Origin of the sequence: Granulicatella sp. WM01, from assembly GCF_004570605.1 — a bacterium.
GTDB lineage: Bacteria > Bacillota > Bacilli > Lactobacillales > Aerococcaceae > WM01.
Genome location: NZ_SPPB01000004.1, coordinates 1 through 57671, shown reverse-complemented (window position 1 = coordinate 57671; position 57671 = coordinate 1). Strand labels below are relative to the sequence as shown.

Here is a 57671-nt window from a genome sequence, read left to right as displayed (position 1 = left end):
GGACTCTTTATAAAAATTATTGCCAATGAACAGAAAATGTTGAACTGCCATCAGAATATACAACTTGTATAACAAGATACGGTTTTTTAACATTTATTTGTTCTTCATATCCCCATTCCATAGCCTCATCATATGTCGCAAATTCCATACCACTATTCCCTAAAGAATTCAGACGATACTTTTGCGTTGTTGCTTGGGTTGTTTGTACCGTTGTTGTTACTGGTGCTTGCGTGGTTTGTACTACTGCCTGTGTTTGAACTGGAGTAGGAGCTTGTGTTGAACGTTGAGTGTGTGTCGGTTTGGATTGTACAACTGGTTGACTGGTTTCATCTTGACGTGGTGCTGAACTGTGGTTTTCTTTTACCTGTGTAGTCGCTTGTGCGTGCTGTGTTGCTTGGTGTTCTTGTTGTTTTTTCTTCACTTGCTCTTTTACCTCAGCAAGTTTTTCTTGTAGTTTTACCTTGTCTTGTTGATTTCCTATAGCATCTATTTCTTTTTCAATTTCAGCAACATTTGTATCTGCACTCACTTCTACGGCAAGCATACTTTCTACCTTACTCTCTTGAGCAATCTCACGAGATGATTTTGTTGTTTGACTTTGCACACTTAACTGTGTTGTCGCTTTAGTCGTGGTACTTTCCATTTTTGCAACATGTTGACTTTGTCCATTAAGTCCTAGTATCATTCCACCACTCAATACCACAATTGTACCTATTCCACAACCAAGATATACCTTATTCTGTTTAATCCAACTCCCTAATTTATTCACATACATATTAAAATCTCCCTTCATATTATTGAATTTACTATATCATAGACAGCACTAACCATCAAGTCATTTCCTTAATTTAATTGAATTTCCAATGATATATTCACAACTTATTAAACTAACTTTTTAATTATAAAATATATCACAAAAAAATAATATAATATTTATTATTTTTATATTCATGTTATGACATTAGTCATCACTTTTTAATTTAATATTATGCATAATACATAAAACTTTACGTATATTTTTTTATTTTCTACTACACCTTAGCATTTATGTATTTTTTATTTAAATGACATTAGTTGACTTTTATACCTCTACATTATATAATCCAGTTATAAAAACTAGATTAAAAGGTGTTGAAAACAAAAATGAAAAATCTTCCATACTGGAAAGAGTTGCCCAACTTAGATTTATACTTAGATCAAGTTCTACTATACATCAATCAGCTAACTGAAACAGAAAAAGAATTGACATCATCTATGGTTAACAACTATGTTAAACATGGACATATAAACAAACCATATAAAAAGAAATATAATCGTATTCAAATCGCTCAACTTATTGCGATCACATTGCTAAAACAAGTATTTTCTATCCAAGATATTGGCCGAACTTTATTCCTTTTAAAACAAAAACATGAAACAGATACACTATATAACAGTTTTATTAGCTGTATGCTCGATACACCTAATGAACACACACCTGAAATTATTACTTTTGCTTGCCAAACATTAAAACTATATCAAAAAACACGTACACTTATACTGACTTTGGAAGGAGAAAAAACACATGACAACATCAAAACTGAGTAAACAACTCTCTATAAAAGAAGAAATCGGCAATATTATTACACATGGCATTGGTGCTTTAGCTATGTTGGTTTTACTGCCTATTTCTGTGGTCTACACATATCATGCCTATCATTTAAAAGCCGTTGTAGGTGTATCCATTTTTATTATTAGTTTACTACTCATGTTTTTAGCCTCTACCATTTACCACTCTATGAGTTACAGAAGCACACAAAAATACGTTTTTCGTATGATTGATCATAGTATGATTTATATTGCAATAGCAGGTAGCTATACACCTGTAGCACTTTCATTAGTAGATGGTTGGCTTGGATATACTATTATTGTAATCCAATGGTCAATTACATTATTTGGTATTTTTTACAAAATATTCACACCAAAAATCAATGAAAAATTCAGTCTAGCACTTTATTTAATTATGGGATGGCTTGTCATTTTCATTATTCCCGTTGTTTTGCAAAAATCTCAACCAATTTTTGCCATTCTCATGTTGGCTGGTGGGTTATCCTACACTCTTGGTGCTATTTTTTATGCTCAAAGAAAACCGTTTTGTCACCTGATTTGGCATATATTCATTTTAATTGCATCAGTTCTACAATACGTTGGAATTGTTTATTTTATGCTTTAAATTAATTAATGTGCTGCTTATCAGCTTTTTGTCCTCTTAAAATAGATACAAATAGTACGTCAATAAATTATCAATACAATACTGTATAGTACTTATTCAAAAAAAGCTAAAATTCTATACAGTAAAAAATAATATTCAGCATAAACTAACTAAATAATACTAGCTTATATACAATTTAACTCAAGTTACAATAAATCGTATTTGTAAATTCTTCTTATTTGCAATACCATTATTTTTATATAATTATTTGAAAAAATCTGTTTTTCACTAACACCATTTAATGAATCCCCCATATTTTAACCTTTAAGATAGCACATAAAAAAAGATAATGCCATTTTATGTGGATGGGGATACGCTATACCAAATAGTGTGGAGTTTATCCACCCCACAAAACGGCAGAATAAGTTACTATTTTACATCACAAAAATATATGCTATCAGTGTAGAGTATCAAAGGAGGTCATATGATACATAACACTGATTTTTTATTACGTTCATTAAATTTACGTAAAGAAGACATCGTTGATTATGTCTTAGATTTAAATAATAATTTCTGTTTAATTACCCTGGCTCAAATACACCATACTTGTCCCTACTGTCATTCTTCTTGTAGAAGTAAAGGCTATTACACTAAAAGCTGTCATATTAGTATGGACGTTATTACCACTTTAATCGTCAAATTGCGTATTAAACGTCTCATGTGTACGAAGTGTCACAAAACGTTTGCTTCACACACGCCTGTTTTTCCTAGACAATCTAAATTGTCATTTCATACAATTTATAAGATTATGCATTTACTGAAACAACCAAATGAAACTTTTGCTTCTGTAGGGAATATAGTAGGTATTCCAGAATCCACAGTCATTCGTATTTTTGATAGATACTGTTCATCATCACCAGTAATATTTCCAAGTGTCATATGTATTGATGAATTTTATACTAAAAATAATGACTATCATTCTAAATATGCTTGTATTTTCTACGATTTTTTAAATCGTAAAATCATAGATATTTTACCCGACAGAAAAAAGACATACTTAATGCAGTATTTAAGTAAAATAGATAGCCGTATATTAGACACAGTTGAATATATTTCAATTGATATGTACAAGCCTTATTTAGATATTAGTAAACATTTCTTTAGACATGCAAAAGTAGCTGTTGATGCTTTCCATGTCATTCAACAGCTACAGCAGTGTATATATGGTATTAGAAATCGAATATTGAAACATTACTTACCTAATACACATGAATATTATCTATTAAAACAATGGCATAGTCTACTCATTGAACGGAATGAATTTTTATTCACATTACCTGGTAAGTATAATAAACGTTTTAAAATGATATTAAATCGCCAACAACTTTTAGATAAGTTGTTAAATATTCATACAGATTTACGAGGGGCATATACTGTCTACCATTTGTATATGGACTTTAATCAATATAATTATTAACCAGAAGAGGCACAATCAGAAATCGATGAGATTATCCTAAACATTTTACATTTTGATATACCTGAGCTAAATAACTTTGCGCAAATGATAATAAATTGGAGAACAGAAATTATCAATTCTTTTGTACGTATTAATGGCAAAAGAATTAACAGTAGTATTGCAGAAAGTATTAATTCACAGTTAAAAACTATATTATTCAACACTCATGGTATTCGTAATCATGAGAGACGTCGAAAAAGATTAATATACGTCATCAATAAAGACAATTTTTCTTTCTAGTTTATAATTAATATAAAACAATAAAATGATACTCTACATACATGAAATCGGTCGGAATTTTTAAAAATTCCGACCGATTCATGTCCACACCTTTTTGGCATAGCGTATCCACATTATTTGGTATCCTATCCACACAAATTGGCGGACACCCCATAAAAATAACAAAACCCGCGAGAAACCTTCGGTTATAACCAAAGATTTTCCGCAGGTTTAAACATCTCACTTCAGACATACATGATTTTTCCTTAGTCCTTTAGATTATGCCTGTAAAAATACAATATGTTTTTGACCAAGGCTATCTTCTAAAATTTGACTTCTTACACGATAAACCTCTTCAATTAACTGAGGTGTTAGTATGCATTCAGGTGCTCCACTAGCAATAATTTTAGCGTCCTTTAAAACATACAATTCATCACAAAAATTCATCGCAATATTTAAATCGTGAATAGCTGATATAACTGTAATTCCTAAAGACTTAACAATACGCATTAATTGTAACTGATACTTAATATCTAAGTGATTAGTTGGCTCATCTAAAATTAAACATTTAGGTTCTTGTGCTAAAGCTCTAGCTAAAATCACTCTTTGTTGTTCTCCACCGGACAAAGTAGAAAAAAACCTTTCTTTATACTCTACCATATCGATTTTTTCTAACACTTGATCAACCAATACATAATCTTTATCTGTTTCTTTCTGCATCATTTTTTGATGTGGCACACGTCCCATCATCACAATATCTTTCACTAGAAAATCAAAATTATAGTGATGATGTTGCGCTACAACTGCTAACTGCTGAGCAACCTGTCTGTAACTTAATGTCTTTACATCAATACCATTCATACAAATTTTGCCACTATCAGGCGTCAATATTCTATAGATGCATTTTAATAATGTGGACTTTCCACTGCCGTTTGGTCCAATAATACCAACACACTTATTCTCCTGTACATGCATTGCAATATTATCTAAAACTATTTTATCTTGGAAAGATAGCTTAAGTTGTTCAATCTTTACATTCATCAACTTTTCCCTCCAAAACTATACGATTTTTTGAACATCATATAAATAAAGCACGGTGCTCCAATGACAGAAATTAAAATACCTATAGGCATTTCAGCATGATCTAAAATAATACGACACAAAATATCTGCCCAAATTAAGAAGATTCCACCAACTAATGCACTCATTGGAATTATTTTTTTATGATCTGTTCCAAACACCATTCTGATAGCATGTGGTATCATTAATCCGACAAAGCCAATCACACCAGCAGCATATACGGCAAATCCAACCATTAACGAAGCAATCAGCATATATATTCGCCTTAATTTTCTACTATCGACACCTAAAGTAATAGCCGTTTCATCACCAAGCAGCATCACATTTAAATATTTAAACTGACTCCAAAATATACTTGTACACACTAGCATAATAGGTAGGACAACAACTACTGTTTTCCACTTAGCACCCGATAAACTTCCCATAGTCCAAAACATAATTTCATTCGTTGCATTCCGATTATTCGCAATAAAAATAATAAAACTTGTAAATGATGAACAAATTGCACTCACTGCAATACCACCTAAAACTAATCGTCCAACATCAGATCCTCCTGAACGACTGGAAATACATAATACAATAATCGAGGAAATAACTGCTCCAGCAAAAGCCATAACACCTACAGCATGTGTCCCAAAAATTGCTCCAACACCAAAAAATACTGCTAAAGTTGCTCCAAAAGCTGCTCCAGACGATACACCTAAAATATATGGATCTGCTAAAGGATTTTTTATAGTTGCTTGCATTACAACACCACATACTGCCAGTCCCATACCTACTGTACAAGCCATTAGGACACGTGGAAAACGAATAATCCAAACAACATCATGAATTGCTCCACTTGCATACTGTTGTAATCCGTCTAAATGAAACCATTCATAAAAAATAACACCATACACATCAGAAATATCTATTTTAGCATTTCCAAATGTAACAGCTATAAAAATTGAGGCAACCAGTCCTAATATGAGTATCAAAAATATCACAATAAATCCTAGTGATTTTACGTATTGCACATATTTATTTGTCTGTGGCATATACTACTCCAAATCTAAATCAGTCGTTGGATATAAACCTTGAGCAAAGTGAATAATTCCGTCATGTGTACGTGTGGCACTGGCAAACATTTCACTCAATATGATTGGCACAACACGTTTATTTTTAAGCGCATTTAAACTTGAAAAAGCGTCATCATTTAAAACAGCGTCTAAACTCTTTTGTTTTACTTCTTCAGCATTATCTCCAGCATAAGGCATATATACCACAAAAATAACATCTGGATTTGCTTTAATAATATCTTCTTTTCCTAATTGTGCTCCATCAGGGTTACTTAACTGTCCTCCTAATTGAGTAATCATATCTCCACCAAGCGTATTTTTTCCATAATTCAATATGCCCTCACCTGTTGGCTCTATAATCAACGTTTTTGGTTTTTCATTAATATTTTTCGTTTTTTCAATAACTTTTTCAATAGTAGATTTCATTTGATTAACCATACGTTCAGACTTGCTTTGTACATCAAATATTTTTCCAATATTCAAAATATCTGTGTATTCATTTTCCAAAGTACGTGCAACATCTGTTCCACGCTTTGTATTTGTATTAATGTATGTATTCGTTCCTTTATCAATCCAGTCTTGAGTATTTCCCAATGTTTTCTCTGAAAATAATGACCCCCAAGAAAAAATCATATCGGGATTTAATAAAGTGACTTCTTCCAAACTTGGCGTAAAACTATCTAAATAGTTAATTTTGGAGAATGCTGCTTTTTGATTATCTGGAACTTCATTATCAAGTCCAGATGCTGCAACAATTCTATCTTCCAACCCTAAAGCTAGCAATGTTTCAATACTTCCTTGATAAACTGCCACAACTTTTTCTGGTGCTTTTTGATAGACTGTAGAAATAGCTTCTCCATTTGATCCGTATGTTTGAATAGTCAGCGGATAAACTGTTTTATGTTCGGAAATAGATGCAGAGTTCACACCACTTTGTGCACTATTTTCCTGTTTAATTTGACTAGCATCCTTTCGTTGAGTTGTTGTATTTGCTTGACAAGCAAATAATAAAAGTACCGCACTCGTCATTGAGATTAGTTTTTTCATATTATGCATAAGATAAAACTCCTTTATTTTATTTATTGTTGTATATCATTAATATATTGATAACTCTTTCATTATAATATACTTGCTATATTTTTTCAATTATATAAACATGTATATAGACATAAAACGTATTCTATAAACAATTAATCTTCATAATTTTATTAAAATTGCTAAACTAAATAGATCATTTTACAACATATCATATAACATCTCCTAAATAATAAATATATAGCTACAATAAACTTATAACCTTTCTTATATAATGTAATCACTTATCAATAAAATACTATGAACATGATTTATGTGTTTCACACGTTTTAGCATGTTTCATTGCACAACACGTCCGTTTATGTTGAATACGTTTTTTCTTTGTAATACACAAACGCCACCAACTTACTTGTTGTGTGTCAGTCATAGAAAATGGATATCCAGTATGTATCCACTCATGTGTAATCATTCTGTGCTGACTATAACTTTTTACTTTAAAATAATCACTTGTAGATGGACTATCAAATTGTTGGCATGCACTTAATACATATTCTATACCATCTGATTTTTCATTGAGCATCTCAATCATCTGCTCAATATCCTTCAATAAAATTAACGATAATAATCGTTCGAATCTTGCCTTTTCTAAAACTTTATTATCTACAACCTTTTCAATAGCAATCTCTGTTCGAATTTCTTTTGACAATAAATCCAATTCAGCTATAACGTCCATAAAATAATACGTTCCCTCATAAGCTTCTTTAACTCGTTTACTCTGCATTGTCATTCCTTTTGGAATAAACAATTCAATAAATAGCTCTCCATTAAGATTTAATGCATACGCTAATTTTTCAAATACATTTCTTTGCTCTTGAAATGTTTGAACATGTTGTAACAATCCATCTCCTGCAACAATAATATCAAAATCAGACAACTGAGCATCTAAAATATCTTTTTGTTCAATCGTACTATTCTCAAATCGTTGTGAAACATATTCTAAACATTTTACCATATCGTCACTTTTTTCTAAAAAAGTAACAGATGCTCCATTTTCAGCAAAAGATTGCCCTATTTTTCCTGTTCCCGCTCCAACATCTAATACACGTTTTCCTTGACATTCATTTGTATACACAAAAGAAGACGTCTGTCCACATAAATAGGGATACGCTTCTACTTCCAAACCGGAATATGCCTTTGTTTCACGTCGCTTCCGGTTACAAGCAGCCATTCCGCAATCATAGCACAACGTTCCTTTTAACTGACTTAAAGACATTTTTTCTGGAACACCATTTTTAGCATCTCCAACAAACGAATTATAAATAAATCCACATCTCTGACAATCATAAATTGGCATCATATTTCTCCTTTTCTGTTTAATCACTTACATTATACCATACCTTATTTAAAACCTTGTATAGCAATTTATCTCATTTACAAATAACATAAAAAAATAGATACCCTAAAACACTATTGTATATCTCCCCCACTAACAATACCTTTATAAAAAATAGAAAATTAAATGATTAACTAAACGTCTAAAAAATGATTTTAAATTCAAATGAGATATTTAACCATCTCATTTGAATTTATTTACATCTATTTGTAAAGTTGTCAAATGACATTTATTTTTTATCAAACTATATAAAAGTAATTAGATATAGAGAATATCATGCGCCTAAAATCGCATCCCACTATTTAATATAGAACAAAAATAAATACATCATATTAATAAATAACAAACGTTTTTTTATTATATAAAAATAATCGTGTTGGCAAACTTTTTTGTTCACCAACACAATTTATTGTACATCCATAAAAAACTGAATAACCCCTATACTTCATATCGTATAGATGTTATCCAGTTTTTAGTTTTATGCTATTATACGAAAAATCTATCAGTATCTTTCACTATAAACTTACCTATTTTAACGGCTCAGTTGCTGTCAATTCTAGTTTATGTAAATTATACTTATAGTTTGTTTCATCTACAGAAATATTTAAAGATTTTACACGCTTGTTAACAGCTGTTAGAGAAACACGGAACAATGTTGGAATAGCAAATGCTTCTTCATTCGCATAGGCTTGCCATTTTTGATAGGCCTCTTTTTGTTTTTCTGTATCAAACATATCCTCTGTAGAGAATTTTTTCAATATGTCATCATGCTCTGATGACACAAATCGTGTATAATTATTTGGGTTATTTCCCCAAAGCGTTTCTGGATTAGGATTCCCTCCGATTGACCATGCTGCTGAATAAACATCAATAGCTGGATCATCATTTTCAACTAAATCATAAAATGAATTAAATTCAAGCAATCTTCCATTTGTCAGCTGAACATCTAATCCTACTGCTTTCCATTGTTGGATATAATATTGTGCTTGTGCCTCTCCATTACCACCAGACATAAAAGCAAAATTAATTGTTAATTTTTTACCATTTGGATCTTCACGTAACCCATCACCATCAATATCTTTATATCCTGCTTCATCTAATAATTTAGTAGCTTTTTCAACATTGTAAACGTACCCTTCTAATTTACTGTCATAAAAACCATTAAAGTTTGGTGTAATTAATGAATTAGCACGTTTTTGTAAGACATCGTAAAAAGATGTTGCAAAAGAATCTAAATCTAAAGCATACCCCATTGCCTGACGTAATGATTTATTTGCCATTTTTGATTCCTTATCAAAAATAACATTTTCTGAAGTAGCATCCCATTTACCAACTTTAAACCCTAAATAAGAAATAGCATCGCTCCAATAACCTAAAATTGTAGCATTTTTTAATTTAGCAAATGCATCATAGTATTCTTTGGAAGTAGGAACCGCCATAATATCATAATTTCCACTAGCAAATTCTGAAGCAGCGTTATTGATGTTAACAACTTCAATAACAACATTTTCAATCTTTGGCTTTCCTTTCCAATAATACGGATTAGCTTCTAATATAACAGATTCTCCAGATACCACACTTTTTACTTTAAATGCACCTAACCCAACAGGATTTTTGCGTACAGCATCAGAAGCAGCCATATCCTTCACTTCCATCTGTCCAAAAATATGTTTTGGCATAGGGTTAGCCCAAAATCCTCCAGCTTGTATGACATCTGCACTTAATTCTTTAACTTGGAATGTCACAGAATAGTCATTATTCTTAGTAATTCCTGAAATTGTAGGCGTGATTCCTTCGTGATATTCTGCCATACCATCAATCATTTTCATATTGCTGTCATAACGTAATCCTTGGTACTCTTTATGTCCAATGACTTCAAAAGCAAAAATGTAATCGTCAATTGTCAATGGTTGACCGTCTGACCATTTAATATTTTCTTTAATAGTAACTGTAATAGTCTTTTTCTCTATATCATAAGTCAATTTACCAATACCAGAATCTGTAATTTTTAACTGATCATCATTTGAAAATAACGATTCATCGAAAAAGTCAATCACTTCAGAATCTACCGAATTTTGATAAAAAACACTATTCAATATTCCGGAGATTGGACTATCATTTATAATAGCGTATTTTAAAGTACCTCCTTGAATGCTTGTACCTTCATGTGTTACACTAGAAATCAACTCTTTATTTTGACTAGCTGTTCCATTATTATCTGTATTATTACATGCAGAAAGGCATGCTAGTGCTATTGCTCCTACAAAACACTTTTTGTATGTCACATTTAATTCCTCCTCTATTCTTATTAAATTATACAATACAATAAAATAAATTTAAAATCAATATTTTTCTATTTTATATATGATTTTCGCATATTTATTCATATTTATTCTGTTATATATTTTTCTTAGGGTGTCTATCTACCACATCGTGATGTTTTTCTAAAGCCAACTTCCCTTTTTCACTCAATAGAATCCCTCGAACGCTAAAATATGTCCCTAATTCTTCTTCTGTAAAATGATTTCTTAATACCTCATCCAATTCTACAGATTTTAATTTTGATAATCCTGAAACATGTTTCGCTTTCAATATTTTTTTCTTTTGTGTTGCATTAAGATGATCTAAGGAATCAAAAGCTGCTTCTTTCACAGCATATCCTTTTTCTAATAACATTTCTAAATGCTTAGCAGCATGAATACCATAGGTATACTCAAAATATTTAGGAAATACTGTTTCATTCGTAAATGTCCCAAAATGAATACGCCACAATAAAATAATATCTCCAGCCAATAATGAATCACTTAATAATTCCATATTGCGACGTGGAACAGGCTTAAATTCTTCTGTTGTTAAATCACGTTTTGGAGAAATATAAGGTTTAATTACATAATCATCATAATAAGCTATTGCCATCACCTTCTCTATCTTTTAATTATTAAGTTTATTTTAAGATAAAATTTGCAATAAATCAACTTTTTATACAAGTTGTTATACTGAATTTACTTGTTACATACATTAATAGGATTACTTTATTATTTGACTCCATACATAACTCTATTTTTTATCTTTCATTTGATAGTGAATTATTTTTATTTAAACTTACTGTTTTTACAATAAAAAATAAAAACACCTATTAGACATAGCAAACTAGGAAAAAATTTATGATTACATTTTTTAAATATAATAACTAAACACTAGACCATACATAATTTTGGAAAAGATTTTTACATTATGCTACACTACAGATATGCATAACATATATAGGAGGTAGACTATGAATATTACAGTATATTGTGGTGCAAATCTAGGAAATCGTCAGGATTACACGCATCATGCTATTGCATTAGGGAAATGGATTGCTCAACATCATCAACTCATTTACGGTGGAGGAAAAGTTGGATTAATGGGAATACTTGCCGATACTGTTCTTGAGAATGGTGGAAAAGTTATCGGAGTTATTCCAGAATTTCTTGTCGAAAGAGAGCTTGCTCATGAACATTTATCTGAGATACATATTGTAAAAAATATGCATGAACGTAAAGCAAAAATGATTTCATTGGGAAATGCTTATATTGCTCTTCCAGGAGGTCCAGGAACACTTGAAGAAATTTCGGAAGTTATTTCATGGTCAAGAATTGGTCAACATCATAATCCATGTATTTTCTACAATGAAACAGGTTATTTCAATTCTTTAAAACATTTTTTTGAAAATATGATATCTGAAGGCTTCCTATCTACAAAAGACTATAATAGTATTTTATTTGCTACGTCCATTCAAGATATAGAAACATTTATTCAAAATTATACTCCTCCTCAAATTAGACAATATCATTAAATTTTTACAAATTTAACTCTAAAATCTGTATAAAAATAAGTCGTATTGGTAAAGTAAAAAATTTACCAACACGATTATTTTTATGTCACAAAATCTGTTTTTTGTTACCAATCTATAATGAAAACTCCAAAATTTTTTCAACTGTAAAATAGTTTCTAGCCAAAGAATATAAACGCTATTTTATGAATTGGCACCTTGTATTAATCAATTATTTGCGTTTGAGCAACTTGTTTATACCAATATGCACTTTTCTTTGGATAACGTTTTTGTGTTTCAAAATCCACATAAAACAGACCATAGCGTTTTTCATATCCATTAGACCATGAAAAAACGTCCATCAGCGACCATAAAAAGTATCCTTTAACATTAGCACCGTCATGAATAGCATCAGCTATTACACTCAAATGCTGCTTAACATAATCAATCCTAGCGTCATCATAAACCGTTTCATCAACGAACTTATCTTTATACCCTAATCCATTTTCTGTAATATAAATCTTCTTATAATTAGGGTAATCTCGCTTAACACGCATAATTTGATCATATAAACCTTTAGGATAAATCATCCAATCCCAATCTGTCCTAGGCACGTCAACATTAAATTCACGTTGTCCCACACCTTTTAATTGATAAACAGCTTTTCCCTTCTCGCCTTTACTATTATGCGTAATTAACGTTTCTCCTTCAAATGATTTCATCCAATCACTCATATAATAATTAATGCCAAGAAAATCATTTAAATCTTTTGCTGCTCTTAAAATCGTAAAATCGTCTTTCTCAATAACTAATTCCCCACCATTAACAGATAGAATATGCTTAACACCGTCCATAGTGTCTTTAGAATATTCCCCTAAATACGTTGCATCTAAAATAAATTTATTGTGGATAATATCTTCTAATTCTGCAGCACGCACATCTTTTGGATTATCCAATTGACACGGATACTTAGTTGGTAAAGCATGTACCACACCAATTTCTCCAGAATAGCCTTTTTCTTTAAATAATTTAACAGCTTTAGCGTGTGCCAACATCATATTATGGTGCGATTGAAATACTTTAGAAAAATCATATTCAATACCCGGTGGAAATTTTCCAACAAGATATTGCCCATCACCTATTGGACCTATTTCATTAAATGTTGTCCAGTAATTTACCTCTGAAAATTCTTCAAAACAAAAAGCAGCATACTGAACAAAATATTCGATTGTATCTCGATTTAAAAAGTCTCCTTTATCATGCAATACTTCTGGTGTATCAAAATGATGTAAAGTGACAAACGGTTCTACATGTCGTTTAAAACACTCTGCAAATAGCTTATGATAAAACTCCACACCTTTTTCATTTACTCTTCCATATCCCTCTGGAAAAATTCGTGACCAAGCAATTGAAATCCGAATACCATTTATCCCAAATTGTTCGCTCAACTTTAAATCAATAGGATATTGATGATAAAAATCACTTGCAGGTTCAGCAGTATACCAATAGTTTTTCTCTAAATATGTATCCCATGCTACACGACCTTTTCCATCAATTTTGGTCGCACCTTCTGCTTGATAAGCTGCTGTAGCACCACCAAAGATAAAATCTTTAGGAAGTTTTTTCATAATCATCTCTCCTACTCTCATTCAAAATGTTGTTTAACAAATTCAAGAGCTCCTTTACCATCTCTTGTTAATTTTATATATTGTGCACCTTCTGTTTTTGCCAATTTAATCCCTAGACGTTCTGTGTCTTGTTTAATATCTTCATAATTAGACGCTACTTGAGGTGCTAAAACAACTAAATCATAATCTCCTAATATATCCATGTGTGCTCCATAACTGCCAGCATTTGCTTTAATTGGTTCATGATATTCTTGAGCTGCCTTTACTAAAGCATTCGCAAGTAGACCACTTGTTCCACCCCCAGCACACAATACTAAAACATTAATGGATTGATTTAATTTTTTTTCAGTTTCAGCAAGTGTATGTAAAGCAGCCTCTACCTTCTTAGGATTAAAATTAGCAGCTACTTTTTCTGTTAATTCATCAGACATTTTTCCTGACTGCTCTTCAGCTAGAATTTGATTATCATAAACTTTTAAAAATGGATAATAAATAAGAATATCCACTCCTACTAATATAAACGCTAATAAAACAGACCATATTCCAAATCCAGTACCTAATACAATTCCTAGTGGTCCTGGTGTTACCCATGGTAAATTCACTTGGAAGCTATTCATTCCTATAACATCAACAAAGAATTTAAAAATCCATACATTAGCAATAGGTGCAAAAACAAATGGAATAAAAAATACTGGATTTAATACGAGTGGTGCTCCAAATAAAATCGGTTCATTCACGCCAAAGAAAGTTGGCACAACAGAAGCTCTACCTATTGCTCTATTCCGTTTAGATTTGGTCAACCACATAAACATAAATGGAACAACTAAAGTAGCCCCGGTTCCCCCCATTGTAACAATAAACATTTGTGTCCCAGATGTAATCAATTTAGAGGCATGCTCACCTGCTTGTACCAATTTAAGATTTGTTTCAACATTAGCATACAACATTGCAGCAATGGCAGGTTCAACAATAGACGGTCCATGAATACCAACAAACCAAAATAATGCGTACGCTCCAAAAATGATTGTAATGCCTAAATAACCTTCTGCTGCAGTAAATAAAGGTTCAAAAATTTTTGAAACGGACTCTGCTACACTTACTCCTATATTTGCACGCACAAACAAATCGATTCCGTATAATACAAAAATAACAAGTGAAAACGGAATAATATCTTTAAACACTTGAGAAATATTGGGTGGGACTTCTTTAGGCATTCTAATAGTAACATTATTTTTTACACAAATATAATAAATATTTACTGTAACAAATGCAGCAAGAAAAGCCGAAATAAGCCCTTTTGTTCCCATAAATCCACTGGCAAATCCACCATCTAAACTATCTGAAGCTAAAAGCAAAAAGCCAGTGATAGATGCAGCCATTGTTGATAAGAAATTAATCTGATTTGTTTTATCTAAGCGGCGATTAAATGAATCCGTTAAAGCTTTTGCGCTTGTCCCAGCCACTAACAAAGCAATAACACCCATTGTATACGTATAAGGTTTCATAATCATATCTACTGTTGCATCAGACCATTTTATCCCAAAAAGATTAGGTACAAATGCAATCAACAAAAAAATACTAGAAAATAAAATCACTGGCATACTGGCAATAAATCCATCACGAATAGCACGTAAATAAATATTTCTAGACACTTTTTCAAAAAATGGTTTCGCTTTTTCAATTTGAGCAATTAAATTTTTCATGACTCTGCTCCCCTTTTATACAATTCAATGATATGTTTCATCAAATCTTTTAATAATAATGTTGTCATCAAATGATCTTGTCCATGCATTAATGTTACACTCAATTCAATGTGATCACCTGAGGCTTCTTTAGTCAATAAACTTGTCTGGGCTTTATGTGCTTCTACAATAGCTTGGTTGGCTTCTTCAATAAGTTGATCTGCTTTATCATAATTCCCTTGCTGAGAAGCATTAAGTGCTTCAAGTAGCTTAGATCTTGCTTCACCAGCAAATGCTACAATTTCAAAACCTAATAATGTTGATTCCTCTCTATTCATCTTTTTTCTCCTTTTACATTCTATGCCGTTAGAAAAGACAATCCTTTTCTTAAACTTTACAATTTTAACACCTATATCGTTTATTAGTTTCCAATTAAATAAACGCACGAAATATACAATACATTTACATGCACATTTTACTTATTTCTATACCCATGGCATTCATATTTATATCTAATTCACTTAATAGTATTCCCTATAAACATACATTATTACGCTTTATATTCTCCACGTTCCCATTTTTCCAAAAATTCATTAAAAAAATTAGGATCTTCTTGATTTATATGCAAAGATTCAAGTGCCGAAAGTTTATCAATAATCTGTTTTGTTTCAGTTGTTTCTTGATATTCTGTTTGAATAAACGATTCAATAATATCACACATTAATAATTCACCAATAATTTTTCCGCCAAATCCAAGAACATTAGCATTTAATGTCTTTTTAGCATACAATGCACTTGTCATATCACGAACTAAAGCTGCGCGAACACCAGGTACTTTATTCACCGCATTTGTAATGCCTACACCCGTTCCACAAATACAAAATCCTAAGTCTGCCTCTTTACTAGCGACAAGTTCTCCTACCTTTTTTCCATAAATTGGATAATGTGTCCTTGTGAAATCATATGTTCCAACATCAATGACTTGATGTCCTTTACACTTTAGAAAATCTGATACCGCTATTTTAATATCTGTGACAATATGATCACAACCGATTGCTATTTTCATTTAATTACCTCTATATCTTTAGCACATTTTATTTAACATATCTACACGAATTTGATGTCTTCCACCGTCATACTTGCCATGAATAAAGCTATCTACAATATTTTTGGCTAGTGCATGTCCAACAATTTCACTTCCTATTGTCATAATACGTGAATTATTATGTTCACGTGTCATATACGCTGAACGCTCATCAGATACTTGGGCAGCTATCATGCCTTTTAGTTTAGTTGCAGTCATAAAACTTCCTACACCATAAGCATCAATAACAATCCCTAAATTATTGTCATTTTTCTTGACTTCTTGTGCCACATGCAATGTTGCATCAACGAAATCACATACATTTTGTCCTGTCACATCAATACAATGTTGTCCACTTTCCTGTAAATGCCTTTTAATGACTTCTTTTAACTCATTCCCTACTGAATCAGATCCAATAACGATTGCCATAACGTCATATACCTCCTTTCTTTAAGAATAAATTGCAAGCACATAGAAAACGCTTTATTTCCTATGTATATCATTTTATACTTTTTCAAACATTTTGTCAACAACTTTTGTTGTAAAAATGTTACTTTTTTGTTCGTAAAACTTTTTTATGTTGCTTTTTACAAAAAATAAACATCTTTCACATGTTTTTCAGCTAAACATATAAACCTTATTGTCAAACATACTTTAATAAACTATTTATATAAATAGAATGCACTATCGCTATTTTAATAACCTATTTTATATATACTTAATTAATAAATCTTTGAACACATTTCTATAAAACATTCTGTTTCCTCTCATTTTATCCAATAGACAACTATTATTCTCAATTAAGTATTGTGCTATATTATCATAATAATCTAAAAAAACTGTCTGGTATTTTCACAACTAAATGAGGATACCATACAGTTTTACATTTATTTCTATCTAAAATAACTATTCAATTTGTTCTCAAACTGATTACCATCCAAAAAATTTGAATGTAACACGATTTAAACATAATATAACTATTTTTAAAATTTTATCCAATTTTTCTTATCAAAATATAAATAATATAATTTTTACCTAAAAACTATGGACTAGAGTGATATGTACTAAATAAATTAAGTATAACGTATATCATAGTACATACTTTATATAGCGTAATTTTTCTCCTATTTATCATATTATACTTTGATGCGAGTCTATGTTATGTCTACATAGATTAAAACATTAAAAAATAGCCTATTCAGTAATAATTGTTGTAAATTCTGATAAATTTTGTAATTTATCCAGATCTTCATTATCACTAATAAGTGCCGTAATATTGGTCAAATAATAAAATGTTGTAAAATCTTCTTTTCCAATCTTAGAACTATCTAGTAATAAATAACATTCAACAGAATTTTTTAATGCAATTTGCTGCGTATAAGCTTCAGCAAAAGACGATGTCATAATTTCATTTCCTTTTACAGCATTGCCACTGAAAAACATCTTATTAAACTTCATCTTTTCTAAAATAGTATTCGTAATCTCACCAACAAACGATTCCGTGAGTTCTCTCATTTGCCCACCTAATAAAAAAACTTTAAATGTTTCAGATTTCTTTTTAAATAAAATGTTAAATACCGGATAACAGTTTGTCACAACAGATAAAGTTTGATTATTAATTTCTTCAGCCAACAATTCTGCCGTTGTCCCCGGACCTAGAAAAATAGTATCTCCCTCTTCAATTTTTTGCGCTGCTAATTTTGCAATATATCGTTTTTGCTCCATGTTTTGTGCATGTTTTTCATGATGCGAACGTTCTCTTTGTCTAAGCGCTACTTTACTTTTAGCTCCACCATGCGTTTTAATAAGGACACCTTGTTTTTCAAGTTCCATTAAATCACGACGCACTGTCATATCCGTCACATTTAACATTGACACAATATCCGCAATTCTAATGCTTCCTTTTTCATTAACTAACTTTGTAATTTCTTCTAATCGTTTATATTTATTCATACAATTAACTCACTCTATAATATTTTCATCATCATCATTATATACTATTTTTTAAACATTCACTAGCAAATACTAACAAAAAGTAAACAATTTAATTTAAAACCACCTTTTTTAAATTAAATATACGCTTTTATTTTTTAAATATTGCTAAGTCAAACTTGTTATAACTAATTTATCTATTAAGTTTACGCCTTTTATTTTTTATATAAAAATCCAAAATATCTAACCAATTTTAACCCCCTAAAAAAATCATTGTCATCCCCCGCTTATAACACAAAAAGCCGTAGAAAACTCTACGGACATATCATAAATAAATGCGTACTGCACTTATTTATCAGATTATTTTATTTAAAATTATTTTTTACTAGCTGCATTATAACGTTCTTCTGCTTTAGCCCAGTCAACAACATTCCAATATGCATCAATATAATCAGGACGACGATTTTGATAGTTTAAATAATAAGCATGTTCCCATACATCTAATCCTAAAATTGGTGTTTTTCCATCTGTTAATGGTGAATCTTGATTAGCTGTAGATAATACCTCCAATTGACCATTAGAAACAACTAACCATGCCCAGCCTGAACCAAACCTAGTTTTAGCTGCATTGTTAAATGCTTCTTTAAATTGATCTATTGTTCCAAATGTGTCTTCCAATGCTTGTTTTAAATTGCCATGTGCTTCTCCACCATTTGCTGATAATGATGTCCAGAAAAACGAATGGTTAGCATGTCCGCCACCATTATTTCTTACTGCTCCACGTATTGAATCAGGTAACTCATCTAAATGTGTAACTAATTCTTCAACCGTTTTGCTATATAACTCAGGCGTTTGATTCAAAGCATTGTTTAAATTTGTTACATAAGTTTGATGATGTTTTTCATGATGAATATGCATGGTTAATGCATCAAAATGTGGCTCCAAAGCAGTGTACTCATAAGGTAATTTTGGTAATTCGAAAACCATAAATAGTCCCTCCAAATTTTATTTTATATACACAGAGTAACACAATATGTGAAGAATATAAAGTGTTTTGCAATATACTAATGTGTATCTTTATTTTTCAAATTGGGTAGGTGCACAAGTTGTGCCCATTAAGTCATTAATATCAAATATATATTTATTGTCTTTAGTTAAAAATAATGGTATCCCGATAAAACCCCATTTTTTAATCTCATCAAATTCTGGGCGATTATCACGTAAACGTAAAAATTGTTTCAAATGAGCAGGGTTTTCCAAAATATCTACTTTTTCATATTCAATACCTTGTTTATCCAGTTCCTCAATAAAAGGCGGACAATCTGGACACTTTGGTGTATAAAATAAAGTATGTTTAGACAATATAATCAACTCCTTTCTTGTTTATTATATACCGAATTGATGACTTTTACCCTAAAAATGACTGGAAAACAGTATCTCCTAAAAAAATACCCCGTTTTGTTAATTTAATATACCCATCTTTTTCCTCAAGTAAACCTTTATCTATTAAATCATAAATAGTTTGACCATATACTTCTTTTACTGGAATAGCATATTTTTTTAAAAATAATTCCTGACTAATCCCTTCAATTTGACGTAATCCTAAGAATAATTCTTCTTCCATAATTTGTTTTTTACTCAAGTTTTCTTTTGAAAAAATGGGTAATTGGTTTATTTTCAGTGGATCCAAATAATGTTGAATAGGTCCATTATTTTTATAGCGCATTGCCTCAATATAACCATGAGCACCAGCACCAAATCCAAAATAATGTCCATTTTGCCAATACGTTTTATTATGTATAGATTCATATCCAGATAAAGCAAAATTACTAATTTCATACTGTTTTCTTCCTGCACTATCTAACATTTCCATGGCTAATTCATACATATCAGCATCCTCATCATCACTTGGCAAATGTAATTTTCCCTTACGCATTAATTGATAAAATACTGTCTTATTTTCTAAAATAAGTGAATATACTGCATAATGTGGCAAATCTAATGACAATGCCTGTTGTAAACTTTCTTTAAATAATGGAATAGTTTGTTTAGGTAATCTAAAAATTAAATCAATACTAATATTTTCAAAACCAGATTTCCTTGCTTGGTCAACAGATTTAAAAATATCTTTTTTTGTATGCACACGCCCTATTTTTTTCAAAATCTCATCATGAAATGACTGAACTCCCATACTCAAACGGTTGACACCATGATATTTTAATACTGCCATCTTTTCCTTGTCTATATCTCCAGGATTAGCTTCTACACTAAATTCTACTAACCTATTAATCGGTAAATATTTATGAACACCCTCTAATAAACGATCTAGTTGCTTAGCTGTTAAACTAGTTGGTGTACCTCCACCAATATAAAGTGTATTTATCTCATAATCAGGATAATTTGCCATTGTTAAAGACATTTCACGAACTAATAAATTAACGTACTCATCAACAGGTTGCCCTTCAATAAACACTTTATTAAAATCACAATAATAACAAATATGCTCGCAAAAAGGTATATGAATATACGCTGAAACAACCTGTTTTTGACGTAAATGACTAGTCATTTTCTACCATTCTCCTATCCATTTTAGCCTTATTCAATTTCCTTATTATAATAGATTTTCTAAAAAAAAGATACTTCAACACCAGATAATAAAATATCTATGCACAAGACATTCAGAATTTTTGTTAAATTATGTAGGTTAAGACAAGATTTTCTTACTTAATCATATAAAAAATGTGTTGGTAAACTCTTTTTCTTGACCAACACATTTTATTTCATACTCAAAATGCATAACTCTCACAACTAAGTGAATACATCATGCACATTTTAAATCTAATACCAATTTTTTATTGTTCTTTTTGTGGATCTTCATAAAAATGAATAACAAATTCCATATAATCTCCAATTCGCTTAAAAGAATATGAAATATTATGCTTATCCAAAATCTGTTTGACAATAAACAAACCTAAACCAGTTCCACCATCTTTTCTATTTCTGCTATAATCTGGACGATAAAAAGGATTGAAAATGTTTAAAATTTGCGTTTCATTTAAAAGATGTTCAGCTTGATTTTTTATAATAAGTTCTCCTTTATGCAATAACAATACAATATTCCCATTAGATTTAGTATATCGAAATGCATTATCCAGTATATTTTTTATCGCTTTTAATAGAAACATTGCATTTCCTTTAATGGTTATATCTTCATCCATAGATACTTTAAAATGATACTGACGAACTTTTGCTAATACATAGTACATTTCTAATTTATTTTCTAAAAGTGTCTTTATAGAAATAAGTTCTTCTTCATGCTCAGCAGGAATCTCTAATTTTGATAGAGATAAAATAGATTGTACTAGTTCCCTTTGCTCATCCAAAATGTCCTGGCACTTCAATAAATATTTATCTCTATCTTTAAAATCTCCTACATTATAAATCATGCCATCAATAATGCCTTGCAAATTAGAAATCGGTGTTTTCAATTCATGTGACGTCACCCTTAAGAACTCTGATTTTTCTCTTTCCAACTCTGCCACTTTTTCTATCTCACCTTGAAGTTGATTGATAGTCATTAATAACGTACTATACAAACTATTAATATCTTTTGCTAAATCAGCAATCTCATCTCCACCTTCAATTTGACAAGATAAATCTTGTTCTAAAGTCTTCATTTGACGTGTAATTTTTGAAATTCCAATAATACGCCTTGTCGATATACGGCTAAATATATATGAAATAATCCCTGCGATTAATAGTGAAATAATCAATAAAAATGGGTAAAGTGTCAACAACACATGACTCGTTTCAGAGATGGGTTGAAGGGAATATCTCCCTATTAATTGAAATTTCGTACCAGTAGACGTTAGAATAGTGCTATGCAATGTTTGAGTGCTGACACTTTCCCCAGAGCTATCTAGCAATGGATAAATATATACTCTAAAATCTTCGTTACTATCTATTGTATACATAGGATAAATAGTCGAACCATTTGAATCTTTTAAACTCAAATTAATACGGTTTGTTGCCTCATCATATTGAGATATAGAATTGACAATTTGCTCTCGAGTATTCCCATTCAACTGCGTTACTATAGTATTAAAAGTACTTTCCATTTCTCCCATTTTTAAGACTTTATAATATACTGGCAATGTAAAATAAAGAATTGATAAAATTGTTGTGACAACAATAAAAACAATCATTGTCATTAACAAGAAGTGCTTTTTGACTAAACTAATATTACATTTCATTCAAGCGATAACCTTTTCCTTTAAACGTTTCTAAAGGAATTCCTTGGATTTTTTTACGAATATTTTTAATATGGTTATCTAATACTCGACTCTCAAATTCTCCATATCCCCAAACATACTCCATCAATTGTTCCCTTGGTACCAAACGATTTTTTCGTTTAGATAAAAACTCTATAATTTCATACTCTCTTTTTGTAACATTAACTTCTTCTCCTTGCCAGTACACCATACAACTGTCTAACAAAATATGTAAATTTCCTACTGTTAAGGTTTTTGGAGTTTGAATTTGTCGAAGTACATTCTCAATACGTTTCATTAAAATAAGGGGCGAGAACGGTTTAGTGACATAATCGTTAACCAAATGATTGAAACTAATTAGTTGTGTATACTCATCATCAAGAGCTGTTATCACAATAACAGGAATTTGCGATGACTGCCTAATCTCCTTCAAAACATCTAATCCACTTACTTTAGGTAACATAATATCCAAAAGAATTAAATCATATCCTTCTTTATAACAATCTAACGCTGCTTGGCCATCAAATACAGCCGTATATTCATATTGATGTTCTTTTAAAAATTCACAAATAACTTGACTTGTTATTTGATCATCTTCAACGACTAAAATTTTATACATAGTTTCTCCTCTTTAATTCTATATTTGAATTATTTACTGTAAATAATTCTGACATTTTTAATCTGTTTCTTAATATATCCTATATAAAAATCTCATAAACTGCATAAAGTAGAAGAACCCTATAGGTAATTTGAATCCCCTGTTATTAGTCATGTTTATCTTATACAACTAATTTTAAATAAATGAGAAATCATCGTTACTGCATTGTAGAATAGTTCTACACTTCTATTGTTACTTTATTTACAGATAGTTCCCTCAGCATACTCTCTGACGTTACTATCATAACAGACCATTCTAACAAAAATCTAAAAATCTTCTATCTTTTTTCTGTTTTTTGATATTCTTTCACAATTCATTTGTATTTTTATATCGAATTAACCTCTTTTTTGTTACATATTACACATAAAATTTACACTTATTTTCCTTATATTTCATATATTTTTATGAAGATATGGCATCTCTTTGCTGAAAAATTGTTTAACTTCATATTTATCTTGATTTAATTGTCTAATTAATCCCTCAATATGATTAAACTTAATTTCTTTACGCAAACGTTTATACCATTTTATAGAAACATTCTGTCCATAAATCATCTCATTAAATTCAAAAATATTGACCTCAATACTCACATGTCGATTCTTTTCAAAAGTTATATTTCGTCCAATAGATGCCATACCTTGATACCATTTTTGATGAACTTTAATCTGAACTGCATAAACTCCTTCCATTAATAATAATTGCTCCTTATTCCATTCAATGTTTGCAGTTGGAAATCCAATTGTTCGTCCTCTTGCATCTCCATGAATAACTATCCCATCAATTTGATAAGCTCTACCTAGTAACTGATTTGCTTTTGGCAAATCTCCAGCTAATAAAGCATGTCTAATCACTGTAGAACTAATTTTTTCATGATTTAATTCAACACTATCAATTTCACTTACCTTAAAACGACCTTTTTCCAACGCTTTTAATGTATAAATATCACCCGAAGCATGTTTTCCAAAGCGATAATCAAATCCTGTCACAATATGTTTAGCACATAATGGAACAAGATACTGATCAATGAACTGATTTGGTGATAAACGAGAAAATTCTTGAGTAAATGACACAATATAAAAAATATCTACCCCTAATTTCTCTAATTGTTTAATTTTTTGTTGCCGTGTTGTTAAACTATAACCTATACTATCTGGATTAAAAAATTGTCTAGGGGATTGATCGAAGCTCATAACAGCTAATAATTCACTGTGTGTATTTGCAATTTTTCGTCCATTAGCAATGACAAATTGATGTCCTAAATGTACGCCATCAAAATACCCTAACACTAATGTTTGTTTAAGTGCATCTATTTTTTCCACATCTTTAACTGTTTTTAATTCAATAACTTTCATAAATCTCCTTTATTTTCAAGCAGCATTTTCTTTGGTTTTATCATATTTGAATATTTAGTATGTTTATCATAAAATGCTACAATTTTTTGTTGGTACGTGAAAAAAATAGGATATGATATGCCCTCTATTACTTCAACAACTGCACCGTTTCTTACTCTTTTCCACAATACATCATCTATTTCATACGTTTCATATTCCAAAAACACTTCTTCAATCGGCAAAAGATGCCTATACCGTTCTTCTAAAGATAATTTTTCTAAATCGCTTATTTTCACGCATTGCTGCTGCGATATTCCGGCACTTTTCAGTCGTGTTAAATCACTCATGTGTGCAGGATAACCTAAAAGTTTGCCTAAATCAACTGCCAAAGTTCTAATATATGTGCCCTTGCTACATGTTACACAAAATTTCCACGACACCGTTTGATTATCATGCACAACAACATCACTAATTCGCTTAAATTCATAAATACTAACTTTCCTGCTCGGTCGTTCAACAGTCTGATTTGCTCTAGCATATTCATACAATTTCTTTCCATTTACTTTAACGGCAGAATACATTGGAGGAACTTGCATAATCTCTCCTGTCATTTTTTGCATTATGCTATCAATTTGTTTAGCAGTTGGGATTTCAACTACTGCACTTTGCTCAATAATCTCTCCTGTACTATCTTCCGTAGAAGTTGCTATTCCCAATGTTATTTCGCCAGTATATTGTTTAGCAGAGTTTAACATAAATTCCACCATCTTAGTGGCACTTCCAACGCAAATTGGCAATACTCCATCAACATTTGGATCTAAAGTACCTGTATGTCCGATTTTTTTTGTTTGAAATAATTTTCTTAGTTTATAGACACAATCGTGACTTGTCATGCCTCTTTCTTTCCATAAAGCTAATACACCATTCATATCTTTTTCCTTTTACTTTCTTTTCATCATCAGACAGCTACAGTCTTGGCACATATTATAACATAATATGTACAAAAAGATATGTATTTGTCTACTATTTAAGTCAATTCTAATACAAAATAATATAATAAATGTTATCCTTTCCCTCCACACTATCATAGATATATTTTTTAATGTATGTACTGAGTCTTACATAAAAATTCTCATTTTTTATCATTTCCCTACTTTTTTATAGAATATGTTAAGATAGACCTTTTTCACTCTTTATAACTTACTTAATACATTATTCTACTTTGTATCACTTTTTCAACATGTACAACGTTCCCTAGAATATGCTCTTGTTTTTTGAAAGTATCACGTCATTTTATATCTGTTTTGTAACCTATCCTTTAAATGCCTTATACCTATTTCTCGTATTTTTTTATGCTTACTTTCCTAACTATTTCTCATATTTCTTTACACTTGCTTTTATAGTTATTTCTTATATTTCTTTATACTTATTTTTATAACTATTTTTCATGTTTTTTATATTACTTTTTTCGGTTTTCCTATTCTTTATACTTGATTCCTTCAAAATCTAATAACTCTTTTTTTAAATCTAATCCTAAACTAAATCCAGTTAAATGTCCCGATTTTCCAATAACACGATGGCATGGAACAAAAATGAATACTGGATTACTGCCTATTGCTCCACCTACGGCTCTACATGATTTTGGACGTTGAATTGTTTCAGCAATATCTTGATAAGTTTTTGCTTGACCAAAAGGGATTTTTTGCAGAGCTTGCCAGACTTCTTGCTGAAAAGATGTTCCTTTTAAATGAAGTGGACAATCAAATTGTTTCCTTTTTTTAGTGAAGTATTCTATAAGTTGTTTTTGATAAATAGATTCTTCATTATATATGGCTTGTTGATAAGATGACGTTTTTTCTATATCAACAGAACACAATCCTTGTTCATCAAACAGAAGGTAATAGACTCGATTTTGCCAGTTTACGATTGAATAATACATAGTATTCCCTTTCTTAGTATATCATATTTGAATCTTTTCTCGTTTAATTGTACACTTTATATACTTTAAAGAAAAGGAAGATGCTATATGGTCAAATTTACTTATAAAAATCCAACAAAACTTATTTTTGGACAAGGACAACTTTCAACGCTTGCCAATGAAATTAAAGCATTCGGTAAAAATATTCTTCTTGTCTATGGTGGTGGGAGTATTAAACAAAGTGGCTTATATCAAAATATTCAAAAAGAATTGAGCCACTTTAATGTATTTGAATTATCAGGTGTAGAACCTAATCCACGTGTCACAACTGCTCAAAAAGGTGCAAAACTTATTCAAGAACACAATATTGATTTTGTATTGGCAGTAGGTGGTGGGAGCGTCATTGATTGTACAAAATTAATTGTTGCAGCTGCCCATTATCAAGGAGATGCTTGGGATATTGTTATCGGCAAACATATACCTACTCAAGCAACACCTTTTGGAACAATTTTAACATTAGCTGCAACTGGTTCCGAAATGAATGCAGGAAGTGTTATCACAAATGAAAAAACTCAACAAAAATTAGGATGGGGTTCTCCTTTAGTCTATCCAACATTTTCAATTTTAGATCCAACCTATACTTACACGCTTCCTACACATCAAAGTATAAATGGAATTATTGATATGATGAGTCATTTAATTGAACAATATTTCAATGAAGCTGAACATACACCTGTTATGGATGGAATGATTGAAAGTATACTACGTACTATTATTCAATATGCTCCTATTGTTGTGGATAATCCAACAGACTATCAAGCCAGAGAAACATTAATGATGGCTGGAACTGTTGCTTTAAATGGATCTTTACGTTGGGGATATCTTGGAGATTGGAGTTCACATGCTCTAGAGCATGCTATTAGTGCAGTCTATGATATTGCACATGCTGAAGGCTTGTCAATTATCATGCCAAATTGGATGTACTATGTTATGCCAAAGCATATTGAACGATTTGAACAATTTGCTAAAAATGTTTTTCATATTCATAAACACACACCGTATGAAACGGCTAAGGCTGGGATTGATGCTCTACAACAATTCTGGAAATCACTAAATGCACCTACACGCTTATCTGATAAACATATTGATGCGAGTTGCATTGAACAAATGGCTAAACATTGTACTGAAAATGGTTCTTTTGGTCGATTAGAAATATTAAATTTCGATGACGCACTAGCTATTTTTAGAAATAGTTTATAAAATAACCGTATAAAAGACGAGAATTTACAATCTTGATTAGCAATAGATCGACTAAACATCTAAAATAGGATTTCTGAACACATTTTAAACGCAAAAACACTCCTGTTGGAATTGCCAACAGGAGTGTTTTTGCATCTATAGTTGATTAAAATACGTTTTTACTTCTGAAATAAAGTAAAGTGATCCTGTAAAGATAATGACCGTATCCAATTGATGTGCAATATCTAGTTGAATAGCACTTTTCCAGTTTTCAATAGGGACAACATGAGGAGAAATTTGATTTAATTCTTCTAAACTTGCAGATTGATTGTATTCAAAAGTTGTTACGTATGTATCAAACGTTTTAGCAAGTAGACTTAACATACTTGAATAATCTTTACGTGACAATGCTCCGAAAATTATTTTAATTTTTTGAGTTGGAAATTTTTCTTGAATGGTATCAATCAATGCGTGAATACCTTGTTCATTATGTGCTCCGTCTATATAAATCATAGGTTTCTCATAAACTTTTTCCATTCTTCCCGACCAATGCGTATGCAGTATCCCTTGCTTAGCTAATTCAACGTTAAAGCCTTCATTCAAATAATGTTTTGCAGCAGCAAGTGCCAATGTTACATTGAACAATTGATGTTTACCCACTATAGATGTTTGAAAAGTATTTCCGTCAAATTCAAATGTAAATCCATTAGGAAGCAGTTGATACTTGTTAATTACTGATTGATAAGGATAAAGATGTATTGGGCTTTTCTTTTGAGTGGCAACTTCTTTGAAGATTGCTAGACAGTTTTCAGGCACCAGACTAATAAATACAGGAACATGTTCTTTAATAATCCCTGCCTTTTGTCTAGCAATATCTTCAATCGAATTACCTAACATACCTAGATGATCTATTCCAACACTTGTGATAATCGAAAGTTCTGGTTGTACTACATTTGTTGTATCAAATAACCCACCTATACCTACTTCAACTAAGGCAATATCTGGTTGATGTGTGGCTATATATAAGAAAAATAGGCATGTAAATAATTCAAATTGTGTCAATTGATATTTTTTAAGTTGATTTAAATACGTTACGATTTCCTCATCTGAAATCATGCAATGGTTTATTTGAAATCGCTCATTAAATGTTAATAAATGTGGCGAGGTAAATGTTGCAACATTTAATCCATGTTCTTTCAAAATATGTGATAAAAAAGCAATTGTAGATCCTTTACCGTTCGTTCCTGTCACATGAATAACTGGAACTTTAAGGTGAGGAGAACCTAATTCTTTTAACACGGCTTTTACATAAGATAAATCAGGATTTGATTTTCCTGTTGGCTGTGCGTATAGCCAGTCTAATGCTTGTTTATAATAATCAATCATAATGTCCCCTTCATAAACTGTACTGTAAATATAGTACCTTGTTCTTTATTACTTGTTACATGTATTTTTGCTTTATGTGTTTGCGTAATTGTTTTAGCAATAGATAACCCTAATCCATAACCAGACACATCACGCTGTCTTGATTCATCAACACGATAAAATCTATCAAATAAATATTTCAATTTATCATGTGGAATAATTTCACCTTTATTTTTTATTTTTAATATGCCGCTTTTTAGCACAGTGATTTCAATTTTTTCATGTTTATCAGAGTATTTAATAGCATTATCTAATAAAATAACAATAAGTTGTTTTATTTGGGTTGTGTCTCCATAAATAATAACTTTATCATTAATGTGAAATAGTAATTCTTTTTCTTGTTCAAATGCAATAGATTCTAACGGCAAAGCAACTTCATACACTAAATCGGATAAATTAATTTGTGTAAAATTCAGTTTAATTTTTCCATCATCACTATTGGCTAAAAATAATAATCTTTCCACTAATTCTGTCATACGTCTTGTTTCATCATGAATATAATTAATAAATTTTAATCGTGACTGAATGCTTTCTTCTGGGTGTTCTTTTAATAATTGAGCATTGGCTGAAATCGTTGCAATAGGTGTTCTTAGTTCATGAGAAGCATCTGAAATAAAATTTTTCTGACTTTTCCATGCTTCTTCAATTGGAACCATTGCCCAATTGGCTAATAATGTACTACTAATCCATACTAAAATAATCGCAGTTATCCCAATAAGTAACGTCATAAATAATGTTTCTCTAACACGTTTCACATCGTACGTTATTTCAACGAATGCAATATCCGAATCCGATGACAAATATTTAAATATTTTTTGATTATATTCAATATATCCTGATGTATCTGTAGCTAAATGGAGAATATCATTTACAAAACGGTCAGATAATTTATAATAAGTCCCAACAACCTTCTTTTCTGACGTAATTTTAAAAGACCACCTCATATCTGTTGATAAACTTTCTATTTTAAAGGGATCAATTAAAATAATATCAATATTTTCATCTGTTTTTAACACATGATTTAAGGTACTATCTACTCGTTTTTCCATTTGATTATGAATACTATAATATAATACGCTAGAAACGGTCAGCACAATAACACCAAAAATAGTCACAGTAAATAAAATAAATTTATATTTTAACTGTTTTAACATGGCACATTCCTTTCTCAAAATGATTATGCTTTTTCTTCTAAAAAGTACCCTACTTTTCTAGCCGTTGAAATGGTTACTTTACTTGATAAAAATTGAAGTTTTTTTCTTAAAAATGAAATATATACTTCAACATTATTATCTTCAGCATCTGAATCAAATCCCCAAACACGTAAAATCAAGTCCTCTTTTGGTAAAATTTGATTTTGATTAATAAGTAACAATCTCATGATTTCAAATTCTTTTGGACCTAAACGAACCGATTTTACTCCACATTCTAAAACCTGTGTTTTTTGTGAAAGTGTAATGTCAACATAATGAATATCATCATTAATAACTTCCCCTTTACGTCTTGAAATCGAGCGTATTCTTGCCAATAATTCTTCTTTTTGAAATGGCTTGGTTAAATAATCGTCTGCACCACTATCTAAACCTCTCACTTTATCTTCTACTTGATCTTTAGCTGTTAGCATTAAAATAGGTGTTGCATTGTTTTCTTTTCTCAATAAACTTACAACTTGTATTCCCGTCATTTTTGGAAGCATAACATCTAGTATAGCAGCATCGTACGTATCACTTGTTAAGTAATCGTAAGCGTCTTGACCATCATAAACAACGTCAACCAAATAATTTTCCTCTATGAACATTTGTTTAAGCGTGTCTGCTAATCTTTTTTCGTCTTCAACTATCAATATTTTCATAAGTCACTCCTATAATTAGATTAAAAAAACATCCCTATCCCTATTACTATTTTAACATATTTTTAACGAACATTGTAGACATAATAAAAAAACAGAGGTATTTTATTCCTCTGTTTTTAACGAATGTAGTTCGATGTTATGGTTTGATATATTTTTAATTGACTAAATCCATAACCTATCAATATTCCTATAAAATTGGTTATGCAATCTCCAAAATCAAATATACCTAGATGTCCAGTATATTGCACCGTTTCAATGAGCAATAATCCTAATATAATATAAATCCACTGTTTTTTCATTTGCTTAATCATAAATCCAATAGGTATAAAACATAGAATATTCATTACTGGATACGAAATACTCCCATTTTGGATTTCCCACAAAAATGATAATGGATCAAGTTCATAGCCTTGTAAACCAATAGTTTTGAAAAACAAAATATAAATAAGTACGATAAAATATATCCATTTTAAATAAAAAACATGAATATGTTTAATGTACTTGTATTGAATAATAAACAAGCATACACGAGATAAGTACGTTAAAATAAAAATAGCAATGACATGTACATAAATAATATGACTGTAGCTAAAGAAAATAGTACGTAAAAGATAATCATATAATATATATCTATAAGCTAAATAACATACAATCAATAATATACACCATAATCCAATCTCTACATAATTACATTTCTTCTTCAAAACACTCACCTCCTAGTAACAAAAAGAAAAGTAAGTCTATTGACTCACTCTCCTTTTGTCGTTAGTCTACAAATATTGGATTAAAGTTTTCTTTCCAAGGTAACCCAAATTCATTTAAAGCATCCATAAATGGATCTGGATCAAATTCTTCAATATTGTAAACACCCGCTTTATTCCATTTACCAGTCAAAATCATGGCAGCACCAATCATTGCTGGAACACCTGTTGTATAAGAAATTGCTTGTGATTTTACTTCTTGATAACATTCTTGATGATCGCAAATGTTATACACATAATAAGATACTTCTTTTCCATCTTTGATTCCACGGAAAATATTTCCTATATTTGTTTTTCCTACTGTTCGTGGTCCTAAACTAGCCGGATCAGGTAATAAGGCTTTTAAAAATTGTAATGGTACAATTTCTTTTCCTTCATACATAATTGGTTCAATTCCTGTTAGCCCAACATTTTCTAATACTTGTAAATGAGTTAAATAACTTTGTCCAAATGTCATAAAGAAACGAATACGTTTCAATCCTTTAATATTTAATGCCAAAGATTCTAATTCTTCATGATACAGTAAATACATATCTTTTTGACCTACACCATCAAAATGATATTCACGTTTAATTTCCATTGGTTTTGTTTCAATCCATTGTCCATTTTCCCAATAACGTCCATTAGCGGTAACTTCACGAATATTAATTTCTGGGTTAAAATTTGTTGCAAATGGATACCCATGATCTCCACCATTACAGTCTAAAATATCAATTGTATGAATTTCGTCAAAGTAATGCTTTTGTGCATAGGCAGAAAACACACCTGTCACACCTGGATCAAACCCTGAACCTAATAATGCTGTTAATCCTGCTTTTTCAAATTTTTCACGATAAGCCCATTGCCAACTGTATTCAAATTTAGCAGTATCCTCTGGTTCATAGTTTGCCGTATCTACATAGTGAACACCTGTTTCTAAACACGCATCCATAATAGATAAATCTTGATATGGTAAAGCCACATTAATAACGATTTCTGGTTTATAATCACGAATAAGTGCCACTAATTCCTCAACGTTATCTGCATCAACTTGTGCAGTTGTAATCTTTGAACGTCCCGCATAAATACCTGATTCAATTGTTTCTTTAATTGCATCACATTTTGATTTTGTACGACTTGCAATCATAAATTCTTCAAACACTTCTGAATTTTGTGCACATTTGTGGCACACCACATTAGATACGCCACCCGCACCAATAATTAAAGCTCTTGCCATTATCATTCTCCTTTTCATGACTAACTAGAATAAATTAATGCTAATTAGTTATTTTTTCTGCTTCTTCTTTTGAAATTTCATAACCTAATGAACAAATAGGACATGCTAAATAATACTACATACTAGTTACAAATAATGGTATAAAAATAACGTGAATTTTCTTCCTACTTTTAACATAATTATGACAATTTTTACATTCAACAGTATCCTTAATATTCCCTAAACGTTCATGAACTACTTTAAATTCCCATATCTTTCGCTCTCCTAATAATCAGCAATTTTTATTTATAAAAATATAGCATAATTTCACGTAACAGTTTACATGCTAAAGCAGTAGATTGCCCAGACTGATCATATAATGGACATAGTTCATTCATATCAGCTGCAACAATATTTAACACACTAATCTTTTCAATAGCACGTAATAATTCCATAAAGCGAACACCACCTGCTTCTGGTGTTCCTGTTCCAGGAAATTCAGATGGATCTAATACATCTAAATCTAGTGTAAAATAGACTGGTTTTCCCTTTAATTGTTCAATGACATCTTCCAATCCATCAAAATTGAATTTTTGTAAATGTGTGTGTTCTTTTGCCCACTCAAATTCCTCACGTTGTCCACTACGAATACCAAACTGAAAAATGCGTCCATCTCCAAGCATGTCCCAGCAACGCTTAATAACGCTAGCATGTGATTCTTTCACACCTAAATATTCATCACGCAAATCTGTATGTGCATCAAATTGAATAATATGTAAATCAGGATATTTTTCCAACATAACTTTTACTGGACCAGCTGTAATGGAATGTTCCCCACCAATCATTAATGGAAATTTTCCATCATCTACAATTTGTCGCACAGTATCTCCTAACATGTCTAATGTTTTAGAAGTATTACCAAATGGCAATTCAATATCTCCTGCATCAAATACGTTAATATCTTCTAAATCTTTATCTTGATAAGGACTGTATGTTTCAATTCCAAAACTTTCGTTACGAATAGCTGTACTGGCAAATCGCGTTCCCGGTCTAAATGATGTTGTGCTATCATACGGTGCTCCGAAGATAACCATTTTACTTTCTGTATATTCTGCATCGCACCCAATAAAAGTATGCACATTTTTATTCATTATCTAATAACTCCTTTACGTAATTTGGTAATGCAAATGCACCACAATGTAATTCCGTATTATAATATTTTGTTGGTAATTTTAATTGTTTCCATGTATCCACTTGAATGTCTTTAAGTGCATCAAATCGTTTGGAAGCAAATCCAAATAACCAATGTCCCGAAGGATACGTTGGCAAATGAAATTGATACACTTGTGAAACAGGAAATGTTGCTTTTAATTGTGCATGTGCATTGACCATAGCATCTGCATCTTGAGCATAAAAAGGACTTTCATGCTGGTTAATTAAAATACCGTCTGCATTCAATGCATTATAACAATTTCCATAAAATTCTCGTGTAAATAAATCTTCTCCAGGACCGAATGGATCAGTTGAGTCCACAATAATTAAATCATATTCATTTTCAAAACGACGTACAAATTTAAGTCCATCTTCATAATAAATATGTACACGTTCATCATCTAGTTTATGCGCTGTATGTGGCAAATATTGTTTAGAAATCTCTACAACCTCTTGATCAATCTCAACCATGTCAATATGCTCAATTGTATCATACTTCGTCAACTCACGAATAGTACCTCCATCTCCTGCACCAATGACTAACACTCTTTTGATTTGTGGATTGACCGCCATAGGTACATGCGTAATCATTTCGTGATAAATAAATTCATCTTTTTCTGTAACCATCATATACCCATCTAAAGTTAAGAAACGTCCGAACTCTTTTGATTCAAATACGTCAATTTGTTGAAAAGCGCTTTTTTTACTTACTAATTGACGATTGACTTTAATCGAAAATCTCACTTCTGGTGTGTGTTCTTCTGTATACCAAAGTTCCATATTCTTCTCCTTTTCTAATTTCATTCATTATTGGTTTTATTTTAGTTAGATGCATTCATAGTCCTTTACCCATATATCAATCCAGCCCATTACTATTGTGCAAGAATATGATGACAATAAAATCCTGCACACCTCTTTTTTAATCAACCTATTTGATGTGATGTGCATACTAAACAAAATATCTTGCCATATCCATAAGCCTTTTTCAAATCTGGTATTATACTGCCTATCCAATAAAAACTAGATTGATTATATACCACAGACTATTTAAAACCATTACATTTCAACAACATTAATATGCTCCATATTCATATCTTCTGTTCCTGTCAATAAGCAGCCTTTTTCTTTAGCATAACGAATATACTGAACAATTTCTTCTGTTATTTCCTCTCCAGCAGCTAAAACAGGAATTCCTGGTGGGTATGCCATAACAAAATCTCCACTTATTTTTCCAATAGCTTCATCTAAAACATACGATTTTTTCTTAGCATAAAAAGCCGTTTGAGGAGGTAAAACCACTTTTGGTACAATATATTCATGATCAAACATTCCACTAGGATCTTTAGCGTATAATCGTTTAATTTCTTTTAACGCTGAAATTAAACGCTCAATTTCAAGACCTCTATCTCCAGCAGAAATAATCGCTAAAATATTTCCTAAATCACCAAATTCAATTTGAATATTATATTCATCTCGCAAAATATCATATACTTCAATACCTGTTAAACCAATATCACGTGTATAAATAGATAGTTTAGTTGTATCAAAATTATAAACTGTATCTCCATTTACTAATTCATGGCTATATGCATAATATCCACCAATTTTATTAATTTCCTCACGTGCATATTCTGCTAACTCAACTGTCTTACGATAAATCTCTTTTCCGTGTAAAGCTAAATTTTTACGTGTTGCGTCCAAAGATGACATCAATAAATAAGAGGCACTTGTTGTTTGCGTTAAATTAATGACTTGTCGGACATAATCAGCATTAATTCGTTCCCCACTCAATAAAATTGAGCTTTGTGTTAAAGAACCGCCTGTCTTATGCATACTAATGGCAGCCATATCCGCTCCAGCAGCCATAGCTGTAATCGGCATATTTTCACCAAAATAAAAGTGACACCCATGTGCTTCATCAACTAAAACATACATATCATGCTCATGTGCTAGTTTGACAATCTCTTCTAAATGAGAACAAATTCCATAATACGTTGGATTATTAACTAAAATCGCTTTTGCATCAGGGTTATCTAAAATTGCTTGCTTAACTTCTTTAGTAGACATTCCTAATGAAATCCCTAGTCTATCATTCGTTCCTGGATTAATATAAACTGGAATTGCACCACAAATAACCAATGCATTAATCGCACTACGATGCACATTTCTAGGCATAATGATTTTATCCCCTGCTTTACAAGTTGACATAATCATGGCTTGTACTGCACCGGTTGTTCCACTTACCATAAAATAACTTTCATGCCCACCAAAAGCCTGTGCAGCTAATACTTGAGCATCTTTAATCACTGAAGTTGGATGCGCTAAATTATCTAGTGGCTTCATTGAGTTAACGTCTAAAGTCATCACTTTTTCGCCTACAAACTCTCGATATTCCTTATCATTACGTCCCCCTTTATGACCAGGTACATCAAATCTCACTGTTCTTTTTTTAATATGTTTTTTCATGGCATCCACTAATGGTGCATCATGTTGTGTATATTCAACCAATGGTATCCCTCCTTGATAATTAAAAAATATTCATTCCACTAAAAATTTCAGTCATTTCATTTCTCAATGCCTGCTGAATAGTTTCTTGTTTTTTTAATGATAATGATGACACATCTTTTTTAAACAAATAATTTTGTACATCAATATCTTTTAACATCATTTTCGTATGGTAAATGTTTGAACCATACACATTAACATCTACCGTTTCGTAACGTTTTAATGTTTCTTCATCAATAAAATCTTGGATAGTATAAAATCTCTGATCATTAAAATGTTTATTCCCATTCAAGTCACGTGTAAATCCTCGTACACGATAATCCATTGTTATAATATCCGAATCGAAGCTGCCGATTAAATAATTCAACGTTTTTAACGGCGAAATTTCACCACATGTTGACACATCAATATCTACTCGAAACGTTGAAATAGCATTATCTGGGTGATATTCTGGAAATGTATGTACATTTACATGACTTTTATCCAAATGTGCGTGAATAATTTCAGGCACATCTTCTGTTTCAAAAAACAACTTCCCTTGATTGCACGATGGGTCAATATCTTTTTGTGCCAATGCTTCTTCTGCAATTAAAATGTTAACAGAGGCACCTTGTGGATCATAATCTTGCTTAGAAATATTCAGCACACTTGCCCCAATCATTTGAGTAACATCTAATAAAATGTTCGTCAATCTTGTTGAATTATATTGTTCATCAATATATTCTAAATACTCTTTATGTTCTTTTGCAGTTTCTGCATAACAAACATCATAAATGTTAAAACTTAAATTTTTGGTTAAGTTATTAAACCCATACAATTTTAACTTGTCTGCCACGTCAGTACCTCTCTAATTTTATTTATTCTGAGTGTATTATAGCACAACTATCTCAAATAACATACGATAAACACAATTTTTATATAATTTTATTTTTAAATAAAAACTCTTATTGTTTTAACACCTAAATATAGTGCATATTATATCTCATATTGCCAATTCTATTGACAATGATTTATCTTTTTTCTATCTAAACAGCTTGCATAAATGAATGCTACTCTTTAATATCATATCAGACAATAAACATGTTTAATGACTAGATAATTTCTATTAAACATTATATATTAAGTATTTTATACTATTTACATGACACTCTAAAATGAAAAATAAGTACATTTTTATCTGACAAGTCATCAAATCCATTCATTTTTATGTATCCTCATAAATACAAGCCATCACTTTTATACAAAAGTTTTAAATAGTTGACATCAAACTAAAAAAAGCAAGAAAACATATCCAATATTTTCTTGCTTTTTGCTTGTTTATAATATAAATGTTACTCTTTTGTATTGTCAAAAGTTTTATTAAATAATGGGCTAACAGATTTGTTTTCGTGAATGCGTTTAATGGCCTCTCCCATTAATTGACCTACAGACACCGTAACAATTTTATCACTACGTTTTTCTTCTGGTAATTGAATAGAATCTGTGACAATAACTTGTTTAATAACTGATTGATTTAATCGTTCAACTGCTGGACCTGATAAAATAGCGTGTGTACAGCACACATACACTTCTTTTGCCCCACCTACTTCTAATAAGGCTTTTGCGCCCAATGTAATTGTACCTGCTGTGTCAATCATATCATCAATCACAATACATGTTTTGCCTTCAACATTGCCAATAATATTCATAACTTCAGCAACGTTAGCCTTAGGACGTCGTTTATCAATTATAGCTAAAGGTGCATGTAAAAACTCAGCTAATTTTCTAGCACGTGTTACACCACCATGATCTGGAGAAACAACCACAACATCATTAAATGTTTCTGGTCTTTCTAAGAAATAATTCGCCAATAAAGGTGCTCCAAATAAATGATCAACTGGAATATCAAAAAATCCTTGGATTTGTGCTGCATGCAAATCTAAAGTTAAAACTCTATCTGCTCCAGCTTGAACAATCATATTTGCAACCAATTTAGCTGTGATTGGTTCACGAGATTGTGCTTTACGCTCTTGTCTAGCATAACCGTAATACGGCATCACAACATTAATTGTTTTAGCACTCGCTCTTCTTAAAGCATCAATCATAATTAATAATTCCATCAAATTATCATTGACTGGATGTGACGTTGATTGTACAACATACACATGCCCTCCACGAATACTTTCATCAATATTGATTTTAATTTCACCATCACTAAAATGTGAAACTGTAATTTCTCCTAGTTTTACGCCAAGTGACTCTGCAATTTTTTCAGCAAGTGGTCTATTTGAACTCAATGAAAAAATTTTAAAATTCGAATCTGAGCATTGCCCCATTATAAATTCCTCCAAATAGCTATCATTTTTTTATAGTAATATCATACTCCTATTTAGCCTTTTTTTCCAGTCTTTACTGTAAATTTATTAAATTATTTTTTATGAGGTAACTTCTCTACATAATGTAACTTATTTTCTTGTCTACTACGTGCAATCGCTAGTGCATCGTCTGGAACATCTTGCGTAATAGTAGATCCGGCTGCAATAAAAGCTCCATTACCAATGTGAACGGGTGAAACAAGGTTAGCATTGCAGCCAATAAAACTATCTGATCCAATTGTTGAACGATGTTTATTTTTTCCATCATAATTGACAACAATAGTACCACACCCTACATTAATTCTTTCACCTAAAACAGCATCTCCTATATAAGTTAAATGACCCATTTTAGTTTCTGAACCGATTATTGAATTTTTGATTTCCACAAAATTTCCAACATGCACATGACTGCCTAAAACCGAATTAGGACGAATATGTGCCATAGGACCAATATCCACTCCAGAATCAATAGTTGACTGCTCTAAACATGATGAACGTACATTGACCTGATTGCCAATAATCGTATCAACAATTTCAGATCCCATTCCGATAAAACATTGTTTTCCAATAATACTCTTTCCTTTTATCAACACATTAGGTTCAATAATAGTATCTTCACCAATAACGACATCACTATCAATGTAAGTTGAACTTGGGTCAATCAAACTCACACCTTGTTGCATATGGTACGTGTTAATGCGTTGTCGCATTAAGCGCTCAGCTTGTGCTAATGCTACTCTATCATTAACGCCTAAACTTTCTTCAATATCTTTCATTTGGAAAGCAGACACTGTATGCCCCTCTTGTTTAAGAATTTCAATGACATCTGGTAAATAATACTCCCCTTGAGCATTATCATTCGTTACTTTTTCTAGTGTTTCAAACAATGCTTCATTATCGAAAACATAGGTTCCTGTATTAATTTCTTGAATGAGTAATTCTTCTTGATTAGCATCTTTATGCTCTACAATTTTTTCAACAAATCCCTCTTGATTGCGAACTACTCTACCATATCCACTAGGATTATTTGCATAAGCCGTTAAAATGGTTGCTTTAGCGCCACTCTCTTGGTGATGTGTCATGACCGATTGAATGGTTTCCTCTGTAATTAATGGAGTATCTCCACAAATCACAAGTGTTGTCCCTTTTTTATCTCCTAGAAGTGATTTAGCTTGTTTTACTGCATGCCCTGTTCCTAATTGTTCCGTTTGTAAAGCATATTCAGAACGTTCTTGCAATAGTTCTTGTACTGCATCTGCTCCACAGCCAACAATCGTCACAATATTATCCATGCCTACTTTTTCAACATGGCTAATAACATGCTCAACCATCGCTTTTCCACATACTTTATGCATGACTTTATATAAGGATGACTTCATTCGTGTCCCCTTACCTGCCGCCAATATAATCGCATAGTTTCCCATGATGTAACTCCTCTCCTATCTTTAATCCTTTGTTAACTTTTTAAGTAACAAAAAAACAGTACACATAGTATACTGTTTTTTACACGTTTATTCAAGTTTATACACGCACTTGTTTATCAAAAACAATAATCTGTGCATGACGTGCGTCCGCTATAAAATCATACGTATGAGATGACGTTGTCACTCCACCTACAAAAACTAAACCATATTCTGAATGCATTTGTGCATGCATATCAATCCATGTTCCAACAATATTTTCATACTCTTCAACACATTGACAAGCATTAGCTAATGTCTGTTTGCATAAACGTTGAATTTTAACATGGTCATAATGCTTATACGCAAGTACCCCACAAGCTAATGTACTTGCACCAATTATCCATTTTGTAATTGTCTTCAAATGAACACACCTCTAATCTCGTGTACGTCCAAAAATACGTAGCACAGATAAGAATAAGTTGATAAAATCTAAGTATAACTCTAATGCACATCCAATAGATAAGCTAGTATGTACAGAAGGAACGCCTTCAAAATATAAATAAATGGATTTAATTTTTTGCATATCATACATTGTCAGTCCAATGAAAATAATCATTGTTAAAATGGACAACACTAATCCCATTCCACTACTTCTAAAAAATAGTATATTCAATACTGATACTACAATAACACCTATTAAAACCGGAAATAGAAAATGACCTAATTTTGTTAAATCTTTTGATGTTGAGTATCCATACAAACATAAAATAGCAAATAAAGCTGCTGTAGAAACGAATGCTTGTATAATAGACTGGCTTGTATAAACTAATGCAACAACAGAAAATGTCACACCTGTAAGCATGGAATACAGAATAAATTTAAACATATATGACCCTGTATTTTCAAGTTTTGCTGGATCAATACGTAAACCATACGCTAAGACAAGTTGTGCAATAATTAATCCAAAGTAAGCTAGCCGATTAGACACAATCATATACAATAATTCGCGTGTATTTAATAAAATATATGCACTAAGTGCACTAATCAACAATCCACCAATCATCCATGAAAAAGATTTTGCAATAAAACGATTAATTCCTCTTTGTTGTTCAACTGAATAAACAGTATTATTCATAAAATAACCTCTTTTCTTATTTTTTTATATTATAGCACACTTTTCATATAGATACATTAAAATAATTCTTTTTCTAAACGCCTTTATGTTTTGCCACAAATTGTGCTTCAACTCGATAAATTCTCTGTCCTCTTGAGGAAAATTTTTCCTCATATTCTGTCATAATATTTCCTTGGAAATCACTCTGATGTAAGTCTAACCACACTTGTTTTAAAAGCATACCATACTGTGAAAAACTCGTTAAAGAATATTCAAATAGTCCTTGGTTATCTGTCTTAAAATGAATTTCACCATTTGGAACAAGTACTGTTTCATCGCTTTTTAAAAAAGAAGAATATGTCAGCCGTCTTTTTTCATGTTTTTTCTTTGGCCAAGGATCAGAAAAATTCAAATAAATCCGATGAACTTCCTCTTTTTCAAAAAATTCTGTAATATCTCCACCATTAACATGTAATAACTGTAAATTGTCTAAAGGTTGCTCAATTAGCTTATCTAAAGCAACAACAACCACACTTGTTTGAATCTCAATACCTATATAATTAATATGCGGATTTGCTTTAGCCATTCCTGTAATGAACTGCCCTTTTCCCATTCCAATTTCAATATGAATTGGGTTATTATTTCCAAAACGCTCACTCCAACGTCCTCTCCACTGCTCTGGTTGACTAACAACATATTGTGGATAGGCAGCTATTTTTTCTTTAGCCCATGGTTTATTTCTTAATCTCATATCTTCTCCTTATGTATATAGTATACTGGTGCCAGCAAAGTATACTAGCACCAGTTTTTTATAATAATCTCTGTTTACCTAACAACTCTTTCATCAATAAAATACTTCGATTCATTTGATGATAACGTCCTTGGAATTGACTTTTCTTGACATCCATTAAACAATAGTATAATGCATACCATTCCAAACGTCTTAAAATATTTTGGTCAACATCAATGCCATAAACATCTAACCACATCAACCAATCTTTTCTATCGACATATTGACACAATAAAGATGCAATATCTGAAATAGGATCAGCAATTTTTACCATTTCCCAATCCACTAAATAAAGACGACCTTGTTTTTCTAACAAGAAATTCCGATGATTTAAATCACCATGACAAACGGTCTTAGGACTATTCTCAATATGTGGTGCCACACGTTTTAAATAATCCAGCACTTGTGCCAAAAAACTATGCGTTTTTAGATCATGTTGTAAATCTTGTTCGTACACATGTAAAAAATCTATTGGAAAATAAATATCACCTTTCATACGATATAGCATGCTTAACAGCGGTTTAGATAAATGAATATATCTCACTAATTCTAAGACATCATATTCAACCATTTCACAAGTTTCTAATAATCTTGCATCAATCCAAGTCTGTGCCGTCAATACTTCACCATGTACTGTTCGTTTTGTCCACAGCATCTTAGGTGCAATACCCTCTGTTGATACAGCTGCTAAAAATGGCGTCGTATTCCGTTTTAAAAAGATATGTTCCTGATCTTTGACACCCATATAGGCTTGTCCTGTTTCACCACCTAAAGGATGTAACTCCCATTCTGTATCCATTTTACACCTGTTCTTTCTACACTCATTCATTTTGTTCAGTGATATTTACCACTACAGTCTTACATTTTATCAATTTTTTGCTTAATATACAATGGTAAAATGATATAAATAAATAATAATGTGCCAAACACGCTAATCAAAACATGTATATCCCTTATGATGATAAAAAGAAAAACATGGCTTATAATTGTTTGTACACTTAAAATCCGCTTTAAGCTACTCAAAAAAGCACTCTTTTTTGCCTCTGAGCGCATCGGCCATCCAAGTAAATGCATGACATCTTGATAATGCACATATAAAGGTAATAATTGGAAAGCAGTTATGTAGGCAGTCGCTACACCAATACCTAGTTTTACTAAATCATTCGGTAAAAAAAGCATAAATACAATAGAAATTAGACTTAACCTAATGCTTAATCCTAAATAATGAGATGCACGTAAAAATAAACGTTCCATAATATACGTATGCATATTAGCCGTTTTAGATAAACATGCATTCAAATATTTTCTAGGCTTATACTTTTCATGATAAATAGGCACATCAACAAAAAGCTGAATAAAACGAAAAACACTATTTTGCCGTTTTAATTCATAAGATAACATCTTCTCCCATTGATAAACGCCTTGTCGACAAGTATAGTGAGTGAAAAATACTCCTAGTAGACTCAAGGCTATTGCCAAAATCATTGATACATAAAACGCAAATGCAAAAACCAACACACTATAGAATAATATCCCACAGGTCACATACCGATGTTTTAAACGTGATGATTTAAATGCATAATGGATTGCAGTAAACTGTATCCATTTTAAACTAAACATAATCATAAATAGACAATAATATAATGGAATGTTCAATGCAACAATTAAAGGATAACTGAGTATCACTAAACTGATATACCATACACTCGGTATAATCATACTATACCATTTTGCCTGGGTCATATAAACATCCCACTGACTTTCCATTACACTTAAAAAATGAGTATCTGCCGGTTTCAACAATGTGGCTAAACGTCCAAATAATACACTTACTGAAAATAGACCTACTAAACCTAATGTCATTAATGGGTGATGCAATACTTCAGCTGTCACATGAAGCACAAAATGTGCATAAGCTATCATTAAAAAACCAAGACAAATAAACAAAACAATAACAAAATGATCGTTAAAAATATATTTCATATATTTTAGCATAGCTTGTATATGCGTTTTTTGCCGAGTTTTCCATAAATCTTTCAGCATAACTACACCGCCAATTCTGCCATGCAAATATAGATATCATCTAAAGTAGCCTCTGGCATATTAAATTGTTGACGTAATTGCTCTAAATTTCCCTCTGCTCGAATCGTTCCTTCATGCATTAAAATAAATCGATCACATTTTCTTTCAGCAGTAGATAATACATGTGTTGACATTAAAATACCTGATCCTTTTTGCTTTTTATCTTCTATCATCACTAAAAAATCTCTAATCGCAAGTGGATCTAAACCTAAAAAAGGCTCATCAATAATATACAAACTAGCTTCAAGCATAAACGCACAAATAATCATAACCTTTTGCTTCATGCCTTTGGAAAAATAAGCTGGGGACCAATCCAGTTTATCCCATAAATGAAATGTTTTCAAAAAAGGCTCTGCATTTTTCAAACCTTCTTCAACACTCATGTGATGTGCTAGGGCATTTAATTCAATATGTTCTTTTAATGTTAACTCATGATATAGTAAAGGTGTTTCAGGGATATAAGCAATATGTTGACGGTAATCATCAAGCTGCTGCCCTAAAGGAATATGATTAACTGTTATTTGTCCAGAATGTGGCATCATCATTCCCATAATATGTTTTAGCGTTGTACTTTTTCCTGCACCATTCAATCCAATTAGTGCAACCAATTCTCCACTGTTCACGCTCATACTTATATCTTTTATTACTGGCATCAATGTATATCCACCAGTGACATGTTCAATATTTAATACCATGATTTTCTCCTTAATCACTTCTTACCAAAATATGTTACAACATCTTGTTGAGATACGAGTTAAAAATGCTCTTTACAAAAAGAGTACCCTCCTTCTATAAAAAGCATGTTTACATATTTTATAAAGACAATAACCAACCTACTGCTGCACTTATTGCAGAATCTACAAGTCCAAAGAAAATGGCTAAGACCACAATGCTAGATACAACTGTCCAAGTCATTGCTGCTAAAACTTTTCCTTTTGGCCAAGTTACTTGTTTCATTTCAGAAAATACGCTTTTTAAAAACTTCATTTATTTCGTCTCCTTATGTAAAGTGTGCTTTGCACAATAACGGCAGAATTTTTTTATTTCTAAACGCACTGTTTTTCCCTTTTCAGTAGGAGTCACAGTATAATTGCGTTGTCCGCACGTTGTACATGCTAAGCCTGTCTTTTTTTGTACCATAGTTTACACTCATCTCTAAAGTAATTTATATCATTACCATGATACGCATTTACATGCAATAAGTCAACTAAAATATACAAAAAATAACTAATCTCTTCTAATGGTTTCCACAATGGCACCCATTAGCTTGTTTTGGCATATATTTTTCTATATCCTCTTTTTTATCAAGACAATTAGGACACAACCCTACAATTTCAAAATGATGCCCTAAAAAAATATATCCGGGCAGTTGCTTTTCAAATACATCCATAGGGCAGACTTCAATTTCAGTAATTTTTTGACAATTTTTACAAATAAAATGATGGTGGTGTACATGATCTAAACAATGCATGACGAAAACTTTTTCTCCATCTCTTTGGCTCATTTCTAATATGCCTTGTTCAACAAATGTATATAAATTACGATATACTGTATCATAACTTAACCCTTTATACGTGTCTTTCAACGCATCTTGCACGTCTTTAGCGGATACAAAACGTTCAGATTTAGCAATAACTTCTAGCATCGCTTGACGCTTAGGGGTATTTTTATACCCATGTTCTTTCATTAACTGAATCGCTCTTTCTACACTTTCCATAATTATCCTCCAATAATATCCTCCAACAGATTGGGATTAAATTGTCTATTCAATAACATAGCTATTTCATGCTTATATGGGGCACGTGTATTTTTCTTATCCTCATCAATTTGAACATAGGGTGTTTCCAAAATTTTAGGCAAGTGGCGCAATTGTGGATGATGTACAATATAATTTAACGCATCAAAACCTATTTCACCAAATCCAATATTGGCATGACGGTCTTTTTTAGCTCCTTGCGGATTTTTTGAGTCATTGACATGAATAACTTTTAAGCGGTCTAACCCAATAATCTTATCAAACTCATTCAATACACCGTCAAAATCTTCTTTAATGGCATACCCTGCATCATGAGTATGGCAAGTATCTAATGTAACAGACAATTTGTCATGACAAGATACACCTTCAATAATTTGTGCTAGTTCTTCAAAACTACGTCCAATCTCAGTTCCTTTTCCAGCCATTGTTTCGAGTGCAATTTGAGGAATTTGTTTAGAATCTAATGCCTCATTCAATCCTTCTACTAAACGAGCGATAGCTAATGTACTTCCTGCACCAACATGTGCACCAGGATGCATTGTAATTTGAGTAGCCCCCAAAGCTTCAGCACGTTTAATTTCTTCACGTAAAAATTCAATAGCAAATTCAAAATGATCTGCTTTAATCGTATTAGCAAGATTAATGATATATGGTGCATGTACCACAATATGTGATATACCATATTCCTTTAAAGCAAGTGTTCCTTTTTCAATATTTAATTCTTCAATAGGTTTTCGTCTAGTATTTTGTGGTGCTCCCGTATAAATCATCATTGTATTTGCACCATAGGAATGTGCTTCTTTAGCTGATGCTAATAACATCTCTTTCCCATTCATTGACACATGTGATCCTAATAAAATCATATTATTCCTCCAAATTATTATTCCTATTGAGTATAGCACAATGTTAAAAAAACATTTACTATTATGCCTATTTTTAAACGCGTTAATGTTAACAATGTGTTTATTGTATCCAATCAAGATATTCTTAACTAGGTATTTTAACAAACTTAATCAATTGATTTTCCAATCAAATAGACTTATCTTAAATGGTAGACACCCTCCATTCAAAACTTAGAACAGTGTTTGTATCTATCTAATTAGACTCTTAGATAAAAAGGTGTGCAACAAATCATGTTCACGAACAAAAACGTTCAACCATACTTATCTTTTCATTGCTAGAATGGCTGCACTGATCAACATCATTTGATAAAAAACAAAATAAAATGATAAATATATATTATCAATACACAACGTTTCTATAAGGCATAATTTTACTACTTTATTTATTATCAAAGGACTAGGAAAAAAGTCTTAAAAATAAAAAAACAGCTTATAATGACGTCATCAGAAACGTTGATTCTAAGCTGTTTTCAATTTTTTAAATGGTAATCGAAAGGCTAAAATTTTAGTTTTTTCCCAGTTCCTTCAAAAATTTTATCATGTTTATTTAGACGTTAAACGAATAAATTCATCAATTTGTTGTTCTATTTGTTTTAATCCAGTTGACCAAAATGCTTTAGTAGTCACATCAACTCCCATTGTTTTAGCTGTATCTTCAACACTTGTCACTGTTGTTTCACGTAACATTGCTTGATACTTTTCAACAAATCCTTCTGTTTTTTGTTTATACATAGCATACAATCCTTTAGAAAACAATCCTCCAAATGCATATGGGAAATTATAGAAGCTAAAATGTGTGTCATAATAGTGTGGTTTACATGCCCACATAAATGGATGCAAGGCATTCTCGTCTAATCCATCTCCATAGGCCTCTTTTTGTGCATGAAGCATCAGAGCTTCTAAATCTTTAGAGAATAAAAATTTATCTTTACGTTGTTCAAACACAGCACTTTCAAATAGGAAACGAGAATAAATATCTACGATAATTTGTGTAGTATCTTGTAACTCAGACTCAATTAAACTAACTTTTTCCTCATCACTTGCCTCTGACATAATACTATTCATAATCAATGCTTCATTGAATGTAGATGCAGTTTCTGCAACTGGCATTGAATACTCCCAATTTAATGGCAAATGACTTTCAATATGCAATCCATGATACGCATGACCTAACTCATGTGCCGTTGTCACGATATTACTTAAGCTGCCATCAAAATTCAACATAATACGTGATTGATTAATATAGGGTAAATTATGGCAAAATGCTCCTCCAACTTTTCCTTTTCTAGGGTATACATCAATATAATGATTTTCAAAAAATTCATCAGTCATTTTAGCTAAATCGTCTGAAAATTTCGCAAAATGTTTAACCAAATATGCTCGTGTTTCTTCAATCGTTAATTTTTTGTCATTCCCTTGCCCAATTGGTGCAAATAAATCATAAAATGGCAGCCCGTTTTCATGACCGAGTAAACGTGCTTTATGTTTTAAATAACGTCTAAAACTTGGTAAAAAATCTTTTATAGCGTCTAATAAGGCATTTAAAGTTCCTCTACTCATACGAGAAATACTTAAAGCATGCTCTAAAGCACTCTCGTATCCTTTTAAGCGTGTCACATCATTCACTTGAGATTTAATATTATTTAATGAAAAAGCAACGGGTTCTTTAATGGTACGATACATATTTAACTCGGTTTCATAAGCAGCTTTTCTTACTTTAGCATCTGGATCATACGCTAAATTACGAATTTCGCTTAATGTCACACTTTCTCCATTAAATAGTGTTTCAACTGTCGATGTTAAATACTCTTGCATTTGTCCCCAAGCACTACCTGCACTCATATTCATAATTGCAATAACTTCTTCAACATCATCTGATAAAATATGTGAGTATTCTTCTTTAGCTTGTTTAAAGAAAAATGCATATTGTGCCAAATGTTCATCTTGCATGATGTCTGTTTGAATGCTTCCAATAAATTTTGACACTTTAGCAATAACTTTAGCGTATTCTGAATATATTTTTTGAATTTTTGTATTTGCTTGTAAACTTTTTTCATCAGTTGTATTAACAGCTAATTGTAATTGTGAAAATGAGAAAAGACGGCTTACTAAAACAGATTGTCTTTCTAATAATGTAATCACTTGACGAATTGTTGTTATATTATCTTCTAACTCAAGAGTTTCTAAATGTTTATAAACTTGAATTAATTCAGTTATATCTTGTTGATATTCTTGACTTTCATACGATGGGTATAATTCTTTTAAAGACCATTCTCCACTCATAAAAAAATCCTCCTTTTTTGTATGTTTTTTCCTATTATACCATGAAATTATGCATCAACCAAATTATCTAAATACTCTTTAAAATAATGTGGTAGCTCACTTGTAAATAACACATTCTGCTGTGTTCGTGGATGAATAAACCCTAATGTTTTAGCATGTAAATATTGACCCATTGATTTATCATCAGCGTGGTGACTATAAACTAAATCGCCTACTAATTCATGCCCAATAAATTGCATGTGTACTCTAATTTGGTGTGTTCTACCTGTTTCTAATCTTAAAGACACTAATGTATGGTGTGCATAACGTTGTAACACAGTAAAATGTGTAATGGCATCTTTCCCCTCTTTTTGTACGCTCCATTTTAATCTATCGTATTTATCTCTAGCAAGCGGAGCATGAATAGTACCATTATCCTCTTCAATAACACCATGCACTAAAGCAATATATTCTCTTGTCATACTATGTTGTTGCAATTGTTCAGATAGTAGCTGATGTGCTTTATTATGTTTGGCAACAACTAATAACCCTGAAGTATCCTTATCAATACGATGCACAATCCCCGGTCTTACCTCACCTGTTCCACTAGATAGATCTTTAATATGATACAGTAAGGCATTGACTAATGTTCCTGTTTCGTGATTAACAGACGGATGCACAACCATACCACTCACTTTATTAACAATTACAATATCCTCATCTTCAAAAATAATATCTAGTGGTAAATTTTCAGGAATAACATCTAGCTCTTCTTTTTCAGGAATTGTCACATCAATCTTGTCCCTACATTTAACTTTATAGTTTGCTTTAACTATTACCTCATTAACTTGAACGTATTCTTTTTTCAATAATACTTGAATTTGAGAACGGCTCATCTCCAAACATTCTTGTAATACCTTGTCAATACGTCCTGTTTGTTCATCTATTATAAAATGATATTTAGTCATGTTTTCTCTCCAATACTAATGTTTCAAGCAACATTAATGCCACACCACATGTTAAAAACATATCTGCAACATTAAAAATTGGGAAACGGATAAAATCAAGTTGGAACATATCCACAACATAACCAAGGTACACTCTATCAATAAAATTCCCTAAAGCTCCAGCAATAATACACACATAAGCAATACGACTAACAACACTTTTTTCATCTTTATGGAACCACCATGCAAAACCAACAATGAATAAAACTGTAATCACATAAAACAACATACGATTGCCCGATAAAATGCCCCATGCTGCTCCGTCATTTCGAGTATAGAATAATGACAATATGCCATCAATAACAGATATTCCTGTATGCAAATCGAATTGATTCACAACCCATAGTTTAACAAGTTGATCAAGCAATACACACAATACAATACTTATATAAATAATTATCATTTTTCTTTCTCCTAACATTCTTCCATTTGAGCAATCCAATATTCAATTTTTTCAAACCATTCTCTTTGATACTCTATATCCTCGTGAGCATTACGTTTCATTAATGTCCGCACAAAAATATCATAATGTTCAAATAATACTTCTGGAAATGGATATAAAATTGAAAAATAGAGCAATGTATTTTTTATTAACATCTCTTTAATGTGTTCATCTTGCACAACTTCTTCAATATACTTTAGACATGCTTGATATAACGCATGATCCATCACTGGACTTAATTGATTCACATCAAGCTCAACAGTTTGCCCAAACCATGTCATGTTAAAATGTTGTAGTACTTTTTTTTCTATGCTAATTTCTAATAAATACGTCTTTAAAATAGGATGCAATGCAGAATGTAATAAAGTATGAACACTTTGAGAATATAAAGCATCGTCCAAATGATTTAGTAACGGAATAATGTGTTGCTGCTGATAAAACGATAGATTTTCTACGTGATTAATTTGTGTTAATACATCTTTAATTTGTTTTTCTTTATCCCGTTGATAAGCTTGCTCTTGTTGCTCTAATTTATCTAATAATCCATTTAATTCTTCAACAATTACACTATTACCTTGATACCTATCAATTCTATGATGAATAAGCAATTTTGCCTTATCTAATGCCCATAATTCAATCAATAACCGAATATATAACACATCAAGTTCAGGTGTTGTTTCAACAAAATCAATCTGTGGAAATGTTTTCTCAAAAAAACGTTCTGCTCTATCTAGTTCATACAATTCAAGCAATAAAGTGATATATAGAGGATATAATGTGTCATCTTTTTCAATTGCTAATGCTTTTTCCATATACTGCACTGCTTCAGGAAGATGCCAAGATGCATAAGCCTCAACTGCTTGCTTTAAAAACATCTCTTTATTTTTAGGAAAATACGTTATATTAGTCATCTTACAACACCATTCAAATATGGATTAGTTTTCTTTTCAAAAGCAATTGTTGTTGGTTCTCCATGACCAGCAAAAATTTGAGTATCATCTGGTAACGTGAGTAAATGCTGACGAATACCTTGCATCAATTCTGTATGCGTACTACTCCCTGGTAAATCTGTTCGCCCACACCCACCTTTAAATAACGTGTCTCCAACAATAGCAAATTGGTCTTGCTCAAATAAATACACCGTACTTCCAGGAGAATGACCGGGAACATGTTCAATCCTAAACGTAAATGTTCCAACTTGTGCTTGTCCCATTGTTTCCCATAATTTATCAGCTGGTTGAATAGATACAAGATTTGGAAAATGACGTCCAGATAAATTTAACTCTGGATTCATTAAAAATTCTTTTTCAATTGCATTAACATAAACCGGAATGTCATATTCTTGTCTTAATACATCAACAGCTCCAATATGATCATAATGAGCATGTGTCAATAAAATCGCTACTGGGTTAAATCCATGTGTTTCAATGGTTTGTTTTAATTGTTCAGCATCATTTCCAGGATCAAAAATTAGCGTATCTTGATTATCTTGAACAACAAAATATGTATTTTCACGGATTTCTCCTGTCTTTACACAAAATAATTGCATGAACTCACCTCTTTACATTGATAAACTTGTAAATGAATAAGGCACTAAGTCTTGTAATTCTAAACTTAAAATCTCTCCTAATCCATTCAATAAATATACAGGCATAGTCGGTAAACAAAATTCAACCAAGGCTTGTCTGCAAATATTACAAGGTGGCAAAAAATCTTCTGTTTTCCCTGCAATCGCAATAGCCATTAAGTCACCTTTCCTATATCCCATTGAAGCACCAGCAAATAAAGCACTTCTTTCTGCACAACTCGTTGCTCCAAAAGATACATTTTCTATATTTGCTCCTGTGATTACTCTACCGTCACGGTACAAAATAGCTGCACCTACCGGAAATTTTGAATATGGGCAATATGCATGTTTTAACGCTTCTTTTGCCTGCTCCATTAACGCCTCTTTAGTTATCATATTTCCACCTATCTTTCTTTTCTTTATTATATCATAGATTATTTATGATTATATCGTTCATATCATTTTTCTTTAAATCCTTTGTCTGTGACATAACCATCAATAGACCAAATCCCAATTTTTTGTGCTTTTGCTTGTTTTTGATGTTCTTGAAGTTGTGATAAATACTGCTCTTTTCCTTTATAGTAGGCTACTCTTGCTAAACCTTCTTTAACTAAAATATCTTGGAGTAACTCACCGTCTACAAAAACATAAGCCAACAAACGATTATATCTATCTCGCTCTCTTCCTTTTTCATAACTCACCGAAATTGTTTTTGCTTGTTTTAATAATGTTTCTACACGTTGACTAGCTTCTTTCCCATAAGGTTGTACAGGCGTATTTGGCTTAACACTTTCCGGAGTATCAATTAATAAAAAACGTACACGTTCTATTTTTCCATCAACAGTAAATTGTGCAGTATCTCCATCAATTGTTTTTACTAAACTAACTATTTCACCTATGACATGTTGTTGCTCAGTTTGTGGTGTACACGCTACACAAAATAACGTTAAACACAGGATAATCCACTTTTTCATGCCCAAACTCCTTTTTCAATTATTTATATTTATTCTAGAATACATATTTTAGCATATTCTGCAAAAAAATTGTATAATAGCACTAATCATAAAAAATATCGTACCATGATAGATGGTGTTTACGTATTGCACATGTCCATTTTAATTGTTTATCTATGATAGATATTTTTATGCTATTTAAAATAAACACCATAACTAAACTACATGCTCTATTTTTATGATACCATATTAAAAAATTTAAGGAGGAACTTATGCATCAAAAAGAATTAGAATTTAGAGCATATTTAAAAGAAATTGCTATGTTCAATGAAGCAACAGCTTTATTTGGTTGGGATACACAAACTGGCATGCCAAGAGATGCCGTTGACTTTCGTGCAGAAGTATCCAGTTATTTTTCAGGAAAAGCCTTCGAAATGTCTATTTCAGCAAAAATGGAAGAATTTTTAACTTACTTTTCACAACATTCAGACATATTATCTCAAGACGGGTTACTGATCTACAAAGAAGTCAAAAAAGAGTTTGATTTAAATCGAAACATTCCTATTGATCGCTATACTGCTTACATCAAATGTCTAGGTAAAGCAGATGAAACATGGCATGAAGGACGTAAAACAAAAAGTTTTGAACCATTTAAACAATCTCTTGAAGAAATTGTTCAATTTTTAAAAGAATTTATTCCACTACAAAGAAAAGATGAAGCAACACCTTATGATGTGTTGTTAAATCAATATGAACCTGGAATGACTGTTGAAAAGCTTGATAGTCTTTTTTCAGAATTACGTGATGGATTAATGGCTATCCGACAAACTTTAACAGAAAAAGGAACTGTACCACAAACAGACTTTCTTTCTCGCTATGTACCAAAATCACAACAGCATAAATTGGTTACAGAACTAGCTAAACGTATTGACTACAATTTTGATAAAGGACGCTTAGACGATACCACACATCCTTTTATGCAAAACTTAAATCGTAATGATGCTAGAATTACAACACGTTGGAATGAACATGACTTTAAAATGGCAACATTTGGCGTTATTCACGAAGCTGGACACGGCATTTACGAACAAAATATTGATGCACGCTTTGACTACACACCTCTTGCTACAGGAACAAGTATGGGCATGCATGAATCACAATCCCTATTTTATGAAATTATCGTAGGAAGCCATAAAGAATTCTGGAAAAATAACTTTTCGTTATTCCAAGAGGCAACCGAAGGTACTTTCAAAGATATTGATTTTGATACATTCTATAAAGGTTTACATAAATCTGAACCGTCATTCATCCGTATTGAAGCCGATACATTGACATATCCATTACATATCATTATTCGCTACGAAATTGAGAAAATGATTTTCAACGAAGATTTACCAGTCAGCGAATTACCTCGTGTATGGAATGAAAAATATCAAGAATATTTAGGCATTACTCCTGAAAATGACTTAGAAGGTGTATTGCAAGATGTTCACTGGAGTGCAGGTCTATTTGGCTACTTCCCATCTTATGCATTAGGCTATATGTATGCCGCTCAGTTGTATCATACAATGGAAAAAACGTTAGACTTTACAGAAGAATTTGCTAAAGACAATTATCGCAAAATCCGTGAATGGTTAAGCGCACATATTCATCAATATGGTTCTTCCAAAAAACCAAATGAATTAATTTTAGAAGCTACAGGAGAAGCACTATCTCCACGTTACTTATTAGATATTCAGCAAAAACGTTATTTTGATATTTATGGAATCGACTAAATATTATAAAAAACAGTGTGAAATCACTATTGATTTCGCACTGTTTTTGTTAATTTTATAAATATACGTCATATAGTTTTTCAGCGTAAGAAATAAGAAAAGAGTAGGCAACGATTATCGGTAAATATTTATTATAAATTCTCTTACAATAATCTTAAATATCATATTAACTCTTAATTTAATCATTATTATTAAATTTTAATATCTTAAGCAATTTTTTCCGAAAAAAGATAAATTTAGTGAAATTTGCTACTCTATCACAAATCAATATGTTATAATATATTCATTATAATAAAAGGAGATAGGGAATATGAAACAGCCAGATAATAAGCCTTAAAACATAATTTATACATTTTATTACAATTATATTTATTGATATATGTTAAAAATAAAAATTAGGAGAACAACATAATGAAAAAAACAGTACTTTTATTAACAGGAATAGTTTTAGTTGGTTGTGGAACAGGAAGTAAATCTGACGAATCTAAAGCAAATACGTCAAATACATCTAATACAATAAACACAAAAAACAACACAACATCAATGGCTAAAGAATCCTCAACGACTACAAAATCCGCTAAAACTGGTCAATCTGGCACAGCGACCTTTAAAAACCCAAGTGTTGGCGATACATTAATTTATAAATTTACTTACGAAAATAATGTTATCAAAAAAATGACAACAATTACTTCTCAAGAACTTCCAGAAGAAGTCATTAGTAATCTACCTGAAGGACAAAAAGATGCCTTTTTCACACAATACGTCAATGCATTTAAATCTCAAACGCCTATTCCTAATTCTAAAGTCGAAACAAAACTTGAAGGAAACATACTAACTTTGAGTACAACTGTTGACTTTGATTTATCTGTCTACGCTGCATTTGCTCAAAAAGTAGGCAATTTAACAGATGCTCAAAAAAATCAGGCAGATGCAAGCCAATACATTACAATAGAATTAATGGAAGAACAATTAAAAGCATCTGGTTTTGAACGAATTGACTAGTTTTAAATATTAGCTAAACAATCACGTTTAATCTAGAAAACTATATTATAAACTAGGAAAAGAGAAAAACTATCAACTAAATTTAAAAGGCTTTAAATAAGGTACTCCCTTTAGGTTAAAGCCTTTTTAATCTTTTAAAATATTTGCATTTTTATAAAGATACTAAACAGAGTTAATCGCTTTGAGAAATCTATAGTATCAAACACATTAACTCTTATCTTTATGTGATAAAAGTATAAAATATTCCAATTTAATCAGACGTTGTAAATATGATTGATTGACGTTTAATAAATACTATTTTTATGCATCGCAACCATTTCCTTAAAAGATTACTTTAATATTATTAACATACTTTTGAACTATCTCATAATTGATTTCCGTAAAAATTGCACTACATGTATTTATTTACACATCTTAAATTTAATGCTTGCTATATATATTTTACACATCAAAATCTATAATCTTTCCCTTTAATCTTTTATTTAACTAAATGCGAATTGTTAATTCAATTTGGTAAATTATTTTAATGAATAGCAACATATTTTGTAAAATAATATCATTTAAACTTCTCGACTTTATTATCTATCCATAATATATCAGTATACAATGAAACGCATACCAATAAATGATTTAAAATTTTAATCTAAAAGCTATTTTTCAAATAAAAGCGGATTTTATAGTATGTTATACATCACTTACCATATTAAAATAAATAACTAAGTAATAATATAATATTTTAACATGACATAAAAACAAATAACTTAATAAAACAAACCATTTGCTCACAACACATCAAAAAAGACATCAATTCTTTTTATTATAGAATTGTATTTTTTATATCACTATTATTTTCTAGTCACAAAAAATGACTATGCTTTTATCCACATATCATCTCAATCAATCCTATTTGACATAAAGCCAAAATTAAAAAAGTCACTCACTTGTGAGCAACTTTTTTAGGCTCTTCGTCAAATTATGTTGGTAAGTAAAAATTCCAGCAAATATTAAGTTGTTTTTTCTTAATAGGGCTAATTGTTTCTTTTCGAATCGGTATGCAGTTGTCAAGGTTTATAGCGTGAGCGTGCCTTGACAATAAGCATACTGATTTGATAGACTTTTCAGCCCATATTAAGATTGTTTAAATAATTTTTCTTGCACTAAAAATACTCGAGTTCGTAAATATGTAAAATATTTAAACCCATAACTCATGCGATTTAATAATTTTATTTTTCGATTTATCCCCTCAATAACACCGTTAGAATA

Annotated in this window: 57 protein-coding genes and 1 pseudogene; 7 read left to right on the top strand and 51 right to left on the bottom strand. The window is 31.2% G+C overall.

Annotated elements, in window-relative coordinates; translation table 11 throughout:
• Positions 1 to 16: 16 nt before the first annotated feature.
• Positions 17 to 775 (bottom strand): hypothetical protein, encoded by a 759-nt coding sequence (locus tag E4T68_RS01460; protein ID WP_135123404.1) that lies wholly within the window; start codon positions 773 to 775, stop codon positions 17 to 19.
• Between the two features lie 368 nt (positions 776 to 1143).
• Here E4T68_RS01460 and E4T68_RS01455 point away from each other — a divergent pair, with 368 nt between their 5' ends.
• From E4T68_RS01455 to E4T68_RS09725, 3 genes and pseudogenes are all read left to right on the top strand, one after another.
• Complete coding sequence (locus tag E4T68_RS01455) at positions 1144 to 1587, top strand: DUF1836 domain-containing protein (protein ID WP_135123402.1); 444 nt, start codon at positions 1144 to 1146, stop codon at positions 1585 to 1587.
• Positions 1565 to 2212, top strand: coding sequence for a hemolysin III family protein (locus E4T68_RS01450; RefSeq protein ID WP_135123400.1), 648 nt, complete (start codon positions 1565 to 1567; stop codon positions 2210 to 2212). Before E4T68_RS01455 ends, E4T68_RS01450 begins: the two co-directional genes overlap by 23 nt.
• Positions 2213 to 2675: 463 nt before the next feature.
• Positions 2676 to 3947, top strand: a pseudogene (locus tag E4T68_RS09725) (ISL3 family transposase).
• Positions 3948 to 3954: 7 nt separating this feature from the next.
• Here the strand turns inward: E4T68_RS09725 and E4T68_RS09220 are convergent.
• The 7 genes from E4T68_RS09220 to E4T68_RS01410 all read right to left on the bottom strand — a co-directional run bounded on the left by E4T68_RS09220 (position 3955) and on the right by E4T68_RS01410 (position 11408).
• Positions 3955 to 4101: a hypothetical protein gene (locus tag E4T68_RS09220; RefSeq protein WP_167753766.1), complete on the bottom strand. Its 147-nt coding sequence runs from the start codon at positions 4099 to 4101 to the stop codon at positions 3955 to 3957.
• 104 nt (positions 4102 to 4205) lie between these two features.
• A complete protein-coding gene (locus E4T68_RS01435) occupies positions 4206 to 4967 on the bottom strand; it encodes an ABC transporter ATP-binding protein (protein WP_135123416.1) in 762 nt (253 codons plus the stop codon).
• Complete coding sequence (locus E4T68_RS01430; RefSeq protein ID WP_135123396.1) at positions 4967 to 6043, bottom strand: iron ABC transporter permease; 1077 nt, start codon at positions 6041 to 6043, stop codon at positions 4967 to 4969. The genes E4T68_RS01435 and E4T68_RS01430 overlap by 1 nt, the downstream gene beginning before the upstream one ends.
• A gap of 3 nt (positions 6044 to 6046) precedes the next feature.
• The gene (locus tag E4T68_RS01425; RefSeq protein ID WP_135123395.1) at positions 6047 to 7120 is read right to left on the bottom strand and encodes an ABC transporter substrate-binding protein; all 1074 of its coding nucleotides are present in this window, start codon (positions 7118 to 7120) and stop codon (positions 6047 to 6049) included.
• A gap of 277 nt (positions 7121 to 7397) precedes the next feature.
• Positions 7398 to 8453, bottom strand: coding sequence for a methyltransferase (locus E4T68_RS01420; RefSeq protein ID WP_167753765.1), 1056 nt, complete (start codon positions 8451 to 8453; stop codon positions 7398 to 7400).
• A 566-nt stretch (positions 8454 to 9019) separates the two neighbouring features.
• Positions 9020 to 10777: an oligopeptide ABC transporter substrate-binding protein gene (locus E4T68_RS01415; protein ID WP_167753764.1), complete on the bottom strand. Its 1758-nt coding sequence runs from the start codon at positions 10775 to 10777 to the stop codon at positions 9020 to 9022.
• 112 nt (positions 10778 to 10889) lie between these two features.
• Positions 10890 to 11408: a hypothetical protein gene (locus tag E4T68_RS01410; protein WP_135123389.1), complete on the bottom strand. Its 519-nt coding sequence runs from the start codon at positions 11406 to 11408 to the stop codon at positions 10890 to 10892.
• Between the two features lie 361 nt (positions 11409 to 11769).
• Here E4T68_RS01410 and E4T68_RS01405 point away from each other — a divergent pair, with 361 nt between their 5' ends.
• Entirely contained in the window at positions 11770 to 12330 is a 561-nt protein-coding gene (locus tag E4T68_RS01405) for a TIGR00730 family Rossman fold protein (RefSeq protein WP_135123387.1), read from the top strand.
• A 200-nt stretch (positions 12331 to 12530) separates the two neighbouring features.
• On the opposite strand, the gene lacG is transcribed toward E4T68_RS01405, so the two are convergent.
• The 14 genes from lacG to E4T68_RS01335 form a co-directional block, all read right to left on the bottom strand.
• Positions 12531 to 13934 carry a 6-phospho-beta-galactosidase gene (gene lacG / locus E4T68_RS01400; protein ID WP_135123385.1) on the bottom strand — a complete coding sequence of 468 codons (1404 nt, stop codon included), beginning with the start codon at positions 13932 to 13934 and terminating at the stop codon, positions 12531 to 12533.
• Positions 13935 to 13951: 17 nt separating this feature from the next.
• On the bottom strand, positions 13952 to 15637 hold the full coding sequence (locus E4T68_RS01395; RefSeq protein ID WP_135123383.1) for a lactose-specific PTS transporter subunit EIIC: 1686 nt from the start codon (positions 15635 to 15637) through the stop codon (positions 13952 to 13954).
• Complete coding sequence (locus E4T68_RS01390; protein WP_135123381.1) at positions 15634 to 15954, bottom strand: PTS lactose/cellobiose transporter subunit IIA; 321 nt, start codon at positions 15952 to 15954, stop codon at positions 15634 to 15636. The genes E4T68_RS01395 and E4T68_RS01390 overlap by 4 nt, the downstream gene beginning before the upstream one ends.
• A 212-nt stretch (positions 15955 to 16166) precedes the next feature.
• Positions 16167 to 16682 carry a galactose-6-phosphate isomerase subunit LacB gene (gene lacB, locus E4T68_RS01385; protein WP_135123379.1) on the bottom strand — a complete coding sequence of 172 codons (516 nt, stop codon included), beginning with the start codon at positions 16680 to 16682 and terminating at the stop codon, positions 16167 to 16169.
• An 18-nt stretch (positions 16683 to 16700) separates the two neighbouring features.
• Entirely contained in the window at positions 16701 to 17129 is a 429-nt protein-coding gene (gene lacA, locus E4T68_RS01380; protein WP_135123377.1) for a galactose-6-phosphate isomerase subunit LacA, read from the bottom strand.
• Between the two features lie 765 nt (positions 17130 to 17894).
• Positions 17895 to 18653 carry a DeoR/GlpR family DNA-binding transcription regulator gene (locus tag E4T68_RS01375; protein ID WP_135123375.1) on the bottom strand — a complete coding sequence of 253 codons (759 nt, stop codon included), beginning with the start codon at positions 18651 to 18653 and terminating at the stop codon, positions 17895 to 17897.
• Positions 18654 to 19007: 354 nt separating this feature from the next.
• Complete coding sequence (locus E4T68_RS01370; RefSeq protein WP_135123373.1) at positions 19008 to 19619, bottom strand: superoxide dismutase; 612 nt, start codon at positions 19617 to 19619, stop codon at positions 19008 to 19010.
• A gap of 90 nt (positions 19620 to 19709) precedes the next feature.
• Positions 19710 to 19994: a glutaredoxin domain-containing protein gene (locus E4T68_RS01365; RefSeq protein ID WP_167753763.1), complete on the bottom strand. Its 285-nt coding sequence runs from the start codon at positions 19992 to 19994 to the stop codon at positions 19710 to 19712.
• A gap of 46 nt (positions 19995 to 20040) precedes the next feature.
• Positions 20041 to 21198 carry a radical SAM family heme chaperone HemW gene (hemW, locus tag E4T68_RS01360; protein ID WP_135123369.1) on the bottom strand — a complete coding sequence of 386 codons (1158 nt, stop codon included), beginning with the start codon at positions 21196 to 21198 and terminating at the stop codon, positions 20041 to 20043.
• Positions 21199 to 21484: 286 nt separating this feature from the next.
• Complete coding sequence (locus E4T68_RS01355) at positions 21485 to 22873, bottom strand: HAMP domain-containing sensor histidine kinase (protein WP_135123414.1); 1389 nt, start codon at positions 22871 to 22873, stop codon at positions 21485 to 21487.
• Position 22874: 1 nt separating this feature from the next.
• A complete protein-coding gene (locus E4T68_RS01350) occupies positions 22875 to 23522 on the bottom strand; it encodes a response regulator transcription factor (protein WP_135123367.1) in 648 nt (215 codons plus the stop codon).
• Positions 23523 to 23953: 431 nt separating this feature from the next.
• Positions 23954 to 24913, bottom strand: a complete 960-nt coding sequence (gene ribF / locus E4T68_RS01345) for a riboflavin biosynthesis protein RibF (protein ID WP_135123365.1) — start codon at positions 24911 to 24913, stop codon at positions 23954 to 23956.
• On the bottom strand, positions 24910 to 25821 hold the full coding sequence (truB, locus tag E4T68_RS01340) for a tRNA pseudouridine(55) synthase TruB (protein WP_135123363.1): 912 nt from the start codon (positions 25819 to 25821) through the stop codon (positions 24910 to 24912). The genes ribF and truB overlap by 4 nt, the downstream gene beginning before the upstream one ends.
• Positions 25822 to 26369: 548 nt before the next feature.
• Positions 26370 to 26831, bottom strand: coding sequence for a methylated-DNA--[protein]-cysteine S-methyltransferase (locus E4T68_RS01335; protein WP_135123361.1), 462 nt, complete (start codon positions 26829 to 26831; stop codon positions 26370 to 26372).
• Positions 26832 to 26918: 87 nt separating this feature from the next.
• Between E4T68_RS01335 and E4T68_RS01330 the strand changes: the two genes are divergently transcribed.
• Positions 26919 to 28070, top strand: coding sequence for an iron-containing alcohol dehydrogenase (locus E4T68_RS01330; RefSeq protein WP_135123359.1), 1152 nt, complete (start codon positions 26919 to 26921; stop codon positions 28068 to 28070).
• 135 nt (positions 28071 to 28205) lie between these two features.
• On the opposite strand, the gene E4T68_RS01325 is transcribed toward E4T68_RS01330, so the two are convergent.
• The 28 genes from E4T68_RS01325 to E4T68_RS01190 all read right to left on the bottom strand — a co-directional run bounded on the left by E4T68_RS01325 (position 28206) and on the right by E4T68_RS01190 (position 53652).
• Positions 28206 to 29435, bottom strand: a complete 1230-nt coding sequence (locus E4T68_RS01325; protein ID WP_135123357.1) for a folylpolyglutamate synthase/dihydrofolate synthase family protein — start codon at positions 29433 to 29435, stop codon at positions 28206 to 28208.
• A complete protein-coding gene (locus tag E4T68_RS01320; protein ID WP_135123355.1) occupies positions 29432 to 30628 on the bottom strand; it encodes a cell wall metabolism sensor histidine kinase WalK in 1197 nt (398 codons plus the stop codon). Before E4T68_RS01320 ends, E4T68_RS01325 begins: the two co-directional genes overlap by 4 nt.
• A 23-nt stretch (positions 30629 to 30651) precedes the next feature.
• Positions 30652 to 31326 carry a response regulator transcription factor gene (locus E4T68_RS01315; protein ID WP_135123353.1) on the bottom strand — a complete coding sequence of 225 codons (675 nt, stop codon included), beginning with the start codon at positions 31324 to 31326 and terminating at the stop codon, positions 30652 to 30654.
• Positions 31327 to 31442: 116 nt separating this feature from the next.
• Entirely contained in the window at positions 31443 to 32030 is a 588-nt protein-coding gene (locus tag E4T68_RS01310; RefSeq protein ID WP_167753762.1) for a VanZ family protein, read from the bottom strand.
• A 61-nt stretch (positions 32031 to 32091) separates the two neighbouring features.
• On the bottom strand, positions 32092 to 33303 hold the full coding sequence (locus E4T68_RS01305) for a saccharopine dehydrogenase family protein (RefSeq protein WP_135123349.1): 1212 nt from the start codon (positions 33301 to 33303) through the stop codon (positions 32092 to 32094).
• Between the two features lie 281 nt (positions 33304 to 33584).
• Positions 33585 to 34433, bottom strand: coding sequence for an agmatinase (gene speB, locus E4T68_RS01300; protein WP_135123347.1), 849 nt, complete (start codon positions 34431 to 34433; stop codon positions 33585 to 33587).
• Positions 34426 to 35274 (bottom strand): polyamine aminopropyltransferase, encoded by an 849-nt coding sequence (gene speE / locus E4T68_RS01295; RefSeq protein WP_135123345.1) that lies wholly within the window; start codon positions 35272 to 35274, stop codon positions 34426 to 34428. Before speE ends, speB begins: the two co-directional genes overlap by 8 nt.
• Before the next feature lie 276 nt (positions 35275 to 35550).
• A complete protein-coding gene (locus E4T68_RS01290; protein ID WP_209305045.1) occupies positions 35551 to 37002 on the bottom strand; it encodes an aminotransferase class I/II-fold pyridoxal phosphate-dependent enzyme in 1452 nt (483 codons plus the stop codon).
• A gap of 19 nt (positions 37003 to 37021) precedes the next feature.
• Complete coding sequence (gene speD / locus E4T68_RS01285) at positions 37022 to 37834, bottom strand: adenosylmethionine decarboxylase (RefSeq protein WP_135123343.1); 813 nt, start codon at positions 37832 to 37834, stop codon at positions 37022 to 37024.
• Positions 37835 to 38330: 496 nt separating this feature from the next.
• Positions 38331 to 39314 (bottom strand): ribose-phosphate diphosphokinase, encoded by a 984-nt coding sequence (locus E4T68_RS01280; protein WP_135123341.1) that lies wholly within the window; start codon positions 39312 to 39314, stop codon positions 38331 to 38333.
• Positions 39315 to 39406: 92 nt separating this feature from the next.
• On the bottom strand, positions 39407 to 40780 hold the full coding sequence (gene glmU, locus E4T68_RS01275) for a bifunctional UDP-N-acetylglucosamine diphosphorylase/glucosamine-1-phosphate N-acetyltransferase GlmU (RefSeq protein ID WP_135123339.1): 1374 nt from the start codon (positions 40778 to 40780) through the stop codon (positions 39407 to 39409).
• A 94-nt stretch (positions 40781 to 40874) separates the two neighbouring features.
• Positions 40875 to 41177, bottom strand: a complete 303-nt coding sequence (locus E4T68_RS01270; protein ID WP_135123338.1) for a hypothetical protein — start codon at positions 41175 to 41177, stop codon at positions 40875 to 40877.
• Between the two features lie 12 nt (positions 41178 to 41189).
• Positions 41190 to 41891, bottom strand: a complete 702-nt coding sequence (locus tag E4T68_RS01265; protein WP_135123336.1) for a Bax inhibitor-1/YccA family protein — start codon at positions 41889 to 41891, stop codon at positions 41190 to 41192.
• A gap of 73 nt (positions 41892 to 41964) precedes the next feature.
• Entirely contained in the window at positions 41965 to 42621 is a 657-nt protein-coding gene (trmB, locus tag E4T68_RS01260) for a tRNA (guanosine(46)-N7)-methyltransferase TrmB (protein ID WP_135123334.1), read from the bottom strand.
• 58 nt (positions 42622 to 42679) lie between these two features.
• Positions 42680 to 43459, bottom strand: coding sequence for a phosphotransferase family protein (locus E4T68_RS01255; protein ID WP_135123332.1), 780 nt, complete (start codon positions 43457 to 43459; stop codon positions 42680 to 42682).
• Between the two features lie 59 nt (positions 43460 to 43518).
• Entirely contained in the window at positions 43519 to 44703 is a 1185-nt protein-coding gene (locus tag E4T68_RS01250; RefSeq protein WP_135123330.1) for an ABC transporter permease, read from the bottom strand.
• 2 nt (positions 44704 to 44705) lie between these two features.
• Positions 44706 to 45437, bottom strand: a complete 732-nt coding sequence (locus E4T68_RS01245) for an ABC transporter ATP-binding protein (RefSeq protein WP_135123328.1) — start codon at positions 45435 to 45437, stop codon at positions 44706 to 44708.
• A 118-nt stretch (positions 45438 to 45555) separates the two neighbouring features.
• Entirely contained in the window at positions 45556 to 45729 is a 174-nt protein-coding gene (gene secE, locus E4T68_RS01240) for a preprotein translocase subunit SecE (RefSeq protein ID WP_135123326.1), read from the bottom strand.
• Positions 45730 to 45882: a 50S ribosomal protein L33 gene (gene rpmG / locus E4T68_RS01235; protein WP_135123324.1), complete on the bottom strand. Its 153-nt coding sequence runs from the start codon at positions 45880 to 45882 to the stop codon at positions 45730 to 45732.
• 97 nt (positions 45883 to 45979) lie between these two features.
• Positions 45980 to 46459: a Fur family transcriptional regulator gene (locus E4T68_RS01230; RefSeq protein WP_135123322.1), complete on the bottom strand. Its 480-nt coding sequence runs from the start codon at positions 46457 to 46459 to the stop codon at positions 45980 to 45982.
• Positions 46460 to 46461: 2 nt separating this feature from the next.
• Positions 46462 to 47358, bottom strand: a complete 897-nt coding sequence (locus tag E4T68_RS01225) for a deoxyribonuclease IV (protein WP_135123410.1) — start codon at positions 47356 to 47358, stop codon at positions 46462 to 46464.
• Between the two features lie 585 nt (positions 47359 to 47943).
• A complete protein-coding gene (locus tag E4T68_RS01220) occupies positions 47944 to 49683 on the bottom strand; it encodes a M3 family oligoendopeptidase (RefSeq protein WP_135123320.1) in 1740 nt (579 codons plus the stop codon).
• Positions 49684 to 49730: 47 nt separating this feature from the next.
• On the bottom strand, positions 49731 to 50630 hold the full coding sequence (locus E4T68_RS01215; RefSeq protein WP_135123318.1) for an RluA family pseudouridine synthase: 900 nt from the start codon (positions 50628 to 50630) through the stop codon (positions 49731 to 49733).
• Positions 50623 to 51072: a signal peptidase II gene (gene lspA / locus E4T68_RS01210; protein ID WP_135123316.1), complete on the bottom strand. Its 450-nt coding sequence runs from the start codon at positions 51070 to 51072 to the stop codon at positions 50623 to 50625. The genes E4T68_RS01215 and lspA overlap by 8 nt, the downstream gene beginning before the upstream one ends.
• An 11-nt stretch (positions 51073 to 51083) precedes the next feature.
• Positions 51084 to 52022: a hypothetical protein gene (locus E4T68_RS01205; RefSeq protein WP_135123314.1), complete on the bottom strand. Its 939-nt coding sequence runs from the start codon at positions 52020 to 52022 to the stop codon at positions 51084 to 51086.
• On the bottom strand, positions 52019 to 52660 hold the full coding sequence (locus E4T68_RS01200) for an MBL fold metallo-hydrolase (RefSeq protein ID WP_135123312.1): 642 nt from the start codon (positions 52658 to 52660) through the stop codon (positions 52019 to 52021). The genes E4T68_RS01205 and E4T68_RS01200 overlap by 4 nt, the downstream gene beginning before the upstream one ends.
• Before the next feature lie 12 nt (positions 52661 to 52672).
• Positions 52673 to 53074, bottom strand: a complete 402-nt coding sequence (locus tag E4T68_RS01195) for a cytidine deaminase (RefSeq protein WP_135123310.1) — start codon at positions 53072 to 53074, stop codon at positions 52673 to 52675.
• Between the two features lie 62 nt (positions 53075 to 53136).
• Positions 53137 to 53652: a thermonuclease family protein gene (locus tag E4T68_RS01190; RefSeq protein ID WP_135123308.1), complete on the bottom strand. Its 516-nt coding sequence runs from the start codon at positions 53650 to 53652 to the stop codon at positions 53137 to 53139.
• Positions 53653 to 53903: 251 nt separating this feature from the next.
• Here E4T68_RS01190 and E4T68_RS01185 point away from each other — a divergent pair, with 251 nt between their 5' ends.
• Entirely contained in the window at positions 53904 to 55406 is a 1503-nt protein-coding gene (locus E4T68_RS01185) for a carboxypeptidase M32 (RefSeq protein WP_135123306.1), read from the top strand.
• Positions 55407 to 55817: 411 nt separating this feature from the next.
• Positions 55818 to 56408 (top strand): hypothetical protein, encoded by a 591-nt coding sequence (locus E4T68_RS01180; RefSeq protein WP_135123304.1) that lies wholly within the window; start codon positions 55818 to 55820, stop codon positions 56406 to 56408.
• A 1128-nt stretch (positions 56409 to 57536) separates the two neighbouring features.
• On the opposite strand, the gene E4T68_RS01175 is transcribed toward E4T68_RS01180, so the two are convergent.
• Positions 57537 to 57671 (bottom strand): transposase (locus E4T68_RS01175; RefSeq protein ID WP_167753761.1); only part of this gene is annotated, 135 nt, incomplete at its 5' end.

Coding starts and splice junctions, on each gene's coding strand:
- E4T68_RS01460 (WP_135123404.1), bottom strand. CDS start 775: ATGTATGTGAATAAATTAGGGAGTTGGATTAAACAGAATAAGGTATAT.
- E4T68_RS01455 (WP_135123402.1), top strand. CDS start 1,144: ATGAAAAATCTTCCATACTGGAAAGAGTTGCCCAACTTAGATTTATAC.
- E4T68_RS01450 (WP_135123400.1), top strand. CDS start 1,565: ATGACAACATCAAAACTGAGTAAACAACTCTCTATAAAAGAAGAAATC.
- E4T68_RS09220 (WP_167753766.1), bottom strand. CDS start 4,101: ATGGGGTGTCCGCCAATTTGTGTGGATAGGATACCAAATAATGTGGAT.
- E4T68_RS01435 (WP_135123416.1), bottom strand. CDS start 4,967: ATGAATGTAAAGATTGAACAACTTAAGCTATCTTTCCAAGATAAAATA.
- E4T68_RS01430 (WP_135123396.1), bottom strand. CDS start 6,043: ATGCCACAGACAAATAAATATGTGCAATACGTAAAATCACTAGGATTT.
- E4T68_RS01425 (WP_135123395.1), bottom strand. CDS start 7,120: ATGCATAATATGAAAAAACTAATCTCAATGACGAGTGCGGTACTTTTA.
- E4T68_RS01420 (WP_167753765.1), bottom strand. CDS start 8,453: ATGCCAATTTATGATTGTCAGAGATGTGGATTTATTTATAATTCGTTT.
- E4T68_RS01410 (WP_135123389.1), bottom strand. CDS start 11,408: ATGGCAATAGCTTATTATGATGATTATGTAATTAAACCTTATATTTCT.
- E4T68_RS01405 (WP_135123387.1), top strand. CDS start 11,770: ATGAATATTACAGTATATTGTGGTGCAAATCTAGGAAATCGTCAGGAT.
- lacG (WP_135123385.1), bottom strand. CDS start 13,934: ATGAAAAAACTTCCTAAAGATTTTATCTTTGGTGGTGCTACAGCAGCT.
- E4T68_RS01395 (WP_135123383.1), bottom strand. CDS start 15,637: ATGAAAAATTTAATTGCTCAAATTGAAAAAGCGAAACCATTTTTTGAA.
- E4T68_RS01390 (WP_135123381.1), bottom strand. CDS start 15,954: ATGAATAGAGAGGAATCAACATTATTAGGTTTTGAAATTGTAGCATTT.
- lacB (WP_135123379.1), bottom strand. CDS start 16,682: ATGAAAATAGCAATCGGTTGTGATCATATTGTCACAGATATTAAAATA.
- lacA (WP_135123377.1), bottom strand. CDS start 17,129: ATGGCAATCGTTATTGGATCTGATTCAGTAGGGAATGAGTTAAAAGAA.
- E4T68_RS01375 (WP_135123375.1), bottom strand. CDS start 18,653: ATGAATAAATATAAACGATTAGAAGAAATTACAAAGTTAGTTAATGAA.
- E4T68_RS01370 (WP_135123373.1), bottom strand. CDS start 19,619: ATGGTTTTCGAATTACCAAAATTACCTTATGAGTACACTGCTTTGGAG.
- hemW (WP_135123369.1), bottom strand. CDS start 21,198: ATGACTAGTCATTTACGTCAAAAACAGGTTGTTTCAGCGTATATTCAT.
- E4T68_RS01350 (WP_135123367.1), bottom strand. CDS start 23,522: ATGTATAAAATTTTAGTCGTTGAAGATGATCAAATAACAAGTCAAGTT.
- ribF (WP_135123365.1), bottom strand. CDS start 24,913: ATGAAAGTTATTGAATTAAAAACAGTTAAAGATGTGGAAAAAATAGAT.
- truB (WP_135123363.1), bottom strand. CDS start 25,821: ATGAATGGTGTATTAGCTTTATGGAAAGAAAGAGGCATGACAAGTCAC.
- E4T68_RS01335 (WP_135123361.1), bottom strand. CDS start 26,831: ATGTATTATTCAATCGTAAACTGGCAAAATCGAGTCTATTACCTTCTG.
- E4T68_RS01330 (WP_135123359.1), top strand. CDS start 26,919: ATGGTCAAATTTACTTATAAAAATCCAACAAAACTTATTTTTGGACAA.
- E4T68_RS01325 (WP_135123357.1), bottom strand. CDS start 29,435: ATGATTGATTATTATAAACAAGCATTAGACTGGCTATACGCACAGCCA.
- E4T68_RS01320 (WP_135123355.1), bottom strand. CDS start 30,628: ATGTTAAAACAGTTAAAATATAAATTTATTTTATTTACTGTGACTATT.
- E4T68_RS01315 (WP_135123353.1), bottom strand. CDS start 31,326: ATGAAAATATTGATAGTTGAAGACGAAAAAAGATTAGCAGACACGCTT.
- E4T68_RS01305 (WP_135123349.1), bottom strand. CDS start 33,303: ATGGCAAGAGCTTTAATTATTGGTGCGGGTGGCGTATCTAATGTGGTG.
- speB (WP_135123347.1), bottom strand. CDS start 34,433: ATGAATAAAAATGTGCATACTTTTATTGGGTGCGATGCAGAATATACA.
- speE (WP_135123345.1), bottom strand. CDS start 35,274: ATGGAACTTTGGTATACAGAAGAACACACACCAGAAGTGAGATTTTCG.
- E4T68_RS01280 (WP_135123341.1), bottom strand. CDS start 39,314: ATGGGGCAATGCTCAGATTCGAATTTTAAAATTTTTTCATTGAGTTCA.
- E4T68_RS01265 (WP_135123336.1), bottom strand. CDS start 41,891: ATGAATAATACTGTTTATTCAGTTGAACAACAAAGAGGAATTAATCGT.
- trmB (WP_135123334.1), bottom strand. CDS start 42,621: ATGAGATTAAGAAATAAACCATGGGCTAAAGAAAAAATAGCTGCCTAT.
- E4T68_RS01255 (WP_135123332.1), bottom strand. CDS start 43,459: ATGGATACAGAATGGGAGTTACATCCTTTAGGTGGTGAAACAGGACAA.
- E4T68_RS01250 (WP_135123330.1), bottom strand. CDS start 44,703: ATGCTGAAAGATTTATGGAAAACTCGGCAAAAAACGCATATACAAGCT.
- E4T68_RS01245 (WP_135123328.1), bottom strand. CDS start 45,437: ATGGTATTAAATATTGAACATGTCACTGGTGGATATACATTGATGCCA.
- secE (WP_135123326.1), bottom strand. CDS start 45,729: ATGAAGTTTTTAAAAAGCGTATTTTCTGAAATGAAACAAGTAACTTGG.
- rpmG (WP_135123324.1), bottom strand. CDS start 45,882: ATGGTACAAAAAAAGACAGGCTTAGCATGTACAACGTGCGGACAACGC.
- E4T68_RS01230 (WP_135123322.1), bottom strand. CDS start 46,459: ATGGAAAGTGTAGAAAGAGCGATTCAGTTAATGAAAGAACATGGGTAT.
- E4T68_RS01220 (WP_135123320.1), bottom strand. CDS start 49,683: ATGAGTGGAGAATGGTCTTTAAAAGAATTATACCCATCGTATGAAAGT.
- E4T68_RS01215 (WP_135123318.1), bottom strand. CDS start 50,630: ATGACTAAATATCATTTTATAATAGATGAACAAACAGGACGTATTGAC.
- lspA (WP_135123316.1), bottom strand. CDS start 51,072: ATGATAATTATTTATATAAGTATTGTATTGTGTGTATTGCTTGATCAA.
- E4T68_RS01205 (WP_135123314.1), bottom strand. CDS start 52,022: ATGACTAATATAACGTATTTTCCTAAAAATAAAGAGATGTTTTTAAAG.
- E4T68_RS01200 (WP_135123312.1), bottom strand. CDS start 52,660: ATGCAATTATTTTGTGTAAAGACAGGAGAAATCCGTGAAAATACATAT.
- E4T68_RS01195 (WP_135123310.1), bottom strand. CDS start 53,074: ATGATAACTAAAGAGGCGTTAATGGAGCAGGCAAAAGAAGCGTTAAAA.
- E4T68_RS01190 (WP_135123308.1), bottom strand. CDS start 53,652: ATGAAAAAGTGGATTATCCTGTGTTTAACGTTATTTTGTGTAGCGTGT.
- E4T68_RS01185 (WP_135123306.1), top strand. CDS start 53,904: ATGCATCAAAAAGAATTAGAATTTAGAGCATATTTAAAAGAAATTGCT.
- E4T68_RS01180 (WP_135123304.1), top strand. CDS start 55,818: ATGAAAAAAACAGTACTTTTATTAACAGGAATAGTTTTAGTTGGTTGT.